Source organism: Eubacterium sp. An3 (genome assembly GCF_002159465.1).
GTDB classification, from domain to species: Bacteria; Bacillota; Clostridia; order Lachnospirales; family Lachnospiraceae; genus Anaerobutyricum; species Anaerobutyricum stercoris.
This window is the reverse complement of record NZ_NFIR01000005.1, coordinates 115344-173014: the sequence shown is the minus strand read 5'-3', so window position 1 is coordinate 173014 and position 57671 is coordinate 115344. Positions and strand designations below refer to the sequence as shown.

The window sequence follows — 57671 nt, the reverse complement described above, 5'->3', positions numbered from 1 at the left end:
AGAGCACCAACGTGGAGCGGGAAGGATATACGCCGTCAGAGAGGACGGTGGGAAGAACCCTCAACCACCTTTTTGATGAGAACAGCGGCCACAGAATTATTGTCGCGACTTTTGCGTCTAATGTGGACCGGGTACAGCAGATTATCAACTGTGCCTGTAAATACGGCAAAAAAGTAGTGGTGGAAGGAAGGAGTATGGTCAACACCATCTCCACCGCCGCAGAACTTGGATATATAAAGATTCCGGAAAACACCCTCATAGGCATTGAGGAGATGCGGAATTATGTAGACGAACAGATTGTACTCATCACAACAGGAAGTCAGGGAGAGACCATGGCGGCACTGAGCCGGATGGCAGCCTCTACCCACAGAAAGGTGTCGATCAAACCGGGAGACGTGATCATTTTCAGCTCCCATCCGATACCGGGCAATGAGAAGGCCGTATCCAAGGTAATGAATGAACTGGCCAAAAAGGGCGCCAGCGTCATTTTCCAGGATACTCACGTATCAGGACACGCCTGCCAGGAAGAGATCAAGCTTCTTTATACCCTGACAAAGCCAAAGTATTCCATTCCGATCCATGGGGAGTACCGTCATTTAAAAAGACATAAAGATCTGGCTGTGGAGATGGGTATTCCAAAAGAAAATGTCATCATTCTTCAGTCGGGAGATGTACTTTCCATTTCAGAAGAAAAGGCAGCTGTAGTCGGCAGAGTGCCTGCGCAGGGCATTCTGGTGGATGGACTGGGTGTTGGAGATGTCGGCAACATTGTGCTGCGTGACAGACAGCATTTGTCGCAGAATGGTCTGTTTATCGTGGTAGTGACACTGGATCGTTACAACAATATGCTGCTGGCCGGCCCGGATATTGTATCCAGAGGCTTTGTCTATGTGAGAGAGAATGAGCAGCTCATGGAGGCGGCAAGGAATGTCGTGAGAGATACGCTTGATCATTGCAGCAAGAAAAATATAACGGACTGGTCTCGGATAAAGACAGCTATCCGGGATGATCTCGGAGATTTCATCTGGAAGAAGATGAAGAGAAGTCCGATGATTCTTCCGATTATCATGGAGGTGTAAAGGCACAGACCCATGGGAACAGAAGAAAAAGACAAGGGAACATTTTCGGAATTGACAGAAATTCTGGATAAGACCAAAGATTTGACAGTCCTTTTGAAAGAGACAGAGAGCTATCGGAATTACTGTCAGAGCCTTGAGAAGCTGAAAGCACGGCCGGAGCTCTATAAAGAGCTGAACGGATTCAGAAGAAAGAATCTTGAGCTGCAGGTACAGGATGATGCCGCAGATTACGATGATAAGACAGAAGAGCTGCAGAAGCAGTATAAGAATATCCTCATGGAGTCCGTGGTCATGGATTTTCTGAGTTCGGAACAGGCAGTGTGCAGGATGCTTCGGGAGGTTTATGATGTGCTGTACGGTGCGATAGACCTTGATATATCTTATATGGAAGAAGAATAGAGAAACCATGCAGAAGGAATCCGGTCGATGTACCGGAAGCATGGCGGCCGGCTGACTGCCGGCGATGCAAAGGACAAAAAGGAAAAGATACGGGAAGGAGCTGATATTATGGCGAACAAAGTCATTCGGATTATAGTGAAGACCTTATTCTACATTTTTATTGGGCTCCTTCTTGTCTATTTGTTTGTGCAGATGCGGCAGATCGGGTATCAGATTTTTTCTGACAGGGCGAAGGACAGCCCGGAGGTGGCAAAGGAGATGGTTCTTACGGTAACGGAAGATGAATCTCTGATGGAGATTGGACGTGATCTGGCCGGCAAGGATATCATTGAGAATGCCTATATTTTTGCGGCAGCCCTCAGGTGTTCTGAAGGGTATCAAAATATCCAGCCGGGTGAATATGTGATAAACTCTGCCCAGAGGCCGTCAGAGATACTTGCCACGCTGACGCATATAGGAGAGCAGGAGGAAGAGTGATGGACAGAGAACGTGTCCTGGATTTTATCCGTTCTTTCAGTGTGGACAGAGGTTCAGACAGCTTAAAGGCCATTGAGGCAGAGGCTGTCAGGGATCGAGTTCCTGTAATTCGGAGAGAGACCCGGGAGTTACTGAAAATATTATTGCAGATGAAAAAACCGGAGAAGATTCTAGAAGTTGGCGCAGCCATAGGATTTTCTTCGGTTTTTATGGGTGAAAATACTTCTCCCGCCACAAAAATTACCACCATAGAGAATTATCCGCCGCGCATAGAGCGGGCGAAGGCCAATATTGCCATGGCGGGAATGGAGGAACGGATCACGCTCCTGGAAGGAGATGCTGCCCGGTGGCTCAAAGAGCTTGACGGCAGCTATGATTTTATTTTTATGGATGCCGCAAAAGGGCAATATATCCATTTCCTTCCGGATGTGCTGCGGCTGCTGCCGCAGGGCGGCGTTCTCGTCTCGGATAATGTGCTCCAGGACGGGGATATTTTTGAATCCAGATATGGAATCCGCAGAAGGAACCATACTATCCACAGCCGGATGCGGGAATATTTGTTTGCTCTGACGCATAATGATACATTGGACACCGTCATACTGGAGACAGGAGACGGTATGACCATCAGTGTGAAGAAGTGATCTGCCATAGTTTGGCAGTAAGAAAAAGTTACACAGTGATACAGCGGACTGCCTTTGCGGCAGTGGACTGAAAACGGAGGATAACATGAGAGATACAGAATTACTGATACCTGCAAGCAGCCTGGAAGTGTTAAAGGCCGCCGTCCTGTACGGGGCAGACGCGGTATACATCGGAGGAGAAATGTACGGGCTGCGGGCAAAGGCTAAGAATTTTCCAAAAGAGGATATGGCCGAGGGGATTCGATTTGCCCATAGCCGGGGGGTAAAAGTATATATCACCGCAAATATTGTGGCACATAACGAGGATCTGGAAGGAATCCGGGAGTATTTCACGGAATTAAGAGAGATGGAGCCAGACGCCCTTATTATCTCTGATCCGGGTGTGTTTACTATCGCCAGAGAGGTTTGTCCGGAGATCGAGGTGCATATCAGCACCCAGGCCAACAGCACCAACTACGCCACGTATAATTTCTGGTATGCGCAGGGTGCCAGCCGCGTGGTGGCGGCGAGAGAGCTGTCCCTCAGGGAGCTCGGAGAGATCCGGGCTCACATTCCGGAAGATATGGAGATCGAGGCATTTGTTCACGGTGCCATGTGTATTTCACATTCCGGAAGATGCCTGCTCAGTAATTATTTTACGGGGCGTAACGCCAACATGGGCGCCTGTACTCATCCATGCCGCTGGAAATATTACGTCATGGAGGAGAGTCGTCCGGGAGAGTTTCTGCCGGTAGAAGAAAATGAAAGAGGAACTTATATTTTTAATTCCAAGGACTTGTGCATGATCGAACACGTGCCGAATCTCATTGAGGCGGGTGTGGACAGTTTTAAGATTGAAGGGAGAATGAAGACGGCCCTTTATGTGGCGGCGGTGACAAGAACTTACCGGAGAGCCATCGACGATTACCGTAAGTCGCCGGAGCTCTACCGTCAGAATCTTGATTACTACCGAGAAGAGATTGCCAAATGCACCTACCGGCAGTTTACTACAGGATTCTATTACGGAAAGACCGACGAGAACGCCCAGATATACGACGCCAACACCTACATCAAGGAATATACCTACATCGGTATCGTTCAGGAGACAGATGAGAGAGGTTTTGTAAAAATATATCAGAGAAATAAATTTTCTGTCGGGGAAGAGATTGAGATCATGCTTCCGGATGGGACAAACCTGCAGCGGAGGGTTCTGGCTCTGGAGGATGAGAACCGACAGCCGGTGGAATCCGCTCCGCATCCAAAGCAGGAGATATGGATTGATTTCGGCGAACCGCTGGCAGAAGGCTGGCTGCTGCGGCGGAAAGAGTAACTGCCGGAGTGCGGACTGCCGGCAGAAAATGAACAGAAAATGTGGAACAGTGTCCATCCTGTGCGGCATATACTGATAAGGAACACGGGTTTCGGAGCTTTACATGCGGTCATTCAAAAAGCCTTTGAAGGCAGAAGAAGAGAGAAAGTATCTGAAAATGTACCGTGATGGAGATGAGACAGCGAAAGAAAAGCTGATTGAACATAATCTGAGACTGGTAGCGCATATCGTGAAGAAATATAACTCTCAGGACCGGGACCTGGATGATTTGATTTCAATCGGAACGATCGGCCTCATAAAGGCTGTCAATACCTTTGATGAAAAGAAAGGCGGCCGGCTGGTAACCTACGCCGCAAGATGCATAGAAAATGAATTGCTGATGATGCTCCGGCAGGAAAAGAAACTGCTGCGGGAAGTATCCCTTTACGAACCCATAGGCACCGATCAGGAAGGTAACCACATCAGCTTCATGGATATTATATGCACCGATGAAGAGACGTTGATTGAACAGTTCATTCATCGGCATTATCTTTGTCATCTGAGTGAGATGGTGGAGCAGCTCTCTGATGACAGGGAAAAAGAGATCATCATAAAACGCTACGGACTGCAGGGGGGCGAGCCACTTACTCAGAAAGAGGTGGCAGCGGAGCTGGGAATTTCCCGCTCTTATGTGAGCCGCATTGAAAAACGAGCATTGGAAAAGCTGAAAGTTTGTTACGAGGAACGAATGTGAGAGGAGAAAACCATGTTTGAATCACTATATCCTGACAAATACCTAAAATCTACCTATGCAATTGATTTTGAGCAGTTATACGACCAGGGATTTCGGGGAATCCTTTTTGATATTGATAATACTCTCGTTCCGCACGGAGCGCCGGCAGATGAACGGGCCAAAGAATTGTTCCGAAAGCTTCATGCTATGGGATTTAACACCTGTCTCATATCCAATAATAAGGAGCCGCGGGTAAAAAGTTTTTGTGAGAAGGTAAACTCTCCGTATATTTACAAAGCTGGAAAACCGCTGCCGAAAGGGTATCTGGGAGGTATCCGTAAAATGGGGACGACGAAGGAAACAACTCTTTTTGTGGGAGACCAGATATTTACTGATATTCTTGGTGCAAAGCGCGCCGGATTGTACACTATACTGGTGAGTCCGATTCACCCGAAAGAGGAGATTCAGATTGTTCTCAAACGATATCTGGAAAAAATCGTTCTTCATTTCTATTTTAGAACTGTTAAGAAAAAAAGAGTTGAAAAATAGGGTCTTTTATTATAAAATGAGGTGTAAGAATGATTTAGTACAGTTGTAAGGAGGATTTCAGATATGATTTCTGCAGGCGATTTTAAGAACGGCTTGACCATTGAAGTAGAAGGAAATGTATATCAGATTGTTGAATTTCAGCATGTAAAACCTGGCAAGGGAGCTGCTTTCGTAAGAACCAAGATGAAAAATATTAAGAACGGCGGTGTTGTTGAGAAGACTTTCCGTCCGACAGAGAAGTTTCCACAGGCGCATATCGAGAGAAAAGAGATGCAGTATTTATATACAGATGGCGACTTATATTATTTCATGGATGGAGAGACATTCGATCAGATTGGCCTCAATCAGGATGCCATCGGAGATGCTCTGAAGTTTGTCCGTGAGAACGACAATGTAACAATGGTTTCCCATAACGGTGAGATTTTTGCAGTGGAACCGCCGATGTTCGTGGAGCTGGAAGTTACAGAGTGCGAGCCTGGAGAGAAGGGCAATACGGCAACCGGAGCAACCAAACCATGTACCGTAGAGACTGGCGCAGTCGTATACGTACCGCTCTTTGTTAACCTTGGTGACAAGTTAAAGATTGATACAAGAACCGGAGAATACTTATCAAGAGTATAATTTTTTACATGTAAAGAGAAAAACATACAGGCGAAAATCAATCCTTGATTTTCGCTTTTTCATTTCACGGGAAACCATGTTCCTGTGAAATAGAAATGGGAAATATGAGGGAAATTATACAGAAGAAACAGAAGGAACAGTGATATGTTCAGGAGGTTAATATGAAAAAAGGAATAACAAGATATTTACAGTATGCTGTGGTACTGGCAGTCGTTGTGATTCTGCTGTGCGGGATTTTTGCCATTGTAAAAAGGCTGACAGGTACTTCTTCCACAGATAATTTAAGCGCAGGCGGTTCCGACAAGAAGACGGAACAAAACATAAACGAGGAAGCGGACAACAGCGTGCCTATCACAGATCTGTCCGTAGGCGCGCCAGCTGCCACTATTCGTGTGGGTGAGACTATGCAGCTGGATATATCTTTTGCACCAAAGAACGCCACGAATACAAAACTGAAATGGAGCTGCAGTGAAGAGGGACTGGTCTCCGTATCGGATGACGGCGTCCTGACGCCGGCAGAGGACAGTGCGAACCACACGGTTGAGGTGACGGCGGAGACCACAGATGGCTCTGGGCTTTCCACAACTTTTGAGCTGCGGATTTATCCGGCCATCGACCCGTCCAAGCCTATGGTGGCCATCACCATGGACGACGGCCCGAATCCGGATACAACTAATAAGATTCTGGATGTTTTTGAGAAGAATTATGCAAAGGCAACTTTCTTCTGTCTGGGACAGAATGCGGAATATTATCCGGAAACAGTACAGAGAGAATATCAGCTGGGTATGGAAGTGGGAACCCACACTCAGAGTCATAAACAGCTTACAAAGCTGTCTGCGTCCGAATTGACCACGGAGATCCAGGAATCTGTGGACGCTATCAAAAATGCTACCGGCGTGGCGCCGACACTGATGCGGCCTCCGTATGGAGCTATTGACAGCACGGTTCTTGCTGAGGCAAAGAAGCAGGGGCTCTGCGCAGTGAACTGGTCGCTGGATACAGAAGACTGGAAGACCAAAAATGCGGACGATACTTATAAGATGGTGATGAAAGCTGTGGATGGCGATGTGGTTCTTTTACACGATATCCATGAGTATAACATCAATGCTGTGGAGCGTTTTGTACCTGATCTGATTGCAGAGGGGTATCAGCTGGTTACGGTTTCTGAGATGTATGAGGCCAGAGGCGAGACACTGGATCCGGGAACTATCCACTATCGCACAGACCCGACCACAGAAGTCTCCGCAGAGACCACTGCGGCCGGAGATGAAGACGGTGCAGCGTCCGGCACAACAGCCGCGGGTACCTCAGCGAGCACAACAGCTGCAACAGAATAATAAAGTTCAGAGACCTTCGGAAACAGACTTTTCCGGAGGTCTTGTTGTATTTATTATAGCTACTATCACGGAGGACGCGCACGGAAGTGGAGGGAAATATATATGAAAGAAAAGAAACTGTCGGCAGAAAAAAATGAAGCCGGGCGAAGCAATGTAGAAAAGAGCAATACAGAAAAAAAGCGGGGACGTTATCACAATGATTACAGTCCCCGCTATCAGGCGCCCTATGACATTTATGAAAAGGCGAAGCTTCATATGAAGAAACGCAGAAAAGAAGAGAAGATCAATCCTTCTGTTTCTGCTGAAACAAAAACATGGACAGAGACGACAGAATGATTATTCCATATCCGATGAAACTCAGATAGTCCGGAATCTGTCCCAGGAAAACAAAGCCCAGCATTGTGGAAAAAATAATCTGTGAGTAATCGTAGATGGAAATGTCCCTCGCCGGTGCGTAAGTATACGCCGCTGTGATGGTGAATTGTCCGCCGCTGGCAAACAAGCCTGCAAGGAGCAGGCATCCAAACTGAGCAAAGCTCATTGGATGAAAATCAAAAATCAGATAAGGCAGTGTTACCAGGCAGGAAAAGGCTGAAAAAAAGAGGACGATAAACGGCCCCTTTACACCGTGAGTTCCTAGAATCCGCACATAAGTGTAGGCGATACCGGCGCCCAGCCCGCCCAAAAGTCCGATGAAAGCCGGCAGCGATGTGGTAAACATCCCCATACCCGGTTTGATTATAAACAAACTGCCGATGAAGGCCGTTATGACGCAGCCCGCCGCGAATGGGTGTACCTTTTCCTTCAATAAAATAAAAGAAAACAGAATGGCAAAAAACGGCGACAGTTTATTTAGAATCGAGGCGTCTGCCAGCATCAGATGGTCGATGGCGTAGTAATTACACAGGATACCCATGGTTCCAAAAATCGAGCGCAGCAAAAGCGGCTTCAGCGCACCCTTCGGAACTCTGATGGGCGTATGACTTCTCTTAAGCGCAATAAATGCAAAAAACACCGCTACAAAATTCCGGAAAAAACTCTTCTCAATGGACGGCAGATCTCCTGCAAACCGCACCATCATATTCATCAGTGCGAAGCAGAAAGCCGAACAGATGATCAACAAAATCCCTTTATTCTTCTGACTCATAAAATCTCTTCCTTTTTGTAAAATAATTTTTGTCTTCCTGTATTATATGCATTTCTCTGAAGCGTTGCAAGGGGAAGGAGTCTGTCTTTGCTGCGCAAAACTTGTTTTTTTGCGATATAATTTATCATTATTTTAAGCGGGAATACGTCATTTTGTTTTCTTACATGCAAGTATCATAAAAAGCTTGTTATTATGGTTAATGTTTGTTAATATGTACTACATAGAAAAAGTACGAAATGCGTTGCGATGAATATGGAAAGGAGGATTATAAATATGAAAAAAGCGGTAAACTATATTGTTTTGGTAAATCTGTTATTTATCGTATTGAATGTGGCAGAGCTCATTTATGCTGGATATTTTCGTGATGAATATAATGTAACGGGAGAATATACGGTTTTAAATTCTGTCTTGTGGATTTTGTTGGCCCTGGCTCTGATATCTTTTACGGAATCATGTATCTGCATTCTTAAAAGAAGAGGAGAAGAAAAGAAGATTTTCTTTACTGTTGTGGGTGTAGGACTAACGACAGTACTTCTTTTTGTGAATATTTTTTATGTGAATTACGCATATGGACAGATAAGGAGGTATAGGCCGGAAACTGTGGTTTCTGATGACTCGGCAGGTAATTCTGCTGATTCTGGTTCTGCAAAAGCAGATGGAGAGAAGAAAAATGTTATCCTTGATATATCATCTTATTTTGAATTTGCCTACAGGTGCAGGACGGTAGAAGAATTGAAAGAACATGCCAGTGCGGTTTTAATGGGAACGGTTATGGAGGAACAGCCATGGGTAGATAATGATGCCACCATCGGTACTGATTATACAGTCCAGGTTGATAAATGTTATCTGGGCGGACTGGATGCAGATAGTACGATTACTATCAGTACCCTTGGCGGATATGTTCCGGCAAAAGAATATTTTGACAAACAAGATGATCCAAAAGCAGAGCCGTATAGAAAGGAAATGGAAGAAAATCCTGATAATGCTTATGTTCGTTTTCTGTGTGATGGAGCTTGGCTGCCGGAAGTGGGAAAAAAATACATCTGGTTTGTGGAAGTTTTGCAGGAACAGGGAAAAACGATTTATACTCCGGTCAATGTATATGAAGGGATTTATGAAATAAAAAATAATTCAGTTGAGCGTTTTGCTCCTGCGTCTATGGAAATAATGCCTGATGGAACGGCGGGCATTCCTGAGAATATAATGACATTTTCGCGAATGGAACAAGAAATAGATAAATAAGCAAAGAAAGCGCCCTTGGTTTTTGAAAATACTTTAGTAAAATAAAAAATGTTGCTCGAATTATAATAAAAAAACACAAAAAACTTAAAAAAATTCTGTTGAAATTAAAAGTGAGACATGATAATATAATAATACTAATATACCGTAATACGAAGAGAGGGAACATATTTGAGAACAAGATTAAGTCAGACAGAGCATGAGATTATGGAATTTTTCTGGGACGCACAGAAAGAATACGATTTTAAAGAATTAATGCAGCATTTTAATGAAGAAGGCGGTAAAGAGTGGAAAAAGCAGACTCTCAATACATTTTTAAGCCGCCTTTTGGATAAGGGACTGCTGGAACGGCGGATGGAAGGAAGAAAAGCCTATTACCGTTACCGGCTGGACCAGAAGCAGTACGAGCAGGAGAAGGCGAAAGAAGTGCTGGAGAACGGATACGACGGTAAAATCTCCCACTTTATCGCGGCGTTGACCGGAAACGACAGCATCTCAGACGCTGACGAGCAGGAACTGATGGAATATATTCAGAAAATGTGACAAGGCATGAAAAATCTCTTATGATTCTGTGGGATTGGCAGAATTATAGGAGATTTTTTTGAAGAAGGAAGAAGAAATGAAATTAAAAAAGGTGTTTTCTTTAAAACGGATTTTGTTATTTAGCATATTTCTCATCCTGGGTAGTTTTATACAAAAATCTTCACCGGTTATACATCCTGCTATGTGCTGTGGTTGTCAATCTCCTGCTTTCTTTTAGAAATTGGAAACAATTAATAAAATCGTAAGAGATTGTTTTCGTTTTTGTGATAAAGCTCCTACTGATTAATGCTATACTTTCAGTATTAGCACACTGTCGTATCTGTATTGTTTTGTAAAAGAAGGCAGTACGCTGAAATTATTTTGTACGAAAGAGAGAAAAAGTATGGCGTTGCAGATGGCAATGACCCTGGCCGGTACCTTTCCGGTGCTAGGTTATCTGTTTTTAAAGAAAATGTACGGGGAGAAAATCAGGGCGCAGTATTACATGTATATGCTTCGGCTGGGCGTCCTGTTTTTTCTATGTCCGTTTCAGTATTTTAAGTTTCAGTTTCTCCCGATTGCATGGACAGAGATTTTTGATATCCAGCTCTACTGGGATGTGCTGATGAAGAAGCTGTTTGGGTACTCTTTTGTGAGTATTCCCTCCGGGGATGGATATTATTACATCATCTCGGAGAAGTATTTCTATCTGTGGATTCTCTGGTTTGTGATTGTGGCGGTGGCTTTGCTGATTTATTTGTTCTGGTATCTGTATATGAAGTGGAAGATTATGCGACACAGCGTAGAGATAGAAGTCAGTGCACAGGAAGTCGGGGGACAGGCAGACGCGGAACGGGAAGTTTCAGCAAATGGCGCGCCTGTGCAAGGCAGGAAGAATCGACATTGGCAGCGGAGACGGACAGTCAAAATATATGAAAATGACAAGGTGAGCGGCCCCTGTACCATCGGTTGGCTGTGTCCCGGCATCCTGCTTCCTGACCGCGAATATGAGGAATCGGAGATGGAATGGATCCGTCTTCACGAGATGACGCACATTCGGCACAGAGACATTTTCTGGAAGCTGCTGTGCATCCTTGTCTGTATTCTTCACTGGTATAATCCGTTTGCCTGGATATTGCTTTTTCAATACGGAAAAATGAGTGAATATTACTGTGATGAGTGGTGCGCAGAAGGCAGGAGCATGGAGGAGAAAAAGGATTACGCCATGTTCCTCGTGCGGGAAGCGGTGGATAAAAAAGCCGGCGCGCCTGTCAATTATCTGTCAGAGAAAGGAAAGAAAATGAAGGAAAGAATCCGTTTTATATTATCCGGAGGAAAAAAGAAAGGGACGGCGGTCCTGGCCGTCGGTGTTCTGTCCTTCTGTCTGAGCGGTCTGTCGGTGTTTGCCTATATGCCGCCATACGGCGATCTGGATCCAATGGAAAAAAATGGATATTACCTCAATGAATTTGAGATGGAAGAAATGGAGTTGGATACCGATCTTAATTACGATTTCAGTCAGAGCGACGTGCTGTATTTTGATGAAGATGGAAATCCGGTTTCAGACGTGGAAGAAGGAAATGTGCAGCCATACGCAGATTGCAGACACAGCAGAACAGAAAAATACAAGAAGGTGAAACATATCCGACTGGATAACGGAGGCTGTAAGGTGAAAGAGATGGAACTTACAAAATGTAAAAACTGCGGCGCAATCGTGAAAAAAGAAGTCCTGTCCGTGACGAAGCGGAAGAAATGTCTGCATTAAATTTTCTTTTTGATATGAAAAAACAGTCGGCCTGGTATTGTCCGGCCTGTGATGTGATTACGATTGGCTGTAAATATACAGAATAAAGAGAAGGAAGGATTGCCTGGTCCTTCCTTTTTCTTTTGCGCGGAAGTCTCACAAAATGGAAAAATAAAGATATAATGAGAAAATAAGAGAAAAATAGAGTAAATTTAATATATTTTAAATTATACGGAAAAATAGAGATATTCAAAGTTTGCAATTATAAACAAAAGAAACTATTATAAGTATCAGTAATTAGCACTCGTTGAAATTGAGTGCTAACAATCAAAAAGATAACAATATAGGATTTTTTATAGGAGGCATTATTATGAAGTTAGTACCATTAGCGGACAGAGTAGTATTAAAACAGCTTGAAGCTGAGACAAAGACAAAAACTGGTATTATTCTTACCAGCTCTGCGCAGGAGAAGCCGCAGGAAGCAGAAGTTGTCGCTGTTGGCCCTGGAACAGATGATGTGAAGATGGAAGTATCCGTTGGACAGAAAGTTATCTATTCTAAATATGCTGGAACTAACGTAAAGATGGGTGAAGAAGAATATATCATCGTGAAACAGAGTGATATTCTGGCAGTGGTGGAATATTAATTTGATGGAATGAGATGTAAAGTGTAAGACTAGGAGGAATGATTACTATGGCAAAAGAGATTAAATATGGCGTTGATGCCAGAAAAGCTTTAGAAGCAGGTGTAAATCAGTTAGCAGATACCGTAAGAGTTACATTAGGACCAAAAGGACGTAATGTTGTATTGGATAAAAGCTTCGGCGCTCCGTTGATCACCAACGACGGTGTGACCATCGCAAAAGACATTGAGCTGGAAGATGCGTTCGAGAACATGGGCGCACAGATTGTAAAAGAAGTTGCCACAAAGACAAACGACGTGGCCGGTGACGGTACAACAACCGCTACTGTTCTTGCACAGGCTATGATCAATGCCGGTATGAAGAACCTGGCAGCAGGCGCTAACCCGATCATCTTAAGAAAAGGTATGAAGAAAGCGACAGACGCAGCTGTGGAAGCTATCAGCAAAATGAGCCAGCAGGTTGGCGGAAAAGAGCAGATCGCAAAAGTTGCTGCAATCTCCGCAGGAGATGAGGAAGTAGGACAGTTAGTAGCTGACGCTATGGATAAAGTTTCCAAAGACGGCGTTATCACCATCGAGGAATCCAAGACTATGCTCACAGAGCTTGACCTGGTAGAAGGTATGCAGTTCGACCGTGGATACATTTCCGCATACATGGCAACTGATATGGAGAAAATGGTTGCTGAACTGGAAGATCCATATATCCTGATCACAGACAAGAAGATCAGCAACATCCAGGAAATCCTTCCATTATTAGAGCAGATCGTACAGAGCGGCGCAAAACTCCTGATCATCGCTGAAGATATCGAGGGCGAGGCTCTGACAACATTAATTGTAAATAAATTAAGAGGAACCTTCTCCGTTGTCGGCGTAAAGGCTCCTGGTTACGGCGACAGAAGAAAAGCAATGCTTGAGGATATCGCTATCCTGACAGGCGGTACCGTGATTTCCGAGGAAGTTGGTCTGGAACTGAAAGACGCAACAATGGATATGCTCGGACGTGCAAAATCCGTTAAAGTTGAAAAAGAAAACACAGTGATCGTTGACGGTATGGGCGACAAAGATGCTATCCAGGCAAGAATCGGCCAGATCAAGAGTCAGATCGAAACTACAACTTCTGACTTCGATAAAGAAAAATTACAGGAAAGACTGGCTAAATTATCCGGCGGCGTAGCTGTTATCCGTGTAGGTGCTGCTACAGAGACAGAGATGAAAGAAGCAAAACTTCGTCTGGAAGATGCTCTTGCAGCCACAAAAGCTGCCGTTGAGGAAGGTATCATCGCAGGTGGCGGATCTGCTTACATCCACGCAGCCAAATCCGTAAAGGAGATGACAAAAGACTTATCCGGTGATGAGAAGACAGGCGCTGAAATTGTTCTCAAAGCGCTGGAAGCTCCTCTGTATCACATCGCAGCCAATGCAGGCCTGGAAGGCTCCGTGATCATTAATAAAGTTTATGAGAGCGAAGTAGGCACAGGCTTCGACGCTCTGACAGAAAGCTATGTTGATATGATCCAGTCCGGTATCATCGACCCGGCTAAGGTTACAAGAAGTGCTCTGCAGAACGCAACAAGCGTTGCTTCTACCTTATTGACTACCGAGTCTGTTGTAGCAGATATCAAAGAAGAAAATCCGGCAGCAGGAATGCCTGCAGGCGGCGGAATGGGTATGATGTAATAAGAAAGCCCCGGACAGCGGCTGGGATAACACCACATACGAATAGAAATATACAGATGACAGGAGATGCGCGGCCACGCCACGTGTCCCCTGTCATTTTTTGTTACGCAAATGTTCCTCCTCCACAGGTGGTTGCGTTTGTATGGGAAAATTGGTAAAATGAGAACAGGACGGCAGAGATGCTGCCGGCGTATCTGAATGAATGAAATAAGACAGGGAGGGAAGAAAATGATTGTAAAGCAGGTTACAGTTCGTGTGGAAAATAGAGAGGGCAAATTAAAAGAAGTGATGGATATTCTGGGAAAGGAAAATATCAACGTGGAAGCTTTAAGTATGGCGGACACTGTGACCCGGCTGATTCTTCCGGATCCGGAGCGTGTGGCGGAGATTCTGAGAAGGCACAAATATCAGGTGGAGCTTACAGACGTGCTGCGGATAAGGATTCCTTCCCGGGCGGGAGCGCTCTCCAACATGTTGGTGGCATTTGCCGGAGAGGGAATTAATCTGGAGTATATGTATGCTTTCGCTACAGGAAAAGGAGATGAGATGATTCTTCGTCCATCAGATGTGGAGAAGGCAGACAGACTTCTGAAAGAATATGTGGAGGATTAGGAAAAGGATGGATATGAAAAAAAGTCTGGTGATACTATGTCTGGCAGCGCTGCTGCCTTTATCCGGCTGTGGTACGGTTCAGGAGATTATGGCTTCGGAAGAAATGACCATTAATACCACAGAGGAACTGTACCAACAGGTGGGTAAGGCCTTGAAAGAGGGAAAAAAAGAGGTTGCATTTGTGACAGAAGATTTGTCACAGGAAGATTTGAATCTGCTTAATCAGGAACACGATGGTTTTTACGGCAGTGTGACTCAATATGAGATTAAAACGGTGAAAATGCTCGACCGCTCTTATGTGACATTGTCCTGTGACATCAGTGATAATTACTATGTGAAAGAGGCGCTTCTCAATGGCAGTGAAATTCCGCAGGAGCGCCGGGAAGCGGCAGAGCTCAGGGAGGTTTGTGAAGAGATACTGGCGGTTATTTCTGAGGAAAAATCTGCCTATAAAAAAGAAAAGAAGATTCATGATTATCTGGTGGAAAATGTGGCTTACGGATATCCGGAAGGAGTAGAATCAGAAGACAGCAACGCTTATAATGCCTATGGCGCCCTCGTACAGGGAAAGGCTGTTTGTAATGGTTATGCCCAGGCTATGAAGCTGCTCTGCGATCTGGGCGGCGTAGAATGTGAACTGATTACCGGTACGGCAGACGGGGAGAATCATGCCTGGAATCTGATTCGTCTGGATGATGATGCCTGGTATCATGTGGATGTGACCTGGGATGATCCGGAGCCGGACGATCCGGAGCGGCTGCTGTATTCTTATTTTAATCTCAATGACACGCAGATGGCCCAGAGCCATGTGTGGGAGGCGGCAGATTTTGTGCCGGCAGAGGGAACAAAGTATCAATATTACAGGAAGAATGATCTGTACTGCGAGGATATGGACGCTTTTAAAGAGAAATGCGCTGAAATATTTGACGAAGATGCTCCGGATCATTTTCAGGTTTTGGTTGGCGATTATGAAGAAAATCGTTACTCGGAGCAGAATCTGCAGTTTATTTTTGAATACAGCGGTGCAAGATATATTCATCTGCAGACTATAGGAGAAAAGCCATACACTACATTATATTTTACACTGGAGTATTGATATATCGCTGAAAAATAAACGATACAGTACATTGCTGAAAGATAAATCGGAAAGGATTATGTAATATATGGAAGATTTTTTTAGAGAACTGGAGGAAAGCCTGCGGGGAGAAGTGCCTGAGAGTGAGATCAGAGATTCTCTCAACTATTATCGCCAGTATTTTGCAGAGCAGAAAGCTATGGGGTACAGCGAAAATGAGATTATAGAATCGCTGGGAAGTCCGAGACTTATCGCCAGATCTATCATTGATGCCCGGGAGGCCGTCAGCGGCCAGGATGCTTATGGCGGCGGTCAGGCAGATTACTACGACGGTGGAGCGGCGGGCAGCTATAACAGTGGCCAGGGTGGATATTATGGCAGCGGACAGGACGGCGGAACAGATCCGGATGGATACTATGATGCCCGAGAAGGAAGATACCGCAGTTATGAGGACGACCGGACAAACATACAGATAAAGAAGATCGGCGGCCTGAAGCTGGTGTTCGGAATAATTCTTGTGTTGATTGTTCTTGCGCTGCTGATTCGGGTGTTGCTGCCGGTGGTAGTCGTGCTCATTCCGGTGCTTTTGATCCTGCGGCTGATCCGGGGCAGCCGATGACGAATCTGCGGGGAAGCTGTAACAGAGATTGTTGGCGGCGGTCGGTGAAATATAACAGAGAGATTGACACATAAAGAAGGGATTTTGTATGCTGGATATAAAACGAGCAGAAAAAGAGACGGAAGAAAGACAGGAAGAATACAGCCGGCTCCGGCAGGAGTTTCACCGGATTCCGGAGCTGGGATTTGAAGAGGTGGAAACCACGGAACGAATCTGCCGGTATCTTTGCAAATTGGGACTTGTTCCGCATCGTTTGCATCCAACAGGAGTTTTTGCTTATATCGGACCGGAAAAAGCATTTACCATCGCTCTCCGCGCAGATATCGACGGACTTCCAGTGGAGGAAGAGACAGGAGTCGATTTTTCATCTGTTTATCCTGGCAGAATGCATGCCTGTGGTCACGACGGGCATATAGCCGGGCTTCTCGGCGCGGCGGCCTTGCTGAAAGAGCAGGAGGATACTCTCTCCGTCCGGGTAAAGCTGATCTTTCAGCCGTCAGAAGAAAATACGCAGGGCGCAGCGCATATTATTGCGCAAGGCGTTTTAAATGATGTGAATATTATTTTTGGTCTGCACCTCTTTTCGGACAGAAAGACAGGAGAGATTTCTGTTGAAGAAGGGCCGCGGATGGCGCAGACCGACCGGTTTTCTATTGTCTTTGAAGGGAGAGGCGGCCATGCGGGCAAACCTCATCAGTGCGTGGATGCCACGGTGATGGCGGCGGAATTCGTGGTCAGTGTCCAGAGTATTGTATCCAGAGAAATAGATCCGGCGGAGGGCGCGGTGGTGACCATTGGCTCGTTCCATTCCGGCAGTCAGTATAATGTCATCTCCGGACGGGCAGAGATTGAAGGGACATGCCGAAGCTTCCGGGAGGAAACGGCGCTTCATCTGAAACAGGCGGTGGAAGCGAGGGCGGAGCATATCGCCGCCTGCTATGGCGGGAAGGCGAGTGTTGACTATCATTATGGAGCGCATCCGCCTCTTTGCAACGATGCCCGTCTTACAGAATGCATTGCCGCCGAGGCAGAACAACTTCTCGGCAGGGAACTGTGTCACATGCCGCCGCTGATGCTGGGAGAAGACTTTTCCTGGTATCAGACAAAGGTGCCGGGAGTCTTTGCATTTGTGGGCTGCGGAGATCCGGCGGCAAAGGAATATTTTCCAAATCACCATCCCTGCTTTGATATTGACGAGAGAGCGCTGCGAGACGCCGTGCTTTTACATCTGGCGGCTGTGCGGGCAGCGGAGAAATATACAGATGCATAAAATGTAACGATAGTTGCAAAAATAGAATTAATTATATTTTTTGAAAAAAACAGAAAAAAGAATCATTTTCTTGTTGACAGCAGAAAGTTTTTGTAATATAATAAGTTTCGTTGAGTGATGTGGGATCTTAGCTCAGCTGGGAGAGCATCTGCCTTACAAGCAGAGGGTCATAGGTTCGAGCCCTATAGGTCCCACTTTTACATCACATGGCGGGATAGCTCAGTTGGCTAGAGCACACGGTTCATACCCGTGGTGTCGCTGGTTCAAATCCAGTTCCCGCTATTTTTTATTATTACGGAGAGCATATCTGCATGGCGGGTATGCTTTTTTTTCATAGAAATTCCGTTGGGATTCCTTCGAGGCAAAAACTCTGTATATGAAAGATATATTTATGAAAAATATGTTTATGAATGTTATGATTACGGGAAAGGACAGGAGACAGTATGAGAATCGGAAGTGGATATGACGTTCATCGTCTCACAGAAGGACGTAAATTAATTCTTGGCGGCGTGGAGATTCCTTTTGAGAAAGGGCTTCTGGGTCACTCGGATGCGGATGTGCTGGTACATGCCGTCATGGATGCGCTGCTGGGAGCGGCCGCGCTGGGAGATATCGGCAAACATTTCCCGGATACCGATCCGGCATACAAAGGGGCGGACAGCATGCAGCTTCTGAAAGAGGTGCGCCGTCTCATTGAGGAGAAGGCATATTTTATCGAGAATATTGACGCCACAGTGATCGCACAGCGGCCAAAGCTTGCGGGCTATATCCCGCAGATGAAGAAAAATATTGCGGATGTGCTGGGGTTAAGCGAAGAGCAGGTCAATGTGAAGGCGACCACGGAGGAAGGTCTGGGATTTACCGGAGAGGGTCTTGGCATCGCCGCCAGCGCAGTCTGCCTGCTCTCAGAGATTCAGAACTATGTGGGCGCTGATGTGATGTTTGAAGAAAGAAACTGCGCGGGCTGTCAGGGCTGCTGCCAGCTGGGAGGACAGGAAGAATGATTATCAGGGAAAATGGCCGGCACAGGGAGGAAGTCTACGCCATGTGGCAGAGAAACTTCCACGATCCGGTGCCGTACGCAGATTTTTATTTTACGGAAGTTTACGGAAAAAACGAGGTGCTGCTGAATGTGACTGACACAGCGGGAATAAAGGGTTCAGCTGCATCAGAAATGCCGGCGCTTCATGCGGCAGCCATGGGAGAGGAGCTTCCGAATGAGGTTTCCGGCGACATCCGGGGGATGCTTCACCTGAATCCCTATGAGCTTCTGGTGCGGGGTAAATGTGTGGACGCCAACTATATCGTTGGTGTTGCCACCGATGAGGAGTTCCGTCGCCAGGGCGTGATGCGGGAGCTTCTCACAGATACCTTTGCCCGTCTGAGAAATCGGGGAGAGATGCTCACTTATCTGATGCCTGCCGACGAGAACTATTATCTGCCGTTTGACTTCCGGTTCGGCCTCAGCCAGCTGGAACAGGAGATTGAGTGCTTTGGACAGGCTCCTGCGCCGGAGAAGGAAGTCTTCCGTTTTGCCGCCGGTCTTCCGGAGAATCTGGAGGCTGCCTGTCAGGCAGAAAATGCAGCGAAAACCAGACGATTTGCCGTCACCACAAAGATCACGCCGGACTACCTGCGCCGGATGGAAAAAGAAGTAAAGAGCGATTTCGGCCGGCTGGTGATCGTGTACCGGGACGGCGTTTATGCGGGACGGTTTGTTATGGGAGCGGAAAATGACTGCATGGTGATTTCGCAGATTGTATTCGTGGAGAATGCAGACGGGACCGCAGACAGAAGAGCCTTCCTCCATGAAGCGCTGCAATACTGCGAGCGGGAGTATCATTATGGAAGATACCAGATTGTCCTGGACGAGACCTGGCAGGACGAGCTTCTGGCGCCGGGCAATTATCACGGCGTCCGGGTGCTTCCGGTGCGCCGGAAAAAGATCATCATGTTCCGGATTCTGAATCTGGAGACCCTTGGAGCCGTTCTCTGCGGCGATAAAGAGGCGGTCTGCCGGATTCATGTGAAGGACGCATATCTGCCGGAACAGGAAGGAAGCTATCTCTGGAACATCGGGAAAGAAGGAAGCGTCATTCGTAAGATCACCGATGATGCGCAGCAGCAAAGAGAAGCATCGGAGAAGAGCGGAGAGGCGGACACAGCGGGAGAAAGCCAGCAGGCTCCGGACGGAGGAAGTATCTCCATCGCCGCGCTCACATCTTTCATCTTCGGAAAAAGGGAAGACCGGACAGAGGAAATGTACGAAGGACTGACAGACGCCGGCCGGGTGCTTTTAGATGCGCTGCAGCCGCTGTCTCCAGGTTGTATTCAGGAGATCGTCTGAACAGAAAACATTTTTTGCGGAAAACAATTGACAAATTTGCGGAAATTGCATAGACTTAGGTGTATATGAAAAAGGCAGAGAACGAAAAGAGTACCGTTTTGCAGGGATACAGAGAGGGGATGCCGGAGGCTGAAAGCATCCTTATTCCATCGGAAGCGGGAAAGTGCATTCGGGAGCTGGCAGTGCGAAGGTCCGGCGGGCATGGACAGTGAGCGCTGCACGTACCAGGCGTTAACGGCAGTAAGGGGATGCCCTGTTTTGGGCGTCAATAAGAGTGGAACCGCGGATTACTTCGTCTCTTTTGCAGGGACGAAGTTTTTTTATATTATAGGAAATTCCGCTGGAATTCCTATAATATAAAAGCTCTCCGGGCGGGATGCGCACTCGCGCGCAAACGAACTTTGTCGCTAAAGCGACCGCGCTCGGCGCGAGAGTTCTGCCGAGCAGAACTCTTTGTTTTTTCATACGAATTTCCGTATCATAACAGACAGGAGGATATCATGAAAATATATAACACACTTACAAACAAAAAAGAAGAATTCGTGCCGGTGCACGAGGGGAAGGTCGGCATCTATGTCTGCGGACCGACTGTATATAACTATATTCATATCGGAAATGCCCGTCCGATGGTTGTTTTTGACACTGTGAGAAGATATTTTGAATATAAGGGTTATGACGTGAACTATGTGTCTAACTTTACCGACGTGGACGACAAGATTATCAAGAAGGCCATGGAGGAAGGCGTGGATGCGTCTGAAGTATCAGAAAAGTTCATCAGAGAATGTGAAAAGGATATGCAGGCATTGAATGTCAAAGAGGCAACTCATCATCCGAAAGCTACCGAGGAGATCAGCGGCATGATCGAGATGATCCAGGAGCTCATTGACAAAGGCTTTGCCTATGAGAAAAACGGCACGGTATATTTCCGGACAAGAAAGTTTGACCATTACGGACAGCTTTCCAACAAGAATCTTGACGATATGATGGCGGGTATCCGTATCGCTGTCAGCGATGAGAAAGACGATGCCATGGATTTTGTGCTCTGGAAGCCGAAAAAAGAGGGTGAGCCGTCCTGGCCGTCCCCGTGGGGCGAGGGCCGTCCTGGCTGGCATATCGAGTGTTCTGTGATGTCCAGAAAATATATCGGAGATACCATTGATATTCACGCCGGCGGAGAGGATCTGATCTTCCCGCATCATGAGAATGAGATCGCCCAGAGCGAGGCATGCAACGGCGAGAAGTTTGCCAACTACTGGATGCACAACGGATTTTTAAATATCGATAATAAGAAAATGTCCAAATCTGCCGGTAATTTCTTCACAGTCCGGGAGATTGGCGAGAAATATCCGCTGCAGGTGATCCGTTTCTTCATGCTGAGCGCTCACTACAGAAGTCCGCTGAACTTCAGCGATACTCTGGTAGAAGCGGCAAAACACGGACTGGAGCGTATTCTCACCGCTGTGGATAACCTGAGAGATGTGCTGGCTGCCAAACAGTCTGGCGGAGCAAATGGAGTTCTCACAGAGGCAGATCAGAAGAATATGGAAGAGGCAAAGGCTTTGGTAGCTAAGTTTGAGGCGTCCATGGAAGATGACTTTAACACGGCGGACGCCATTGCGGCGATCTTTGAACTGGTGAAGCTGGCAAATGTGACTGCGGCCGACGGTTCTGCGGAGTACGTGCAGTATCTTCTTGACACCATCGTAAAACTCTGCGATATCCTCGGAATCATCACAGATAAGAAAGAAGAAATGCTCGATGCGGATATTGAAGCGCTCATTGAAGAACGGCAGGCGGCCAGAAAGGCGAAGAACTTTGCAAGAGCTGATGAAATCCGTGATATGCTGGCGGACAAAGGCATTATCCTGGAAGATACAAGAGCTGGTGTGAAATGGAAGAGAGCCTGAGAATGGAAGAAAACTTTGAAAAAGAAAAAAGTCTGAAAAAGGAAACTACGGCGGGGATGGAAGACAGCCTGCGGATGATTGCAGATTCCTTTCCGCTGGATGCGCAGAAGGTGCGGACCTATTCTGCGCTTTCCTTTGCGTATATCGGGGATTCGGTCTATGACCTGATTATCCGTACGATGATTACCACAAGGGGCAATACAAAACCCAACAAATATCACAGACAGGTTATTGAATATGTCAACGCAGGGGCGCAGACGCAGATGATGGAGCGCATCAAACCGTATTTGAATGATGAGGAAAAGGTGATGTTCCGGCGCGGCAAAAATGCCAAGCCGGCCAGCTGCGCCAAGAATCAGAGTCTTCACGATTACAGAATTGCCACGGGATTTGAGACTCTCATTGGTTATCTGTATCTGACGGGACAGATGGAGAGAATCATGGAACTTGTGGCCATCGGGCTTTCCGAAGAGCCGGCGGCGCATATAGAGGAGGAAACATGTCTTACGAAGAGAACACTATAATAGGAAGAAATGCGGTGCTGGAGGCGTTTCGCGCCGGAAAGACCGTGGATAAATTGTTTGTCCTGGACGGCTGTCAGGACGGCCCGGTGAAGTCCATACTCAGGGAGAGCAGAAAGCAGTCCACTCTGGTGAAATACGTTTCCAAGGAGAAGCTGGATTCCCTTTCCGAGCATGGAAAGCATCAGGGTGTGGTTGCCATTACGGCGGCCTGCGATTACGCAGAAATGGAAGATTTGTTTGCGGCGGCGCAGGCGAAGGACGAGGATCCGTTTTTTATCCTCTGTGACGAGATTGAGGATCCCCACAACCTGGGAGCCATTATCCGGACGGCAAATCTTGCGGGAGCTCACGGTGTGATCATCCCGAAAAGACGGGCTGTGGGATTGACCGGAACAGTAGCGAAAGTTTCTGCCGGAGCGGTCAATTATACGCCGGTGGTCCGGGTGACTAATATGGCGCGGACCATCGATGAGCTGAAGGAACGGGGTATGTGGTTTGTCTGTGGCGATATGGACGGCGAACTGATGTATCGCCAGAATCTGACTGGTCCTATAGGACTTGTTATTGGCAACGAGGGAAATGGCGTGAGCCGCCTCGTCCGGGAAAAATGTGACTATATTGCGTCAATTCCTATGAAAGGGGATATTGATTCTCTCAATGCCTCCGTAGCTGCAGGGGTGCTGGCATTTGAGATTGTAAGGCAGCGGCTGGAAGCGTCTAAGTGATAAGGCGGCGGTACTTGCAAATTTTAGGTAAAAAATACGGGGCGGCATGTTCATCCTTCTTTAAATGAACATGCCGCCCCTGTTAAATCATCTCATTAAAATTCCTTTTTGCGAAATTCATTGATATCTTTCTGGGACCATGCATCTTTTTGTCTTACCATTTCCATAATCATCGGCTGATACTTTCTGACACAGATGATGGCTTTATAGTTTCTCAGTATATTCTTCCGGTAATACCAGTCGATGCTGTTGTACGATGGAAAGCTCTTGAGCACTTTTTTGTTCAAAGTATGGTGTTCATCGAAATATTTTTTGGCTGCCTCGGAAAAAGCCTGGTACATTTCTTTTTCTTCCTCAGTAGGCAGCGCCTCTTCGATCATGCGGTTCTTTACATCGGCGGCATAACCCTGCAGTTTCTTCAGGGAGACCTTGTGACGGTATCTTGTCAGCTTAAGATAACGATACCAGGTGTGACGGAACTTGATATAATAATCGCCGACTCCTCCGTCATATACGTCCAGACCTTTGCAGAAATTAAAATTACGCCACATATATATGTAATCAAAAAGTATGTTCTGGATGAAATAACTGATCAGGTAACCGGCGCGGTAGAGCAGAGAAGTATATTTTTCATAATATACATACCCTTCCGGCTCCACATGCAGACGTTCCAGATGCCGGCGTCTGGCCGTATGATGAATCTTATAAAGAACATAGATGATTATGATGACGGCAAGCAGACCAAGACGATAATAATTTCTGTGCGGGCCGTTCATAAAAACAGATTGAGATATCCCATAAATGGCGGCAATAAGCGCAGCCATTATTGTTAAAAACATTTCAAACATAGTACTTTTTCCTTTCTCACTATTTTATATCATATCCTATTTTCTGATTGAAAACAACCACTTTATATGGTCTTTTAGGGGAAAAAATATGCATTTACAGGCACTGCTTTTCTTGTTCTTGATGAAATGTCATGATATAATAATTGCGTTTGCGCACAATCAGAGACGGTTGTTTGGTTTTGATGCGCTGCGCGGAATAATTATTGAAGAAGGAGCAGATATGAGAAATATTATATTAACAGGAATGCCGGGAGTGGGAAAGAGTACGATCGGCGTTATTCTTGCCAAGGAACTGGGATATCAGTTTGTGGATTCGGATTTGCTGATTCAGCAGCAGGAACAGAAGCTGCTCAAAGATATCATTGCTGAAAAAGGCGTGGAAGGATTCCTTGCTGTAGAGAATCGGGTGAATGCATCTATTCGGGCAGAACGTTCCGTCATTGCCACCGGAGGAAGCGCGGTGTATGGAAGAGAAGCCATGGATAATTTCAAAAATACGGGAATCGTTGTATATTTAAAATGTTCTTATGACGCTCTTGCCAAACGTCTGGGAGATCTGAAGGGCCGCGGCGTTGTACTGAAAGATGGACAAACCCTCAGGGATATTTACGAAGAGAGAAGCGTCCTCTATGAAAAATATGCGGATATTGTCGTTGTAGAGGATGGAAGAGATATTGAGGGAACTCTGGCTCTGGTACTGGAAGCGCTGAAAGAGAAGCGGTGAGAAAGTATCCGAAAAATAAATTGTATTAATTTTTTGAATTTTTGAATTTTTTAAAAAAATGTTGTTGACAAGAATGTCAAGTCATGGTAGAATCCTTTTTGTTGAGATGATTCTCAGTGCTGCCTTGGCTCAGTTGGTAGAGCGTCGCCTTGGTAAGGCGGAGGTCGGCGGTTCAAATCCGCTAGGCAGCTCTTCTAAGAACCGGAATACTTTTCAGTATTCCGGTTTTTTCTTTTTTCAGTCTGGTCTTATCAGTACATTTATTTGTACGAATCTTTTTTTATCAGTTTATATGTTCTCACGAATCTATTTTTCGGAAACCATTTCTGCTTTGAAAATAATAAAAATTTGAATCTGTGTATAAATCTGGATGGATGGGAAATACTTTTGAATATCCGCCAGTAAATTTTTTTGTGAACCTTTTTTACAAAAAAATGCAAATAGTTATTAATAAACTATTACAAAAATGCATATACTTTATTAACCCCAAACCAGTTTTATTAATCAGTTATAAAATAAAAGGGAGAGGTGCATGAATTTGAAGAAGAAACACAGATATCAAATGAGAACATATGCGATCATTGCTGCCATCGGCTGTCTGGTATGTTTCCAGTCATTGAACGCGCAGACGTTATTCCCGTTTTCTATGGAGGAAGGAACGAAAAAAAATATCGCGTTTTCCCTGATGGGAACGGAGACGGTAAAAGGGGTTGTGAAGAAGGATACGGAAAACAAAGGAAGCGCGGGAAGGACCAGCGGCAGCGAGACCATGGAGAATCTTAAAATGTATACAAAGACACTGACGGAAGAAGAGAAAAATATACTTTATAAAGTGGTTTCTATGGAGTGTGACACCGGTTATGAAGGTTCCCTGGCAGTGATAAGTTGTATGATGAACAGAACCCGTTCTGATAAATATTCTGATGATCTGATGGATGTGGTGACAGAAGATTCTCAGTTTACTGCTTATTATGATAAGGAAACGGGAACTTATCCTTATCTGGACCGGGAGCCGTCCGAGGAGTGTATTGCTGCTGTGGATGATGCTTTATATAAAGGAAAGAGAAATATTCCTTCTTATATCTTGTATTTTCGATCTTCTGATTATGATAGTCTGAGTGGTTACGAGACATACGGGCAGATTGGCGACAACACTTATTTTTATCTGACAGAAGACAGATATGAGATGCAGTAGGATGAATAAAAATAGAAAAATGACATGAAAAAAATGACGGCGAGCGTATGAGTATGCCGTCATTTTTTTACTTTATATAGATGCGGCTGATTTTTTCTTGTGCCGATTTTGTAATTATGATATGATAGAACGCAGTTAGCAGGCCGGGAGCCTGCACATTCGTTTACCAGGAGGATGACAATGGAAGGAAATGTATCGAAAAATTTTATTGAACTGGCAATTGATAAGGATTTGGAAGAGGGCATATACGATCATGTGATGACTCGTTTCCCTCCGGAGCCTAACGGATATCTTCATATCGGCCATGCAAAGGCGATTCTGTTAAATTACGGGCTGGCGCAGGAATATCACGGAAAGTTTAATTTAAGATTTGATGATACGAATCCAACGAAAGAAAAAGTGGAATTTGTGGAATCAATCAAGGAGGACGTGCAGTGGCTTGGCGCGGATTTTGAGGATCGCCTGTATTTTGCTTCGGATTATTTTGATCAGATGTACGATGCGGCGGTAACCCTTATCAAAAAAGGAAAAGCCTATGTGTGTGATTTGTCGGCGGAGGAGATCCGTGAATATAGAGGAACATTAAAAGAGCCTGGCAAGGAGAGTCCGTACCGGAACCGTTCCGTGGAAGAGAATCTTGATCTGTTTGAGAGGATGAAAAACGGAGAGTTCAAGGATGGCGAGAAAGTGCTCCGCGCCAAGATCGACATGGCCAGCGGCAACATGAACATGCGCGACCCTGTCATTTACCGCGTTGCCCACATGCACCATCACAACACCGGAGATAAGTGGTGCATTTATCCGATGTACGATTTTGCCCATCCGATCGAGGACGCCATCGAGGGTGTGACCCACTCCATCTGTACCCTGGAGTTCGAGGATCATCGTCCGCTTTACGACTGGGTCGTACAGGAGGTGGGATTTGAGCAGCCGCCGAGACAGATTGAGTTTGCGAAAATGTATCTGACCAACGTGATCACCGGAAAGCGTTATATCAAGAAGCTGGTGGAGGACGGCATTGTGGACGGCTGGGATGATCCGCGGCTTGTATCTATCGCGGCGCTCCGGAGAAGGGGATTCACGCCGGAATCCATCCGGAACTTCATCGAGCTGGCCGGCATTTCCAAAGCGCAGAGTTCTGTGGATTACGCCATGCTGGAGTTCTGTATCCGTGACGACTTAAAGCTTAAGAAGTCCCGTATGATGGCTGTGCTCGATCCGGTGAAGGTGATCATTACTAATTATCCGGAAGACCAGATTGAGTATCTGGATGTGGAGAATAATAAAGAAAATGAGGAACTGGGCATCCGGAAGGTAGCTTTCGGCAGAGAACTGTATATAGAGAGAGAGGATTTCATGATTGATCCTCCGAAGAAATATTTCCGTCTCTATCCGGGCAATGAGGTACGTCTCATGAATGCATATTTTGTCACCTGTACCGATTACAAGACCGATGCGGAAGGAAAGGTAACGGAAGTTTACTGTACCTATGATCCGGAGACAAAGAGCGGCAGCGGATTTACAGGCCGCAAGGTAAAAGGAACCATTCACTGGGTATGCGCATCCGAGTGTGTGGACGCGGAAGTTCGTCTCTACGAGAACATCGTTGATGAGGAGAAGGGTGTCTATAATGAGGACGGAAGTCTGAATCTCAATCCGAATTCTCTGACGGTACTGCCTCACTGTAAGCTGGAGGCAGCGCTGAAAGACAGCAAGGCCTACGACAGCTATCAGTTTGTGCGTAACGGCTATTTCTGCTGTGATTCCAGGGACAGCAGTGAGGATCATCTGGTATTTAACCGGATTGTATCACTGAAGAGCTCCTACAAACCAAAGAAATAAGTATGCCGTTTCTATCGATTTAGTAAAAAATAATAGAGAATATCTCATGTTTTTTGGTGATTTTCTCAGCTTTTTTGTTGAATATACTTGTTTTTTTTGCTTATTCATGGGATAATATTGACAGCGCACACAATGATGATTTTTCTCATCATTGTGTGTGATATTTTAAGTGAGGTGGAAAGACGCATGTACAAAATTGTAAAAAAACAGACATTGAATAATGCGGTGGAACTGATGGAGATTCATGCTCCTTTCGTCGCAAGAAAATGCGAACCGGGACAGTTCATCATTATTCGTGTGGATGAGGATGGAGAGAGGGTGCCTCTCACCATTGCCGACTATGACCGTGAAAAAGAGACGGTTACGATTATTTATCAGGTAGTCGGCTACAGCACAGAGCTTTTGAGCAAGAAGCAGGAAGGCGATTACGTGCAGGATTTCGTGGGACCGCTTGGGGTTCCTGCTGTTCTCGAAAAGAAGGAGAACAAGGTGATCGGCGTGGCCGGCGGTGTCGGTGCAGCGCCGCTTTATCCGCAGCTTCGCAAGCTGGCGGCTATGGGTACAAAGGTTGACGTGATCATCGGCGGAAAGAGCGCCGAGTACGTTCTGCTTGCCGACCAGTTCAGAGAGTTCTGCGAGAATGTATACATTGCCACAGACGATGGAAGTCTTGGCACCAAAGGATTTGTTACGACGGTTCTTCAGGACCTTCTCGACAAAGGAGAGGTATATGATGAGTGTATCGCCATCGGTCCGCTGATCATGATGAAGAATGTTGTAAATGTAACCCGTCCATTGAATCTTCATACCATGGTTTCCCTGAACCCGATCATGATCGACGGTACAGGAATGTGCGGCGGATGCCGTGTTACGGTTGGCGGAGAGACGAAGTTTGCCTGTGTGGATGGTCCTGACTTTGACGGATTCAAGGTTGACTTTGATGAGTGCATGAAGAGACAGGGCATCTTCAAAGAGGAAGAACATCAGTGCAAAATTGGAAGGGGAGCAAAATAAAATGGCAAAAAAGAATATGAGTCTGACTAAGGTTCCGATGCCGGAACAGGACCCGAATGTAAGAAATAAAAACTTCAGCGAGGTGGCTCTTGGCTATACGGCAGAGATGGCCATGGAAGAGGCGACCCGCTGCTTAAACTGTAAGAATAAACCGTGCGTGGGCGGATGCCCGGTCAACGTGCCGATTCCGGAATTCATTGAGAAGGTGGCAGCCGGCGATTTCGAGGGCGCTTATGAGGTCATTACCAGTGAGAATGCTCTGCCGGCTATCTGCGGACGAGTATGTCCACAGGAGAACCAGTGTGAAGGAAAGTGTGTCCGCGGTATCAAAGGCGAGCCGGTGGGTATCGGACGTATGGAACGTTTTGTAGCTGACTATCATATGGCTCACGCAAAACCGGTGGAAGCGGACATTGAGAAAAACGGTCATAAAGTAGCTGTCGTAGGTTCCGGCCCTGCCGGTCTCACTTGTGCGGGCGAGCTGATCAAGAAAGGCTACGACGTAACTATTTTTGAAGCTTTACATAAGGCCGGCGGCGTGTTGAGCTACGGCATTCCTGAGTTCCGTCTGCCAAAGGATCTGGTAGCTAAAGAGATCAAGAGTGTGGAAGATCTGGGTGTTAAGATCGACACCAACGTGATCGTTGGCCGTTCCATCACCATCGACGAGCTGATGGAAGACGGTTATGAGGCAGTGTTCGTCGGAAGCGGCGCGGGACTTCCTCGTTTCCTGAATATTCCGGGTGAGAACCTTCTTGGCGTATACTCCGCCAACGAGTTCCTGACCCGTGTCAATCTGATGAAAGGATACAAGTTCCCTGAAGCTCCGACTCCTGTGAAGGTTGGCAGAAGAGTAGCAGTTGTGGGCGCCGGCAATGTTGCCATGGACGCTGCCAGAACAGCCAAACGTCTTGGAGCAGAAGAAGTATATATTGTATACAGAAGAAGCGAAGAGGAGGCGCCTGCCCGTCTCGAAGAGCTTCATCACGCCAAAGAAGAGGGAATCATCTTCCGTTTCCTGAATAATCCGGCAGCTATTCTCGGCGATGAAAACGGCTGGGTAAAAGGCATGGAAGTAGTAAAACAGCAGCTGGGCGAGCCGGACGCATCCGGAAGAAGACGTCCGGAACCGATCGAAGGCTCCAACTACGTCATGGACGTGGAGACCGTCATCATCGCCATCGGCCAGAGTCCGAACCCTCTGATCCGTCAGACAACACCAGGTCTTGACTGCCAGAAATGGGGCGGCATCATCGTCAACGAGGAGACCATGGAATCCTCCAAAGAGAATGTCTATGCCGGCGGAGACACTGTGACAGGAGCAGCCACCGTTATCCTTGCCATGGGTGCGGGCAAACGCGCGGCAGCAGCTATTGATGAGAAGCTGTCCGCCAAATAAATAGAGACCGGCAGGAAGCTGTCTCTGAAATATAATCGAATTATGAAAGGATGTTTTCCGTATCTGCGGTGCGGACGACATCCTTTTTTATTCCCGCAGGAAATTCCTTTGGAATTTCTAATATACTGTGAATTTCACTAATAATTTCTGAGATTTCAGATAAAAAAACGTACGATTGACTTGTTGACAAAATCTGAATTTCTGTGATAACATAACTTACTAATATCACAAGGCAGTCATGCTTTTTCTGATAGAGAAAGAAGGGCGGCCTGAGAGAAACTAATGAATCAACATTGACAGGAAGGAAGTTAGATATGGGAAAAATTATCGGAGAGGGAATCACATTTGATGACGTATTATTAGTGCCGGGATACTCTGAGGTCATTCCGAATGAGGTAGAGCTTCATACCAAGCTTACCAACAAGATCCAGCTGAATGTTCCGTTAATGAGTGCCAGCATGGATACGGTAACCGAGCACCGGATGGCGATTGCCATGGCCCGTCAGGGAGGCATCGGCATCATCCATAAGAACATGAGTATTGAGCAGCAGACCGATGAAGTGGATAAAGTAAAGCGTTCCGAGTACGGTGTTATCACTGATCCGTTTTATCTTTCTCCGGACCATACTCTCCGCCAGGCGGAAGAGCTGATGTCCAAGTTCCACATTTCCGGCGTTCCTATCACAGAGAACGGCAGACTGGTGGGAATCATCACAAACCGTGATCTGAAGTTTGAGACGAACTTTGACAAAAAGATTAAAGAGTCCATGACATCAGAGGCAGACGGGCTTGTCACTGCCAGAGAGGGTATCACCCTGGAAGAGGCAAAACAGATCCTCGGCAAGGCAAGAAAAGAAAAACTTCCTATCGTTGATGAGAATTTTAATTTAAAGGGCCTGATCACTATTAAGGATATCGAGAAACAGATTCGTTATCCTCTTTCCGCAAAAGATGAGAACGGACGTCTTCTCTGCGGTGCTGCTGTAGGATGCACACCGGATATCCTGGATCGTGTGGATGAGCTGGTGAACGCACAGGTGGACGTGATCGTCATTGATACCGCTCATGGACATTCTGCAAATGTGCTGAAGACATTTGCCCTTGTCAAAGAGAAATATCCGGACCTTCAGGTCATCGCCGGTAACGTTGCCACAGGCGAGGCTACAAAGGCGCTGATCGACTGTGGTGTGGATGCGGTGAAGGTTGGTATCGGACCTGGATCTATCTGTACGACCCGTGTGGTTGCGGGTATCGGTGTACCGCAGATCACAGCGATTATGGATTGTTATGACGTGGCAAAACAGTACAATATCCCGATCATTGCCGATGGAGGCATTAAGTTCTCCGGTGACATCACAAAAGCTATCGCGGCAGGAGCCAACGTAGTAATGCTCGGCGGACTTCTGGCTGGCTGTGATGAGAGCCCGGGAAGCTTTGAGTTATATCAGGGAAGAAAGTACAAAGTATACCGCGGTATGGGTTCACTGGCAGCTATGGAGAACGGAAGCAAAGACCGTTATTTCCAGGAGAATGCGAAGAAACTGGTTCCGGAAGGCGTGGAAGGCCGTGTGGCTTACAAAGGTTCAGTGGAAGATACACTTTTCCAGCTGATCGGCGGCCTGCGTTCCGGTATGGGCTACTGTGGAGCAAAAACTATTGAGGAATTGAAAGAAAAAGGAAGATTCGTAAAGATGTCCGCCGCTGCCCTTAGAGAGAGCCATCCGCATGACATTCATATCACAAAAGAAGCGCCGAACTACAGTGTGGAATAATCGGTGAAAAACCGTCGTGAAATGACTGACGGCAACATATATGGAATACAGAGCCGCTTGGCAGGGTATTCCGGATAGAGGGGAACAGGCTGCTGCAGATGGAAGAAGACGACAGGAACCAATCTGCACAGCCTGTTTTCTTTTTATTATGCAGGATAATAATGAATAATAAACAATATGCTGCGCATAAAGAGGAGATAGTCCCAGGGAGAGGAAATTTGCAGGAAAGGACCGTTTGTTTTGTCTCAGATTAAATTTCCAAAAAGGAAGAGTGGCAGAAAGAGAAAAATTCAGGCATATCAGAAGCTTCTATATAAGAAGGTTTTGTTTTATAAGAAGAAGAGAAAAAAGAGAACGTTTTATAAAAAAGGTTCAAATAGAAAAATGGGGAGAGGTATTTTTTCCCGGAAAAATTTTGAGATTTTTGGAACAATATGTTTGTTGTCACTGGCAGTGGTGGTTTTTGGACATGTCGTTCGATGGAATCCCACTGCCCGGAAAGAACCCAATGTGGTACAGCAAAAGCTTTCCACCAGCGAGGACTATCAGATTCTGCCGGCGGAAAGCGGGCCGTGCGGGAGACCGGAGATCATTCAGGATTTTATTGTGGAGAACCCTTACAGCCGCAGCGGTACTCCACTCGACGCGGTAAACGGAATTGTAGTACATTATGTGGCTAATGCCGGTTCTACTGCAGAGGAAAACAGGAATTATTTTGAGAATCTGAAGGATACGCATCTGACAAAAGCAAGCAGTCATTTTATCATTGGGCTGGACGGAGAGATCATACAGTGTATCCCTCTGGATGAGATTTCTTATGCATCCAATGAACGTAATTCGAATACGATTTCTATTGAATGCTGTCACAGAAAAGAAAATGGAAAGTTTACAAAAAAAACTTATAAGTCGCTGGTGAAACTCACTGCCTGGCTGTGTGCTTCTTACGGAATTCCGTCATCGGATGTAATCCGGCATTATGATGTGACCGGTAAGCTCTGTCCATTGTATTTTGTCCGTCACGAGGATGCCTGGACGGAATTTCTTTCAGATATTCAGAAAAAATTAGAAAAAAACGGGTAAAATCCGCATAAAATGAATGAAGTGACATGAAAAACCTGCAAAAATGATTGATTATGGCGGGAAAATGAGATATGATTAATAATTGTGAGTATCTGTGTATCGGCACTTTTACATAAATATGAACGCAGCGCATCAGCCGGGATATTTTTCATAGCGGATGTGAGAGAAAAAGATAACAAAAGCTGCCGGCAGAAAAACGTAAAAAGGGAAAGGGATGAAGCAGATGAGCTATAAGATTGGTGTCATTCGGGGCGACGGCATTGGCCCGGAGATTGTTGCCGAGGCACTCAAGGTAATGAATAAGGTTGCAGATAAATATGCAAAAGAATTGGAATATACGGAGATTCTCCTGGGGGGAGCATCCATTGATGTACATGGAAAGCCCCTGACGGATGAGGCCCTTGAGACAGCAAAAAATTGTGACGCAGTGCTGATGGGTTCCATTGGAGGAGATACCAACACTTCGCCATGGTACAAGCTCCCGGCAGAGTTGAGACCGGAAGCAGGTTTACTTGCCATCCGGAAAGGGCTTGGGTTATTTGCCAATATGCGTCCGGCATATTTGTATGAGGAACTGAAGGATGCCTGCCCTCTGCGGGAGGATATCATCGGAGACGGGTTTGATCTGGTGGTGATGCGTGAACTGACCGGAGGACTTTATTTCGGGGACAGAGAGACTGTGGAAGAGAACGGAGTATTAAAAGCGACGGATACCCTCTGCTATAATGAAAACGAGATACGCCGCATTGCTGTCCGTGCCTTTGAGATTGCCATGAAGAGACAGAAGAAGGTTACCAGCGTTGATAAAGCAAATGTTTTGGACAGCTCCAGATTGTGGAGAAAGGTGGTCAATGAAGTGGCGGCCGATTATCCGGAAGTCACCCTGGAACACATGCTGGTTGATAACTGTGCCATGCAGCTGGTGAGAGATCCGAAACAGTTTGATGTGATCCTGACGGAAAATATGTTTGGCGATATTTTGTCTGACGAAGCAAGTATGGTAACCGGATCTATCGGCATGTTATCGTCAGCGAGTCTTAAAGAAGGTTCTTTCGGATTATATGAGCCAAGCCACGGTTCTGCGCCGGATATTGCGGGAAAGAACCTGGCAAACCCTATCGCTACGATCTTGTCGGCAGCTATGCTCCTTCGTTATTCCCTGAATATGGACGAGGCGGCTGATGATGTGGAACGGGCAGTAAAACAGGTGTTGAAAGATGGTTACCGTACTGTAGATATCATGTCAGAGGGCATGAAAGAGGTGGGAACCAAAGAGATGGGAGACCTGATCGCTGAGAGAATATAAAATATGGCATATGCAATATATATTGGAAACTGGAGGTAATAGACAATGAAAAGTGATAATGTAAAAAAGGGGATGCAGCAGGCGCCGCATCGTTCTTTATTCAATGCGCTGGGTTTTACGAAGGAAGAACTGGATCGCCCGCTGGTTGGCGTTGTAAGCTCTTACAGTGAGATTGTACCGGGTCATATGAATCTGGATAAGATCACAGAAGCTGTGAAAATGGGCGTCGCCATGGCGGGAGGAACGCCGATCGTGGTTCCGGCTATCGCAGTCTGTGACGGTATCGCCATGGGACATGTGGGTATGAAATACTCTCTGGTCACAAGAGAGCTCATTGCTGATTCCACAGAATGTCTGGCAAAGGCGCACCAGTTTGATGCTCTGGTCATGATTCCGAACTGTGATAAAAATGTACCGGGCCTTTTGATGGCAGCGGCAAGAATCAATGTGCCGACTATTTTTGTGAGCGGCGGCCCGATGCTCGCCGGACGGGTGGACGGCTGCAAGAGAAGTCTGTCCTCCATGTTTGAGGCGGTGGGTGCTTACGAGGCAGGAAAGATGACGGAAGAAAAAGTAGAGGAATACGTCAGCAACGTCTGCCCGACCTGCGGTTCCTGCTCCGGTATGTATACAGCCAATTCCATGAACTGTATGACAGAAGTCATCGGTCTGGGATTACAGGGAAATGGAACAATCCCTGCTGTTTATTCCGAGAGAATCCGTCTGGCAAAGCATGCCGGTATGAGAGTTATGGATCTGTACCGAAATAATATCCGTCCAAGCGACATCATGACAAAGGAAGCCTTCCTGAACTGCCTGACAGTGGATATGGCTTTGGGCTGTTCTACGAACACTATGCTGCATCTTCCGGCTATCGCCCATGAGGCGGGTATCGAACTGAATATGGATATTGCCAACGAGATCAGCGAGAAGACGCCTAATCTTTGTCATCTGGCGCCTGCAGGCCCGACGTATATGGAAGACTTAAATGCAGCGGGCGGTGTGTATGCAGTCATGAATGAGCTGAGTAAGAAAGGGCTTCTCTATGAAGATGCCATCACAGTGACCGGAAAGACTGTCGGTGAGAATATCGCTCATGTCTATAACAAGAATCCGGAAGTGATCCGCCCGATCGACAATCCATATATGGAACATGGCGGAATTGCGGTTCTCCGGGGTAATCTTGCTCCGGATACGGGCATTGTCAAACAGTCCGCTGTGGTTCCTGAGATGATGGTTCATGAAGGACCGGCTCGTGTCTTTGACTGTGAGGAAGACGCCATCGCAGCTATCAAGGGCGGCAAGATCGTGCCAGGCGACGTGGTTGTCATCCGCTACGAGGGACCAAAAGGCGGCCCGGGAATGAGAGAGATGCTTAATCCGACTTCCGCCATTGCGGGTATGGGACTTGGAGATTCTGTGGCACTTATCACAGACGGACGGTTCTCCGGGGCATCCAGAGGCGCTTCCATCGGACATGTATCTCCGGAAGCAGCCGTGGGCGGACCGATCGCTCTTGTGGAAGAGGGAGATATCATCAAGATTGATATTCCGAACAATAGTCTGAACGTGGATATCTCTGATGAGGAGATGGCGGCAAGAAAGGCAAAATGGCAGCCGAGAGAGCCGAAGATAAAAGACGGTTACCTGCTTCGCTATGCAGCGCTTGTGACTTCCGGAAACAGAGGCGCGGTGCTGGATGTGAATCAGTTAAAATAATAGAAAGGGTTGAAACCAGATGAGACAGATTCTGAACGGCTCAGAAATCGTAATCGAATGTTTGAAGGAGCAGGGAGTAGATACGGTCTTCGGTTATCCGGGCGGTGCGATTTTGAACATTTATGATGAATTATATAAACACAGTGGTGAGATTCGCCATATTCTGACTTCCCACGAGCAGGGCGCTTCCCATGCGGCGGATGGTTATGCCCGGGCAACGGGAAAGGTCGGTGTGTGTATGGCGACATCCGGTCCGGGCGCAACCAATCTTGTGACCGGGCTTGCCACCGCGTACATGGATTCGATTCCGGTGGTGGCTATTACAGCGAATGTGGGCGTCAGTCTTCTTGGAAAGGATTCTTTCCAGGAAATAGATATCAAGGGCGTCACCATGCCGATTACAAAACATAATTATATTGTAAAGGACATAGAAAAACTGGCAGATACGATCCGGGATGCTTTCCGTATCGCACAATCAGGAAGGAAAGGCCCGGTCCTCATTGATGTGACCAAGGACGTGACGGCTGCAAAAACCTATTTTGAATCTGTGAAACCGGTAAAGATCCACCCTGTCTGCGATACCATACGGGAAAGAAGTATGAAGGAGGCCTCGGAGATTATCTGTAGCGCAAAGCGTCCGTACATTTTGCTGGGCGGCGGATGTGTGCTCTCCGATGCCAGCGAACAGGTGAGAGAATTTGTGAGAAAGGTGGATGCGCCGGTTTGTGATACTCTGATGGGAAAAGGTGTTTTCCCGGGAGATGATCCGCGGTATACGGGAATGCTTGGAATGCATGGAACAAAAGCATCCAATATCGGCGTATCGGAGGCTGATGTTCTGATCGCAGTCGGCTGCCGTTTCAGCGACCGGGTATATGGCAATGCCAAAACCTTTGCGAAGAATGCCAGGATTATCCAGATAGATATCGATCCGGCCGAGATCAATAAAAATATCATGGTGGATATTTCCATTGTGGGAGATATCAAGGCGGTGCTGACAATCTTCAATAAGAGAATTAAAGAGCAGAAACATGAGGAATGGATCTGCCATGTACAGGAATTGAAGGAAAAATATCCGCTGACTTACCATCAGGAAAAGCTTTCGGGACCAGGTGTCATAGAGAAAATCTATGAGATGACAGGAGGAGAAGCTGTTATCACTACAGAAGTGGGACAGCATCAGATGTGGGCGGCGCAGTTCTATAAATACTCGAAGCCGAGACAGTTCCTGACTTCGGGAGGACTGGGAACCATGGGATATGGCCTGGGAGCGGCCATCGGAGCAAAGGTCGGCTGTCCTGATAAAGTGGTTGTCAACATTGCGGGAGACGGATGTTTCCGTATGAATATGAATGAGATTGCAACAGCCACCCGTTCCGATATTCCGGTTATTCAGGTTGTCATCAATAACCATGTGCTGGGAATGGTGCGCCAGTGGCAGAATCTTTTCTATGGAGAGCGCTATTCTGCGACAACATTAAATGACAAAGTGGATTTCGTAAAACTGGCAGAGGCTATGGGAGCAAAGGCGTCCCGCGCCACAAATATAGAAGAATTTGAGAAAGCTTTTGCAGAGGCTTTATCCTGTGGCGAGCCGTACCTGATTGACTGTATTATTGACAGCGATGATAAAGTATGGCCAATGGTAGCCCCGGGCGCTTCCATCGACGAGGCGTTTACCGATGAGGACCTGGCAGCGAAGGAATAGCAGATAGTATCTGCCTTACCTATATATTTATTAAAAAAGGAGACTCAATTATGTTTCAGTACAAATGCTTAAATCCGATTTCAGAGGTTGGATTATCAATTTTTGATGAGAATTATAAAGAGGTAGACGAACTGAATGACGCAGATGCCGTGCTGGTAAGAAGCGCGGCTATGCACGATATGCAGGATGTGCCGAATCTTCTGGCTGTTGCCCGCGCCGGCGCCGGCGTGAATAATATTCCGGTCAATGATTACGCGGAAAAAGGCATTGTTGTCTTTAATACGCCGGGAGCCAACGCCAACGGCGTAAAGGAAATGGTTATAGCCGGAATGCTGTTGTCTTCCAGGGATCTGATCGGAGGCAATCGCTGGGTAGAGGAAAATAAAAATAATCCGGATATCACAAAAGCGATGGAAAAGGCAAAGAAAGCTTTTGCCGGCACAGAGATCCAGAAAAAGAAAATCGGCGTTATCGGTCTCGGAGCCATCGGGGTGCTTGTAGCCAATGTGGCAAGAAATCTGGGCATGGACGTCTATGGTTACGACCCGTATCTGTCATTAAAGAGCGCATGGAATCTGTCCCGCTCAGTGCATCATGTAAATTCTGTAGATGAAATCTTTGAGCATTGTGATTTTATCTCTGTACATGTACCTCTGATGGATACCACAAGGAACATGGTGGGAAGAGAAGGTATTGCAAAGATGAAACCAACGGCAACAATCCTGAACTTTGCCAGAAATGGTCTTGTAGATGAAGATGCTGTGGCAGAAGCGCTGCAGGAAGGAAGACTTCGCCATTATGTAACAGACTTCCCGACACCGAAAGTTGCTGCTGTTGACGGTGTGATCGCGTTCCCTCACCTGGGTGCGTCCACGGAGGAATCAGAGGAAAACTGTGCAGTAATGGCTGTGGAACAGGTGATGGATTATCTGGAAAATGGCAATATCCGCAATTCTGTGAATTTCCCGAACATTGACATGGGAGTATGTCAGACACAGGGACGTATTGCTATTTTGCACAGAAATATCCCGAATATGCTGACACGTTTTACCGGAATGTTCTCTAAAGACGGCATTAACATTACAGAGATGAGTAATAAGACAAAGGACAATTATTCTTATGCAATTTTTGACCTGGATTCTCCGATAGAGGAAGAAGCAGTCAATGAGCTGAAAGCTATTGACGGTGTACTGAAGGTAAGAGTGATTAAATAAAAATCAGAAACAGATGATTATAATAAATACAACAGGGAGATAATAAAAAATGGATCAGAAGTTAAAAGTCGGTATTCTTGGTGGAACAGGTATGGTGGGACAGAGATTTATTTCTCTGCTGGAAAACCATCCATGGTATGAGGTAACAACAATCGCTGCGAGTCCGCGTTCCGCAGGCAAGACCTATGAGGAAGCTGTGGGCGGACGCTGGAAAATGCAGACGCCAATGCCGGAAGCCGTAAAAAATATCGTCGTGATGAACGTCAATGAAGTGGAGAAAGTGGCGTCCCAGGTGGACTTTGTATTTAGTGCAGTGGACATGTCCAAAGAAGAAATCCGTGCCATAGAGGATGAATATGCCAAAACAGAGACGCCGGTTGTTTCCAATAACAGCGCGCACAGATGGACGCCGGATGTGCCGATGGTCGTGCCGGAGATCAATCCGGAGCATTTCGAAGTCATCGAGGCGCAGAAGAAACGTCTCGGTACAAAAAAAGGTTTTGTGGCCGTAAAGCCTAACTGCTCTATCCAAAGCTATGCGCCGGCGCTCTTCGCCTTAAAAGAGTTTGGTCCGAAAGAGGTAGTGGCTACAACATACCAGGCAATTTCCGGAGCGGGAAAAACATTTAAAGACTGGCCGGAAATGGTAGAAAATGTAATTCCTTATATCGGCGGAGAGGAAGAAAAATCCGAGCAGGAGCCTCTGAAGCTTTTTGGAAAAGTAGTGGGCGATCATATTGAGAAGGCTGAACTGCCGGTTATCACAACTCAATGTGTCCGCGTACCGGTCCTTGACGGTCATACAGCCGCTGTTTTCGTAAACTTCGAGAAAAAACCGACCAAAGAACAGATTATCGAGTGCTGGAGAAACTATAAAGGATTGCCGCAGGAACTGAATCTGCCGAGCGCGCCGAAACAGTTTATCCAGTATATGGAGGAAGATAATCGTCCGCAGGTAAAAGAAGATGTGAATTTTGAAAACGGAATGGGAATCTCCATGGGCCGTTTAAGAGAAGACAAAATTTACGATTACAAATTTATCGGTTTATCTCACAATACCGTCCGTGGCGCGGCCGGCGGTGCAATTCTTTGTGCTGAACTTCTGACAGCGCAGGGATATATCAGCGCAAAATAATAAAGGGGAAAAAGAATGGCATTAGACCTGGACTCTGTAAGAAAATCGATATTGTCAGTGGTTTATGAATATCTTGGACGGACGGGCGTCCTGTTCATGGAATTTTTGGGAAACTGCGTCATAGCTTTGCTGATTCTCATTATTGGCCTGAAACTATCCAACTACGTGGTGAAACTTTGTAAACGTGTCTTTGAACGCTCAAAAATGGATCTGATGATTCAGACTTTTCTGCTTTCCTGCATGAGAATCGGACTGAAAATCCTTGTCGTTTTTATCGCAGTCCAACAGGTGGGAGTGCAGGCGTCTTCCATAATCGCGGTGATTGGTTCGGCCGGTCTGGCTGTAGGTCTTTCTCTGCAGGGTTCCCTGTCCAATATTGCCGGGGGAGTGATTCTCCTGGTAGTAAAACCATTTCAAGTGGGAGATTACATTTTAGAGGAGAGCTCCGGAAAAGAAGGGACCGTACAGTCCATCGGTATTATGTATACCAAACTCAGCAGCATGGATAATAAAGCCATCCTTATTCCAAACGGCAATTTGTCCAACGCCAGCATCACAAATGTGACCAATCAGGACAAGAGACGGGTGGATTTGCTGGTTGGCATTGAGTACAGCGAAGATATAAAAAAAGTAAAAGAGATTTTGTCGGAAGTCATTGAGAGCGAGCCGGTTCTATTGAAAGAGGATCCGGTAAAAGTATATGTCAGCGACTTCCGTGAGAGCTGCATCGATATTGGCATCCGTTATTGGGTGCGGACAGAAGACTACTGGGAATCCCGCTGGCGGGTATTAGAAAAAATTAAATATGCCTTTGATGAGGCAGGTGTGACCATACCGTTTAACCAGATTGATGTGAATGTGATCTCACATCAGTGACGGAAAATATAAACCCTCTGCAATCCGGAAAATATCGGATAGCAGAGGGTTTTACTGTGTATAGACGCAAAATATAACCGGCGGTTAAAACCATATCTTTATCGAAATGGCAAAGTGATAAGAGTGCTTATTTCGCTTTATCAGCGATCCACTGATCGTTGATGGCGATGACTTTCTCCATGGCTTCCGGTCCCGGCGCGCCGATGGTGTTGCGCTTCTCAATACAGGTTTTTAAGGAGATGGCGTCGTAGATGTCCTCCTCAAAGACAGGGCTGATGGCCTTGTATTCTTCCAGGCTCATGTCGTCTAAGGAGATGCCCTTGTCGATGCAGTAAAGCACCAGTCTGCCGACGATGCCGTGAGCGTCACGGAAAGGTACGCCGTGGTTTACCAGATAATCAGCGGCGTCGGTGGCGTTTGTAAAGCCGTTTTTAGCGCTTTTTTCCATTACTTCCGGGTGGAATGTGATGGTCTTTAACATGCCGTTGAACAGAGCAAGACAGCCTTTTACGGTGTCGTAGGCGTCAAAGGTCAGCTCCTTGTCCTCCTGCATATCTTTGTTGTAGGCAAGCGGCAGTCCCTTCATGGTAGTGAGCATGGACATCAATGCGCCGTACACCCGACCGGTCTTGCCGCGCACCAGTTCGGCGATGTCCGGGTTTTTCTTCTGCGGCATGATGCTGCTGCCGGTGCTGTAGGCGTCGTCAATCTCAATGAACTGATATTCGTTGGAGTTCCACACGATGATCTCCTCACAGAAACGGCTCAGATGCATCATGATGATGGACAGTGCATTTAAAAGTTCGATGACATAATCCCGGTCGGAGACGGAATCCATGCTGTTCAGGGTCGGCCCGTAGAATCCCAGCAGCTCTGCGGTCATCTCCCGGTCCAGAGGGTAGGTTGTGCCTGCCAGAGCCCCCGCGCCCAGCGGACAGTAATTCATCCGTTCATAAATATCGCAGAGACGGTCATAGTCACGTTTGAACATTTCCATGTAAGCGCCGATGTGATGAGCGAGAGTCAGAGGCTGCGCTTTCTGCAGATGAGTGAAGCCTGGCATGGCGGTGTGGATGTGTTCTTTCATGAGAGAGTGACATGTCTTTGTCAGAGCAAACACTTCGTCCCGGATGGCAAGAAGCTCGTCTCTCGTGTAGAGCTTCATGTCGAGAGCCACCTGGTCGTTGCGGCTTCTGCCGGTATGCAGCTTCTTGCCGGTGTCTCCGATTCGGTCGATGAGGGTGGCTTCCACGAAACTGTGGATGTCTTCATATTCGTCGGAAATATCGAGCGCACCGCTCTCCACGTCGGACAGAATTCCTTCAATACCGCGGAGAATGTCGTCTCTCTCTTCCTCGGTGAGAATACCGGCTGCGGCCAGCATCTTCACATGGGCCATACTGCCCTCCATATCCTGTCTGTAAAACTTTTTATCAAAACTGATGGACGCATTGAAATTATAGACCAGCTTGTCAGTCTCTTTTGTAAAGCGTCCGCCCCATAATTGAGCCATAATGCTCCTCCTTTGCATAATGAATATAAGATAACTGTCCGGCGGCCGTGAGAAGGCACGGCATATCGCCAGATTGTAAACGGGCCGGCGTCCGGAAATATCCGGAGACGCCCGCCAAATGGCTGTCATTTATTTTACATGAAAATTAATGGTCTGACAAGGTTCACATGGAAAAAACATTTCTTGTGTTCTGAGAAGAAAAAGAGTATAATCAATCTGTTTGTTTACCGCATAAAAAGACTTTGAGAGAGGACATAAGTATGGAAACACAAATAAGAACACATAAGGTCAGGAATACCTTTTTCCTGCTTCTGACATCCCTCATATGGGGAGCGGCTTTTGTAGCGCAGAGCGTAAGTATGGATTACATAGAACCGCTCACTTTTATTTGTCTGCGTTCATTGATCGGAGGATTATTTCTTCTTCCCTGCATCTGGATCATGGACAGACTGGGAGAAAAACACAAACCGATGCGTGCAGAAGGGACAGCGAAAGAAGACGGAAAAGATAATCCGGTTAATATGGCAGCCGGAATAACAGGGAAAGAACGTCCGTACCGCTGGTGGACGGACCGGAAGCTTCTGTTTGGAGGCATGGTCTGCGGCCTTTTTCTGTTTGCCGCCAACTGTTTTCAGCAGACGGGAATCCAGTACACGACGGTGGGAAAGGCAGGATTTATTACTTCTTTCTATATTATAATTGTGCCGCTGCTGGGGATATTTTTCAAACGCTTCTGCGGGGTGCTCACATGGATTTCTGTGGTCATCGCGCTGGTGGGGCTGTATTTTTTATGTATGAATGAGGCGTTTCAGATTCAGCCGGGAGACTTCCTCATTCTGATTTCCGCTTTTTTGTTTGCAGGTCAGATCATGGCCATTGATTATTTCAATACATTTCTTGACGGTGTGAAAATGTCCTGCATCCAGTTTTTCACCGGAGCGGTGTGTGCATGCGCAGGTATGCTGCTTTTCGAAAATCCACAGATATCGCTGATCATTCAGGCGGCGGGCCCGGTTTTATATACCGGAATCATGTCCACCGGGGTGGCCTACACTTTGCAGATCATAGGACAAAAAGGAATGAATCCGACCATGGCAGCGTTGATATTAAGCCTTGAATCTGTATTTTCGGCGCTGAGCGGATTTGTGATTCTTGGGCAGATTATGAGTGGAAGAGAACTTTTGGGCTGTATTTTAATGTTTGTGGCAATTATTCTTGCGCAATTACCGGATTTTCGTCGAATCAGCCATTGATTTTATGCATGAATATGTGTATAATGTTAAATATTATTCAATAAAGGAGAGATTATAATGAAGTTTAGAAAAGTAGTGACATTAGCTATGGCGGCTGTTCTGGGTGCAGCACTTTTAACAGGCTGCGGCAGCAGCACACAGGATACACAGGATAACGCGGCGGAAGGAAATACTACTGCGTCCGCAGAGTCCACAGTTCCTACTGTAACAGAGGGTAAATTAATCATGGCGACCAACGCTTACTTCCCTCCATATGAATATTATGAAGGAAGCCAGATTGTGGGTATCGACGTTGAGATCGCAGAAGCCATTGGCGAGAAGCTGGGACTTGAAGTAGAAGTACAGGATATGGAATTTGATTCCATTATCACTGCTGTTGCCACAGGTAAGGCGGATTTAGGGCTTGCCGGTATGACTGTCACACCGGAGCGTCGGCAGAATGTTAACTTCAGCGATACTTACGCCACAGGTATCCAGTCCGTTATAGTAAAAGAGGATTCCGATATCCAGACCATTGATGATCTGCAGGGTAAGAAGATCGGCGTGCAGTTATCCACCACCGGCGATATTAAAGCCAGTGAAGATTTTGGTGAGGAGAACGTTGAGAAGTTCAACAAAGGTAACGACGCAGTTCTGGCTCTGACCCAGGACAGAGTGGACGCGGTTATCATCGACAACCAGCCGGCTCTTTCTTTTGTGGCAAGCAATGACGGTCTGAAGATTCTTGACACCCAGTATGTGGAAGAAGAGTACGCTGCTTGTATCGCAAAAGATAACGAAGAGCTTCTCGACGCTGTCAACGGCGCTCTGGCTGAGTTAAAAGAGGATGGAACCATCCAGTCTATCCTTGATAAATATCTTGTAGCAGAATAATTCATAAGGCGGTACAGCCGGCAGCATGTGAAGCCGATGTTTCATGGAAGAACCGATGAAACAGAAAGCGATGCAGACTGACAGCCTGTGATGCAGGGAATTGGATGCGCGGACAGCGTCCATCCCCTGCATTTTGTTTGTCACCTTTGTGAACACACATTGAAAGAAAGTGAAGGATGAGATTTTGAGCGAATGGTTTGCCGAATTGCAGAGTAAGTTTGTTTTGGACTTTATTGAAGACCAGAGATATATGTATATTATAGACGGTCTGAAAACAACATTGATTGTTACATTTTTGGCGCTGATTCTCGGTCTGATCATCGGCGCTCTGGTGGCCGTGGTCCGTACCAGTTACAGCTCCATGCGGGAAGAGAACAAAAGAGGTCTGGGTGGTCTGTTGTTAAAGATTGCGGATATCATCTGCCGGGTGTATCTGACGATCATACGTGGAACTCCGGCCCTGGTACAGCTTTTGATCATGTACTTTATTATCCTGAATTCCCCGGAATTCACAAAGACGGTGGTTGCCGTTGTGACCTTTGGTATCAACTCCGGCGCCTATGTGGCGGAGATATTCCGTTCCGGTATTCTGTCTGTTGATGTCGGTCAGATGGAGGCGGGACGCTCTCTGGGGCTTGGCTATGTGGATACCATGACGCAGATTGTCATGCCGCAGGCCATGAAAAACTGTCTGCCGGCCTTGGTCAATGAGATGATCGCTCTTCTGAAAGAGACGTCCATCTGTGGTTATATCGGATTAAACGAGCTGACAAGAGGCGGCGATATTATCCGGGGCGTTACCTTTGACGCGCTGCTTCCGCTTTTTGTGGTAGCTCTTATTTACCTGGTTATCGTCATGTTCTTTACATGGATCATGGGTCTGCTGGAAAGGAGGCTGAGAGAAAGTGATATACGTTAAGAATTTGTGTAAATCTTTTGGCGGCCATCAGGTGCTGAAAAATATCAACGAACATATTGCTCCGGGCGAAAAGGTCGTGATCATCGGGCCTTCCGGTTCCGGTAAGTCTACCTTTCTGCGCTGTATGAATCTGCTTGAGCGTCCGACTTCCGGACAGGTGATCTTTGACGGCGTTGATATCACGGACCCGAAGACCGATATCAATAAGATTCGTCAGCATATGGGAATGGTATTCCAGCACTTTAATCTGTTCCCGCACAAGACTATCATGGAAAATATTACGCTGGCGCCGACCAGACTGAAATTAATGAAGCCGGACGAGGCCAAAGAGGAGGCGCTCCGCCTGCTCCGCCTGGTCAATCTGGAAGAGAAGGCAGACGCTTATCCGGGACAGCTCTCCGGCGGACAGAAGCAGAGAATCGCCATTGTTCGTTCTCTGGCGTTAAAGCCTAAAATGATGCTCTTTGACGAGCCGACCAGCGCCCTTGACCCTGAGATGGTCGGAGAGGTTCTGGAGGTTATGAAGAACCTGGCCGATGAAGGTATGACCATGGCCGTTGTTACCCACGAGATGGGCTTTGCCAGAGAGGTGGGAACCCGTGTCATGTTCATGGATGACGGTATTATTCTGGAGCAGGGTACGCCGGAAGAGATCTTCGGTAATCCGAAGGAAGCCAGAACACAGGAATTTTTATCAAAGGTTCTGTAATCAATATTATCTGGCAGAACGTTTTGTTCCCGGTTCGCTTTGTTTAAAAAGAGAATAGGAAGGTTTTTCTCCCTGAAACAGTGCATAGCGGATGACGTCATCTGCTACGATACACACAGGCGTGAAAAAGAACCATACAAACATAAAGGGCAGGCACACCTGCCCTTTTAGATTAAACGGCATGTTGGAATAATCCCATACGTGGAGATGAAGAATCAGATTGACAACCATGCCGGTCAGAAACTCATAAGCCGTGATGATAAAAGTTCCGAGAATCATTTGGGTGAGAAAGGATGGCTGGATCTTCGGATTCTCATTGAGAATGCCGATAGTATAAAAGCTCAGTCCTCCGCAGAAAAACATGGAGATATGAGAATATCCCCGAAAAAGAATTTCAATATTGTAATAGACCATTCCTCCGGTGCAGATGATAAACGCTGCCCGGAGGATTTTTATTATGAAACGGTTGGTATCCATCTTGGTTTGTCTCCTGTGCATCATACAGGATGGTCAGTCATCCTGTGTATTCAATCCTATTATGAATCGCCAGGGAAAAGATTATGCGAGACGGATGCAAAAAACGCCGGCCCAAATATACTGCGCCGACGTTTGTGTAATTATTACATGAAATTGTATTTACTGCTTCAGAAACATTTATTTATTATTTTTTTCCACTTCCTGCATTTTCATAGCGCGAACCTTGCTTGGCAGACCGAATAAAGTGATGAAACCTTCCGCATCATGGTGGTCATACAGATCGCCGGTGGTGAAGGATGCGAGAGATTCACTGTACAGGCTGTATGGGGATGTTGTTCCCGCCTTGATGATGTTTCCTTTGTAAAGTTTGAACTTCACTTCTCCGGTCACATATTTCTGAGTGGATTCAACAAATGCCTGCACAGCCTCGCGAAGAGGAGTAAACCATTTACCTTCATAGACAATCTGTGCCATACGGTTGCCCATGTCTTTTTTTACATCCATTGTGTCACGGTCAAGAACCAGCTCTTCTAACTGTTTCTGTGCTTCCATGAGGATAGTTCCGCCAGGAGTCTCGTAGATTCCTCTGGATTTCATGCCCACAACACGGTTCTCTACGATGTCCACGATACCGATACCGTGTTTGCCGCCCAACTCGTTTAATTTACGGATAATATCGGAAACCTTCATCTCCACACCGTTTACGGACTTCGGAACGCCGGCCTCAAAGGTCATGGATACATATTCCGGTTCGTCCGGTGCTTTTTCAGGAGTAACGCTGAGCATGAGAAGATGATCATAATTTGGCTCTACTGCCGGATCTTCCAGTTCCAGTCCTTCGTGGCTGATGTGCCATAAATTCCGGTCACGGCTGTAACTGCTGTCCGCAGAGAACGGAAGGTCAATGCCGTGCGCTTTACAGTAGGCGATCTCCTCTTCACGGGAATTCAGTGTCCATTTGTCATCTCTCCATGCGGCGATGATCTTTAAGTCCGGAGCCAGTGCCTTGATGCCCAGTTCAAAACGAATCTGGTCGTTTCCTTTGCCGGTCGCACCGTGACAGATGGCGGTAGCGCCTTCTTTTCTGGCAATCTCCACCAGTTTGGCTGCAATGCCCGGACGTGCCATGGAAGTGCCGAGAAGATATTTATTCTCATAAACGGCGCCTGCCTGTACACATGGAATGATGTAATTATCACAGAAATCATCAGTAATATCTTCAATATATAATTTGGATGCGCCGGAATAAAGGGCTCTTTCCTCGAGACCGTCCAGCTCTTCTCCCTGTCCGCAGTCTACGCAGCAGCAGATAACTTCATAATCATAATTTTCTTTTAACCATGGGATGATTGCAGTGGTATCAAGACCACCGGAATACGCTAATACAACTTTTTCTTTGCTCATTCTATGTATCCTCCTTCAAGTACTTTCTAAAAATCGCGTAGCTATACTATACGGCATTGCGTGAAAATTTGCAAGTGTTTTTTAAAAAAAGATGAATAATTATTAATTTGTACTTGCATAAAAATGGGAATTATCGTATAATTATGGTCGTTTGGTAAATAAATATGCATAAAAAATTAACAGACAGGGAAGATTCTCCTTGTCACGGCAGAAAAAATGTGGGATAATACACAATTGCATATGATAAAAGAAAGGAAGAGATAGATGATAAAAGTGGGAATCATCGGTTCCACCGGTTATGCCGGACAGGAGCTGGTGCGTATTTTACTTGGACATAAGGAAGCGGAGATAAAATGGTATGGTTCAAGAACCTACGCCGGAAAGGCTTATGCCGATGTGTTCCAGAACATGTTTACACTGGTTCCGGACATCTGCAAAGGAGAGGATCTGGAGAAGCTCTGCGAGGAAGTGGATGTTATTTTTACCGCGACACCGCAGGGGCTGTGCAGTACTCTTGTAAATGAAGAAATTTTGTCTAAAGTTAAGATCATTGATCTGAGTGCGGATTTCCGTATTAAGGATGTGGAAACTTACGAAAAATGGTACGGTATCAAACATGGAAGTCCGGAATTCATAAAGGAAGCAGTGTATGGGCTCTGCGAAGTGAACAGGGAGAAAATAAAGAAGGCAAGGCTTGTGGCTAACCCGGGCTGTTATCCGACATGTTCGTTTTTGTCGATTTATCCGCTGGCGAAGGCAGGCTGGATCGATATGAAGTCTGTTATCATCGACGCTAAATCAGGAACTTCAGGCGCGGGACGCGGCGCTAAAGTGGCAAACCTTTACTGTGAAGTCAATGAGAGCATCAAGGCATATGGTGTGACGAACCACAGGCATACGCCGGAGATAGAAGAACAGCTCTCCTATGCATCGGGACAGGAGGCGCTCATCAACTTTACACCGCATCTGGTGCCAATGAACCGGGGAATCCTGGTGACTGCCTATGCCAATCTGGTAAAGGACGTCACGGAAGAAGAGATTCGCGCGCTTTATGAGGAGACCTACAAAGAGGAGTCGTTCGTCCGTGTACTCCCGGCTGGCGTCTGTCCGGAGACGCGCTGGGTGGAAGGCAGCAATTATACCGATGTAAATGTAAAGAAAGACGAGCGTACGGGACGGATCCTCATGCTGGGAGCCATGGATAATCTGGTAAAGGGAGCGGCCGGCCAGGCAGTGCAGAATATGAACCTGATGTTTGGCCTCCCGGAAAATACCGGACTTTTGATGCCGCCGGTGTTCCCGTAATATAATAATATAGATAAAAAGGAAATGGATGTGAAAAAGTAATGAAAGAAATATCATCAGGCGTGACGGCTGCAAAAGGATTTCGCTCAGCAGGACTGCGGGCGGGAATCAAGGCCGGAAAGACTAATAAAGATATGGCGATGATTTATTCAGAAGCTCCTGCGGTCTGCGCCGGTACATTTACAAAAAATATTGTAAAAGCGGCTCCGGTGTTGTGGGATCAGAAGGTGGTCAGCGAGGAAGGCCATGCTCAGGCAGTTGTGATCAACAGCGGCATTGCCAACGCATGTACGGGCGAAGAAGGATATGCTAATTGTGAGAAGGAAGCGGAGAAGGCGGCAGAACTTCTTGGCATCGGCAAAAAAGACGTGCTCATCTGTTCCACCGGAGTTATCGGCGTACAGCTTGACATGGATGTGGTGGAGAAAGGAATCGGGATGCTGGCGCCGGCCATGAAGGCAGATGAGGAGTCAGCGTCTGACGCGGCAGAAGCGATCCTGACCACGGATACTCACAAAAAGGAGATTGCCGTTCAGTGTGAGATCGACGGGCAGACGGTGGTTGTGGGAGGCATGAGCAAAGGTTCCGGAATGATTCACCCGAACATGGGAACGATGCTTGCGTTTATCACCAGCGATGCGGCCATTGAACAGCCGCTTCTGCAGGAGATTCTCCGGGAGGAAGTGGAGGATACCTTCAATATGATCTCCGTGGACGGAGACACCTCCACCAACGATACCTGCCTGGTGCTGTGCAACGGTATGGCGGGCAACGATATCCTGACAAAAGAAAGTGAAGAACTTGCCGTGTTCCGGGAAGCGCTTCACACTGTGCTTGAGTATCTGGCGAAACAGATTGCCGGGGACGGAGAGGGGTGCACCCGTTTGTTTGAGGTGGTCTGCCGGGGTGCGGCCACAAAAGAAGAGGCAAAGAAGATCAGCAAGGCGGTGGTCTGCTCAAGCCTGACCAAGGCGGCGGTATTTGGAAAAGACGCCAACTGGGGAAGAATTTTATGTGCCATGGGATACAGCGGCGCATCTTTTGACCCGGAAACAGTGGATATTGTGCTGGAAAGTGATAAGGGAAGCCTCGTCATTGTTAAGGATGGCATTGCTGCCGATTACAGTGAAGAAACAGCCACAGAGATTTTGTCAGGTAATCCGGTCCGTGCGCTTCTCGACGTGCATGCGGGAGAAGCGGAAGCGACAGCCTGGGGCTGTGATCTGACCTATGAATATGTAAAAATAAACGCGGATTATCGTTCCTGAAAAGGAAGTTTTCCAAGAAGACTGTCAGTACAATGCTGCCCGGAATGATTGCCGGGAACGGAAGGAGTAATCATGTTGGAGACAAATGAGATGAACAGCGAGATGATGAAAGCCAGCGTCCTCATTGAAGCGCTGCCGTACATCCGCCGCTTTTATGGAAAGATTGTTGTGGTAAAGTATGGCGGAAGCGCCATGCTGGACGAAGATTTAAAATATAACGTCATCAAAGACGTAGCACTTTTGAAACTCATTGGTATGAAACCGATCATTGTCCATGGAGGCGGGAAAGAGATCAGCAAATGGGTGAAACTGTCAGGCAAGGAGGCGGAGTTTTATAACGGCCTCCGCGTCACCGACAAGGAGACCATGGAGATTGCTGAGATGGTGTTAAATAAAGTCAACAAGGAACTGGTTGGCCTTATGCAGAAGATGGGTCTCAACGCCGTAGGTATCTGCGGAAAGGACGCTAATCTTATCCAGGTGGAAAAGAAGATGCCGGACGGCAAAGATATCGGTTATGTGGGAAATGTAAAGTCCGTCAATACGGAGCTGCTCACAACCCTCATGGATGCGGAGTTCATTCCTGTTGTGGCGCCGATCGGCATGGATGAGAATTTCGATTCTTATAATATCAATGCCGATGACGCCGCCTGCGGCGTGGCAAAGGCAATGGAAGCGGAAAAACTGGTATTTCTGACAGATATCGAAGGCGTTTTTGTGGATCCGTCCAACAAAAAGACACTGATATCCGAGATGGATGTCAATACAGCGAAAGAATTTATCGCCAACGGCGTGGTGGGCGGAGGTATGCTTCCGAAGCTTAATAACTGTATTGAAGCCATTGAGCAGGGGGTTTCCCGGGTGCATATCCTGGACGGACGGGTAGCGCATTGTCTGTTGCTTGAGTTCTTTACAGAAAAGGGTATCGGAACGGCTATTTTAAAAGAACCGTTATTCTGATGAAAAGTTTTTTTAGCGGGAGGAAGAGCCGATGAGCAAAACACAAGAATATATCAATAAAGGTGAACAATATCTCTTAAAAACCTACAACCGTTATCCGGTGGTGCTGGACAGAGGCGAGGGCGTATATCTCTATGATGTGGACGGCAGAAAATATCTGGATTTCGGAGCAGGGATCGCAGTTTTTGCCCTGGGATACGGTAATCAGAAATATAACGATGCGCTGAAGGGGCAGATTGACAAAATTCTTCATACCTCCAATCTGTTTTATAATGTGCCGGCGGTGGACGCGGCGGAGAAGATCGTGAAGACTTCCGGTATGGATAAGGTGTTTTTTACCAACAGCGGCGCGGAGGCTATTGAGGGCGCGCTGAAGGTTGCCAGAAAATACGCCTATCTGAAAGATCCATCCAAAGAATATGAATTCATCGCCATGCACCATTCTTTCCATGGACGAAGTCAGGGAGCGCTCTCCGTTACGGGAAACACTCATTATCAGGAGGGTTTTGTGCCGGAGAAACTGCGGGCTGTATTTGCCGAGTTCAATGATCTGGAGGATGTGAAGTCGAAGGTCACAGATAAAACCTGCGGCATCATCTGTGAGGTGGTGCAGGGTGAAGGCGGCGTCTATCCGGCGGACAAAGAGTTTCTTGCCGGGCTGCGCGCTCTCTGTGACGAGAAAGATATTCTGCTTATTTTTGACGAAGTGCAGTGCGGCATGGGAAGATGCGGTTCGCTCTACGCCCATGATCTGTACGGGGTGAAACCGGACGTGATGACTCTGGCGAAAGCCCTTGGATGCGGCGTCCCGGTGGGAGCCTTTGTGACGGCTGAGAAAGCTTCCCATGCGCTGGTTCCGGGAGACCACGGCACCACCTACGGCGGCAATCCGTTTGCCACGGCGGCTGTCAGCGCGGTTTATGATATTTTCGAGGAAGAACATATCACAGACCACGTAAAAGAAGTGGGCGCTTATCTTTATGAGAAGCTGGAGGAGCTGAAAGCAGAGTACAGTCAGATCACCGATCACCGGGGGCTGGGTCTCATGCAGGGACTGGAATTCTCCGGCCCGGTTGGAGATATCATCGTGCGGGCCATGGACAAGGGGCTTATCCTTATGTCTGCCGGCGCCAATGTACTGCGTTTTGTGCCTCCGCTGGTCATCACAAAGGAACATGTTGATGAAATGTGCGGCATTCTCCGGAGTGTGCTGACAGCGTAAAATACCATGGTATAAAATAGAAAAAGTCCTCCATACTAGGAATAAAATATAGTATGGAGGTTTTCTTATGTTTGGATGGATTGCCGCGCTCCTGTCAGGAGCGCTCATGAGTATTCAGGGAGTATTTAATACGGAAGTCACCGATAAGACCGGACCGTGGATCACCAATGGATTTGTGCAGCTGACAGGATTTTTTGTCTGTCTGATTCTGTGGTTTATCAGGGAAAGAAAAACTACATCGGTGTCGCAGATTCTGGCTGTGGAGCCAAAATATCTGCTTCTTGGCGGCGTCATCGGGGCGTTCATTACATTTACTGTGATTGCGGGTATGTCTGCTCTGGGGCCGGCGCGGGCGGTGATGCTCATCGTTTCTTCTCAGGTGATCGTCGCCTATATCATAGAAGTGTTTGGTATTTTTGGTGTGGAGAAAGCGGGATTTGACTGGACAAAGCTTCTGGGTACCGCATTATTTGTGGCAGGAATTGTAATCTTTAAGATGAAAGGTTGACTTTTTTAGGTACAGTTAAAGTAAAATAAATCTTCCCCTCTTGTATTTGAAACAAAATTTAGGTATTATATACTAGATTACGGATTTTTACGTCTGCTTCAGGTTGGGAAGGAGTGTTCTTGATTTGAGGTATGGTGTACGATGGAAGCAGCGGAGTGCTTTGGCAGCTCTCTTCTTTCTGATGTTTCTTAGCGGCGGCTGCGGCGGATTTTCCGGTTTTGCGGATCACGGACAGCTGATGATGACAGAGGAAGCGGCGCCGGAGACTTCTGCTTCTGTGGAAGATGCAGCGGACCAGAGGGATGCGGCATCAGGAACTGGTACAAATGACGGCGAATCTTATGATACAAATGAGGAAAGAATATATGTGCATATCTGCGGCTGTGTGAGGAATCCGGGACTTTATGTGTTTGCGGCAGGAACCCGGGCGGGAGACGCCCTGGAGAGTGCCGGGGGATTTACCAAAAAGGCGGATGAGTCGGCGGTGAATCTTGCCGCTGTGCTCCAGGATGGCATGCAGCTTTATGTGCCGTCTGTGGAAGATACAGTCCAAAACGGCGCAGGAAGCGCGTCTTCCGGGGCTGTGGGCAATGCAGCTTCTGCCGGTGCGGGAAATGTAACATCCGGCAGCGGAAAGGAAAGCGCACCTGTCAATATCAATACGGCGGGAGCGCAGGAACTGATGACTTTGTCCGGGATTGGGGAGTCCAGGGCGGAAGCAATTCTTTCTTACCGGGAAGAGAACGGAATGTTTTCTTCTATAGAGGACATCAAAAATGTCTCCGGTATCGGCGAGGGCATTTTTGAGAGGATTAAAAATATGATTACAGTATAACTTGAGGTGTATTATGGGAAAAAAAGTGCTGGTTGTCGATGATGAACGTTTGATAGTAAAGGGAATTAAATTTTCCCTTGTACAGGATGATATGGAGGTGGACTGCGCCTATGACGGCGAGGAAGCTCTGGAGATGGCAAAAAAGACAGAGTATGATATCGTTCTTCTGGATGTGATGCTTCCGAAGCTTAATGGATTTGAGGTGTGCCAGATGATCCGGGAGTTTTCCAACATGCCTATTATCATGCTGACTGCCAAAGGAGAGGACATGGATAAGATCCTGGGACTTGAGTACGGCGCGGATGATTATATTACCAAACCGTTTAATATTCTGGAGGTGAAGGCGAGAATCAAGGCAATTATGCGCAGAAGCACCAGAAAGACAACTGAGGATGACAAGAAAAAGATTCTTGAGAAAAACGGTCTTAAGATTGACTGTGACAGCAGACGTGTTTTTACCGATGGAAAGGAAGTACGGCTGACGGCCAAGGAGTATGACCTGCTGGAGCTTCTGGCCTTTCATCCGAATAAGGTATACAGCAGAGAAAATCTTCTGAACATCGTCTGGGGCTATGATTACCCGGGGGATGTACGGACTGTGGATGTACATATCAGGCGACTGAGGGAAAAGATTGAAAAGAACCCCGGAGAGCCGGTTTATATCCATACAAAGTGGGGTGTAGGATATTATTTCCAGGATTAGTCAAAGAAAAATCTTCCGATATATTCCCATGACCTATGTGGTAGGCCTTATCTGCATGATCGTGTTCAACTGTTTTTTAGCCATCGCCACAGATCATATGGTCCGCTCCTACCAGAAGAAGGCGGAAGAGCAAAAGGCGTCTTATGTGGAAAAACAGTGCGGTATTTTGGCCAATCAGCTTGTGCTGAACGGAATAAGCGCCTACGATATGACGAAGACATCGGATGACAGAGGATCAAATTTTTTTGAGATGGAGCAGCTCGCCAATGATATTGACGGCCGCATCCTGATCATTGATAACCATTTTGAAATACTTGCCGATACGTACAATAAGAATAACGGACAGTATTATGTGACGGACGATCTGATTCGCGCTTTTGAAGGGGAAGATGTGAGCTATACTTTCGCCGGCACATATATTCAGGTGATTTCCGGTGTCTATAATCAGGACACCGGAGAGATTGAAGCGGTGGTCATGGCGCTTTCTTCAATGGATAGTATCGAGGAAATGATCGGTTATCTTTATGAACAGCGGGCTACCCTGACGGGGCTGTTTTTCCTGATCACGCTGATCGTTATGGTGCTTCTTGTGATATTCATGAGAAAGTCCTTCAGGAATATGCAGAATGAGCTCGACATTATTGCAGAGGGACATCAGGAAGAGAGCATGTCAGAATCCGGGTTTAAGGAATTTAACCGGATGGCGGTGTCCTTTAACAAGATTGTAAACAGGTATAAAGAATTGGAGAATACACGGCAGGAATTTGTGTCCAACGTGTCTCATGAACTGAAGACGCCGATCACATCCATGAAGATTCTGGCAGACTCGCTGCTCATGCAGGAAAATGTGCCGGTGGAGATTTATGAGGATTTCATGAATGACATTGTCCATGAGATCGACAGGGAGAATCAGATCATCAATGATCTACTGACCCTGGTAAAAATGGACAAGACCCAGGCGGATCTGAACATTTCACCAACCAACATCAACGAGCTTCTGGAAGTTCTCCTCAAGAGGATTTCCCCGATCGCAGAGCAGCGCAACATCACCATCCGTCTGGAGACCATGCGGCAGGTGGTGGCCGAGGTGGACGAGGTGAAGCTTTCTCTGGCCTGCAACAACATCATAGAAAATGCTGTGAAATACAATCATGATGGCGGGAAAGTAGACGTTTCCCTCAATGGAGACCATAAGTTCTTCTATATTCGTGTAAAAGATACTGGAGTGGGGATTCCGGAAGATTGTCAGGAGCAGATTTTTGAGAGATTTTACCGGGTGGATAAAGCCCGCTCCAGAGAGACGGGAGGCACCGGTCTTGGACTGGCCATTTCCAGAAATGTAATTCTTCTTCACAAGGGATCCATCCGCGTACACAGCAAGGAAGGCGAAGGGACAACCTTTATCATTCGTATTCCTCTGAATTATCTGGGGTAGACAGGAGGAGATGATATTATAATGAAAATATACAAAACCGCATATCTTTTTCTTCTGACTCTTCTTCTGGCTGCTTTCTGCGGCGGGTGCGCACCGTCGGCAGAGGAGAGTACCAGTGCGGAGGAGATGAATTCCGCCGATGATAATACCATTCAGCTTTATTATCTGAACGCTGACGGCGATGGTTTTTATACGGTGGATTATACCCTGGAGAATACAGAAGACGTTCTTCTTGCGTCTTATGAGGTGATGTCCCGTCTGTCCGATACAGAAAACAGCAGGACAGACAGCTATAAGCCGGCCATTCCTACCGGTGTGACAGTGAATTCCATCACTCTTGACGGAGTGGAGGAGACGGTGGACATGGGAATCGGATACCGGCAGCTTGATGATTCTGATGAGATTCTCCTCCGGGCGGCAGTGGTAAAGACCCTTGTTCAGATCAAGGGGGTGGATTCCGTACGTTTTACCATCAATGGAGACAGTCTTCTGGGCAGCGATGATAATCCCATCGGAGCCATGACGAAAGATACTTTTATTTTGGAAGAAGATGCGGAAGCGCTCTATAATGATGAAGAGATGGTGACGCTCTATTATGCAGACATGGATGGGGACAGCCTGGTGGAGTATAAAACCAGACTGGAAACGTATGACAATATGCCGATGGAAACCAGAGTCCTGCTGGAGTTGATGGATGTTCCGGACAAACTGGATGTCCAGAGTCCGCTGCCATCAGATCTGATTATCAATCAGACGCAGATTCATAACAGTGTCTGTTATGTTGATTTGAGTAAGGAGATAGAAAATGTACTTCCTGGAGTTGAGGAAAAGGTGATGGTCTATGCCATGGTAAATACCATCACTGCTCTGGGAAACGCAACCTCCGTTCAGTTTACCGTGGATGGTGAGAAAATGGAATCCCTTCGCGATTTCGATTCCTTCCACCTTATGATGACCAACGATTATTCGCTGGTTGACAGTGCCATTAAAGGCAGTGAAAATCTGGAGAAATAAATGAAAAGACCTTTATTACCGTGTGTGACAGGGCTTGTGCTTGGAGAGGCCGCCGCCATATCATCCGGTTTTAAGGGAGCAGTGACTGCGGCTCTGCTTTTTTTGCTGACAGGATTGTGTGTTCTGATATGGCAGAAAAGGCCGGGCTGCTTTTTTGTGTCCGGCAGGAGAATCATGGTCCGCTGTTTTATGTTTGCCATATTTTTTATGGCGGGAATCTTTTTATATGCTGATGCCTGGGCAGACAGGGAGCCGATCCCCGGCGTT

General features: G+C 46.8%; 56 protein-coding genes, 3 tRNA genes and 1 other annotated feature (2 of these 60 cut by a window edge). Of the genes, 54 read left to right on the top strand and 5 right to left on the bottom strand.

Going from position 1 to position 57671, the window contains the following annotated elements; all coding sequences use genetic code 11:
• The 10 genes from B5F87_RS07465 to B5F87_RS07420 form a co-directional block, all read left to right on the top strand.
• Positions 1-1079, top strand: the 3' portion of a protein-coding gene (locus tag B5F87_RS07465; RefSeq protein WP_087279092.1) for a ribonuclease J. The gene continues 586 nt to the left of window position 1, outside the view; the window shows 1079 of its 1665 coding nt (coding positions 587-1665); its start codon lies beyond the left edge, outside the window; its stop codon occupies positions 1077-1079.
• Positions 1080-1091: 12 nt separating this feature from the next.
• The gene (locus B5F87_RS07460; RefSeq protein WP_087279089.1) at positions 1092-1478 is read left to right on the top strand and encodes a YlbF family regulator; all 387 of its coding nucleotides are present in this window, start codon (positions 1092-1094) and stop codon (positions 1476-1478) included.
• 27 nt (positions 1479-1505) lie between these two features.
• Positions 1506-1955, top strand: a complete 450-nt coding sequence (locus tag B5F87_RS07455) for an endolytic transglycosylase MltG (protein ID WP_087279086.1) — start codon at positions 1506-1508, stop codon at positions 1953-1955.
• Positions 1955-2596 (top strand): O-methyltransferase, encoded by a 642-nt coding sequence (locus B5F87_RS07450; RefSeq protein ID WP_087279084.1) that lies wholly within the window; start codon positions 1955-1957, stop codon positions 2594-2596. The genes B5F87_RS07455 and B5F87_RS07450 overlap by 1 nt, the downstream gene beginning before the upstream one ends.
• Before the next feature lie 85 nt (positions 2597-2681).
• Positions 2682-3905 carry a U32 family peptidase gene (locus B5F87_RS07445; protein WP_087279081.1) on the top strand — a complete coding sequence of 408 codons (1224 nt, stop codon included), beginning with the start codon at positions 2682-2684 and terminating at the stop codon, positions 3903-3905.
• A 103-nt stretch (positions 3906-4008) separates the two neighbouring features.
• A complete protein-coding gene (gene sigK, locus B5F87_RS07440) occupies positions 4009-4638 on the top strand; it encodes an RNA polymerase sporulation sigma factor SigK (RefSeq protein ID WP_087279078.1) in 630 nt (209 codons plus the stop codon).
• A gap of 12 nt (positions 4639-4650) precedes the next feature.
• On the top strand, positions 4651-5166 hold the full coding sequence (locus tag B5F87_RS07435; protein ID WP_087279076.1) for a YqeG family HAD IIIA-type phosphatase: 516 nt from the start codon (positions 4651-4653) through the stop codon (positions 5164-5166).
• 63 nt (positions 5167-5229) lie between these two features.
• Positions 5230-5787, top strand: coding sequence for an elongation factor P (gene efp / locus B5F87_RS07430; protein ID WP_087279073.1), 558 nt, complete (start codon positions 5230-5232; stop codon positions 5785-5787).
• Between the two features lie 161 nt (positions 5788-5948).
• Positions 5949-7124 (top strand): polysaccharide deacetylase family protein, encoded by a 1176-nt coding sequence (locus tag B5F87_RS07425; RefSeq protein ID WP_087279070.1) that lies wholly within the window; start codon positions 5949-5951, stop codon positions 7122-7124.
• A 102-nt stretch (positions 7125-7226) separates the two neighbouring features.
• Positions 7227-7460: a hypothetical protein gene (locus B5F87_RS07420; RefSeq protein WP_087279067.1), complete on the top strand. Its 234-nt coding sequence runs from the start codon at positions 7227-7229 to the stop codon at positions 7458-7460.
• Here the strand turns inward: B5F87_RS07420 and B5F87_RS07415 are convergent.
• Positions 7408-8271 carry a DMT family transporter gene (locus B5F87_RS07415; protein ID WP_087279064.1) on the bottom strand — a complete coding sequence of 288 codons (864 nt, stop codon included), beginning with the start codon at positions 8269-8271 and terminating at the stop codon, positions 7408-7410. The two genes, B5F87_RS07420 and B5F87_RS07415, sit on opposite strands and share 53 nt — an antisense overlap.
• A gap of 273 nt (positions 8272-8544) precedes the next feature.
• Here B5F87_RS07415 and B5F87_RS07410 point away from each other — a divergent pair, with 273 nt between their 5' ends.
• The 16 genes from B5F87_RS07410 (at position 8545) to rlmB (ending at position 23174) form a co-directional block, all read left to right on the top strand.
• Positions 8545-9513: a hypothetical protein gene (locus B5F87_RS07410; RefSeq protein WP_087279061.1), complete on the top strand. Its 969-nt coding sequence runs from the start codon at positions 8545-8547 to the stop codon at positions 9511-9513.
• Between the two features lie 168 nt (positions 9514-9681).
• Positions 9682-10053, top strand: coding sequence for a BlaI/MecI/CopY family transcriptional regulator (locus B5F87_RS07405; RefSeq protein ID WP_087279058.1), 372 nt, complete (start codon positions 9682-9684; stop codon positions 10051-10053).
• Positions 10054-10435: 382 nt separating this feature from the next.
• Positions 10436-11797 carry a M56 family metallopeptidase gene (locus tag B5F87_RS07400; RefSeq protein WP_087279055.1) on the top strand — a complete coding sequence of 454 codons (1362 nt, stop codon included), beginning with the start codon at positions 10436-10438 and terminating at the stop codon, positions 11795-11797.
• 349 nt (positions 11798-12146) lie between these two features.
• The gene (locus tag B5F87_RS07395; RefSeq protein WP_087279052.1) at positions 12147-12422 is read left to right on the top strand and encodes a co-chaperone GroES; all 276 of its coding nucleotides are present in this window, start codon (positions 12147-12149) and stop codon (positions 12420-12422) included.
• Positions 12423-12469: 47 nt separating this feature from the next.
• Positions 12470-14095, top strand: coding sequence for a chaperonin GroEL (groL, locus tag B5F87_RS07390; protein ID WP_087279049.1), 1626 nt, complete (start codon positions 12470-12472; stop codon positions 14093-14095).
• Between the two features lie 228 nt (positions 14096-14323).
• Positions 14324-14707 (top strand): hypothetical protein, encoded by a 384-nt coding sequence (locus tag B5F87_RS07385; protein ID WP_087279046.1) that lies wholly within the window; start codon positions 14324-14326, stop codon positions 14705-14707.
• A gap of 7 nt (positions 14708-14714) precedes the next feature.
• Positions 14715-15803, top strand: coding sequence for a transglutaminase domain-containing protein (locus tag B5F87_RS07380; protein WP_158096989.1), 1089 nt, complete (start codon positions 14715-14717; stop codon positions 15801-15803).
• 67 nt (positions 15804-15870) lie between these two features.
• Complete coding sequence (locus B5F87_RS07375; RefSeq protein ID WP_087279040.1) at positions 15871-16401, top strand: DUF1700 domain-containing protein; 531 nt, start codon at positions 15871-15873, stop codon at positions 16399-16401.
• Positions 16402-16489: 88 nt separating this feature from the next.
• On the top strand, positions 16490-17671 hold the full coding sequence (locus B5F87_RS07370) for an amidohydrolase (protein WP_087279038.1): 1182 nt from the start codon (positions 16490-16492) through the stop codon (positions 17669-17671).
• A gap of 121 nt (positions 17672-17792) precedes the next feature.
• Positions 17793-17865, top strand: a tRNA-Val gene (locus B5F87_RS07365).
• A gap of 14 nt (positions 17866-17879) precedes the next feature.
• Positions 17880-17953: transfer RNA gene (locus tag B5F87_RS07360), tRNA-Met, on the top strand.
• Positions 17954-18114: 161 nt separating this feature from the next.
• Positions 18115-18675, top strand: coding sequence for a 2-C-methyl-D-erythritol 2,4-cyclodiphosphate synthase (gene ispF, locus B5F87_RS07350; RefSeq protein ID WP_087279031.1), 561 nt, complete (start codon positions 18115-18117; stop codon positions 18673-18675).
• Positions 18672-20018 carry a GNAT family N-acetyltransferase gene (locus B5F87_RS07345; protein ID WP_087279028.1) on the top strand — a complete coding sequence of 449 codons (1347 nt, stop codon included), beginning with the start codon at positions 18672-18674 and terminating at the stop codon, positions 20016-20018. The genes ispF and B5F87_RS07345 overlap by 4 nt, the downstream gene beginning before the upstream one ends.
• 68 nt (positions 20019-20086) lie before the next feature.
• Positions 20087-20321 (top strand) — a binding site (T-box leader).
• A gap of 197 nt (positions 20322-20518) precedes the next feature.
• A complete protein-coding gene (gene cysS / locus B5F87_RS07340) occupies positions 20519-21925 on the top strand; it encodes a cysteine--tRNA ligase (RefSeq protein ID WP_087279025.1) in 1407 nt (468 codons plus the stop codon).
• Complete coding sequence (locus B5F87_RS07335; protein WP_343215734.1) at positions 21910-22449, top strand: ribonuclease III domain-containing protein; 540 nt, start codon at positions 21910-21912, stop codon at positions 22447-22449. Before cysS ends, B5F87_RS07335 begins: the two co-directional genes overlap by 16 nt.
• On the top strand, positions 22425-23174 hold the full coding sequence (gene rlmB, locus B5F87_RS07330) for a 23S rRNA (guanosine(2251)-2'-O)-methyltransferase RlmB (protein WP_087279022.1): 750 nt from the start codon (positions 22425-22427) through the stop codon (positions 23172-23174). Before B5F87_RS07335 ends, rlmB begins: the two co-directional genes overlap by 25 nt.
• A gap of 95 nt (positions 23175-23269) precedes the next feature.
• On the opposite strand, the gene B5F87_RS07325 is transcribed toward rlmB, so the two are convergent.
• On the bottom strand, positions 23270-24022 hold the full coding sequence (locus B5F87_RS07325; RefSeq protein WP_087279019.1) for a hypothetical protein: 753 nt from the start codon (positions 24020-24022) through the stop codon (positions 23270-23272).
• A 220-nt stretch (positions 24023-24242) separates the two neighbouring features.
• On the opposite strand from B5F87_RS07325, the gene B5F87_RS07320 reads away from it, so the two are divergent.
• The 14 genes from B5F87_RS07320 (at position 24243) to B5F87_RS07255 (ending at position 41006) form a co-directional block, all read left to right on the top strand.
• Positions 24243-24746 carry a shikimate kinase gene (locus tag B5F87_RS07320; protein ID WP_087279153.1) on the top strand — a complete coding sequence of 168 codons (504 nt, stop codon included), beginning with the start codon at positions 24243-24245 and terminating at the stop codon, positions 24744-24746.
• Between the two features lie 118 nt (positions 24747-24864).
• Positions 24865-24937: transfer RNA gene (locus B5F87_RS07315), tRNA-Thr, on the top strand.
• A 341-nt stretch (positions 24938-25278) separates the two neighbouring features.
• Entirely contained in the window at positions 25279-25941 is a 663-nt protein-coding gene (locus B5F87_RS07310) for a cell wall hydrolase (RefSeq protein WP_087279015.1), read from the top strand.
• 180 nt (positions 25942-26121) lie between these two features.
• Positions 26122-27783 (top strand): glutamine--tRNA ligase/YqeY domain fusion protein, encoded by a 1662-nt coding sequence (locus B5F87_RS07305; protein ID WP_087279012.1) that lies wholly within the window; start codon positions 26122-26124, stop codon positions 27781-27783.
• A 186-nt stretch (positions 27784-27969) separates the two neighbouring features.
• Positions 27970-28797, top strand: coding sequence for a sulfide/dihydroorotate dehydrogenase-like FAD/NAD-binding protein (locus B5F87_RS07300; RefSeq protein WP_087279009.1), 828 nt, complete (start codon positions 27970-27972; stop codon positions 28795-28797).
• Between the two features lies 1 nt (position 28798).
• Positions 28799-30196: an NADPH-dependent glutamate synthase gene (gene gltA, locus B5F87_RS07295; protein ID WP_087279006.1), complete on the top strand. Its 1398-nt coding sequence runs from the start codon at positions 28799-28801 to the stop codon at positions 30194-30196.
• A 314-nt stretch (positions 30197-30510) separates the two neighbouring features.
• Positions 30511-31968, top strand: a complete 1458-nt coding sequence (gene guaB, locus B5F87_RS07290; protein WP_087279003.1) for an IMP dehydrogenase — start codon at positions 30511-30513, stop codon at positions 31966-31968.
• Between the two features lie 438 nt (positions 31969-32406).
• The gene (locus B5F87_RS07285) at positions 32407-33048 is read left to right on the top strand and encodes a peptidoglycan recognition family protein (protein ID WP_242964309.1); all 642 of its coding nucleotides are present in this window, start codon (positions 32407-32409) and stop codon (positions 33046-33048) included.
• 223 nt (positions 33049-33271) lie between these two features.
• Complete coding sequence (leuB, locus tag B5F87_RS07280; protein ID WP_087279147.1) at positions 33272-34354, top strand: 3-isopropylmalate dehydrogenase; 1083 nt, start codon at positions 33272-33274, stop codon at positions 34352-34354.
• A 45-nt stretch (positions 34355-34399) separates the two neighbouring features.
• Complete coding sequence (gene ilvD, locus B5F87_RS07275; RefSeq protein ID WP_087279000.1) at positions 34400-36073, top strand: dihydroxy-acid dehydratase; 1674 nt, start codon at positions 34400-34402, stop codon at positions 36071-36073.
• Between the two features lie 19 nt (positions 36074-36092).
• Positions 36093-37781, top strand: a complete 1689-nt coding sequence (gene ilvB / locus B5F87_RS07270) for a biosynthetic-type acetolactate synthase large subunit (protein WP_087278997.1) — start codon at positions 36093-36095, stop codon at positions 37779-37781.
• 50 nt (positions 37782-37831) lie between these two features.
• Positions 37832-38995: a phosphoglycerate dehydrogenase gene (locus B5F87_RS07265; RefSeq protein WP_087278993.1), complete on the top strand. Its 1164-nt coding sequence runs from the start codon at positions 37832-37834 to the stop codon at positions 38993-38995.
• A 49-nt stretch (positions 38996-39044) separates the two neighbouring features.
• Positions 39045-40130 carry an aspartate-semialdehyde dehydrogenase gene (asd, locus tag B5F87_RS07260; RefSeq protein ID WP_087278990.1) on the top strand — a complete coding sequence of 362 codons (1086 nt, stop codon included), beginning with the start codon at positions 39045-39047 and terminating at the stop codon, positions 40128-40130.
• 15 nt (positions 40131-40145) lie between these two features.
• Positions 40146-41006 (top strand): mechanosensitive ion channel domain-containing protein, encoded by an 861-nt coding sequence (locus B5F87_RS07255; protein WP_087278987.1) that lies wholly within the window; start codon positions 40146-40148, stop codon positions 41004-41006.
• Positions 41007-41133: 127 nt separating this feature from the next.
• On the opposite strand, the gene argH is transcribed toward B5F87_RS07255, so the two are convergent.
• A complete protein-coding gene (argH, locus tag B5F87_RS07250; protein WP_087278984.1) occupies positions 41134-42519 on the bottom strand; it encodes an argininosuccinate lyase in 1386 nt (461 codons plus the stop codon).
• Between the two features lie 260 nt (positions 42520-42779).
• Here argH and B5F87_RS07245 point away from each other — a divergent pair, with 260 nt between their 5' ends.
• The 4 genes from B5F87_RS07245 to B5F87_RS07230 all read left to right on the top strand — a co-directional run bounded on the left by B5F87_RS07245 (position 42780) and on the right by B5F87_RS07230 (position 46273).
• A complete protein-coding gene (locus B5F87_RS07245; RefSeq protein ID WP_087278981.1) occupies positions 42780-43772 on the top strand; it encodes a DMT family transporter in 993 nt (330 codons plus the stop codon).
• A gap of 57 nt (positions 43773-43829) precedes the next feature.
• On the top strand, positions 43830-44645 hold the full coding sequence (locus B5F87_RS07240) for a basic amino acid ABC transporter substrate-binding protein (protein WP_087278978.1): 816 nt from the start codon (positions 43830-43832) through the stop codon (positions 44643-44645).
• A gap of 250 nt (positions 44646-44895) precedes the next feature.
• Entirely contained in the window at positions 44896-45564 is a 669-nt protein-coding gene (locus B5F87_RS07235) for an amino acid ABC transporter permease (protein WP_087279144.1), read from the top strand.
• A complete protein-coding gene (locus B5F87_RS07230) occupies positions 45551-46273 on the top strand; it encodes an amino acid ABC transporter ATP-binding protein (protein ID WP_087278975.1) in 723 nt (240 codons plus the stop codon). The genes B5F87_RS07235 and B5F87_RS07230 overlap by 14 nt, the downstream gene beginning before the upstream one ends.
• A 6-nt stretch (positions 46274-46279) precedes the next feature.
• Here B5F87_RS07230 and B5F87_RS07225 read toward each other — a convergent pair whose 3' ends face one another.
• The gene (locus B5F87_RS07225) at positions 46280-46750 is read right to left on the bottom strand and encodes a hypothetical protein (RefSeq protein WP_087278972.1); all 471 of its coding nucleotides are present in this window, start codon (positions 46748-46750) and stop codon (positions 46280-46282) included.
• 177 nt (positions 46751-46927) lie between these two features.
• Positions 46928-48154 carry an argininosuccinate synthase gene (locus B5F87_RS07220; RefSeq protein WP_087278969.1) on the bottom strand — a complete coding sequence of 409 codons (1227 nt, stop codon included), beginning with the start codon at positions 48152-48154 and terminating at the stop codon, positions 46928-46930.
• Between the two features lie 264 nt (positions 48155-48418).
• Between B5F87_RS07220 and argC the strand changes: the two genes are divergently transcribed.
• The 10 genes from argC to B5F87_RS07170 form a co-directional block, all read left to right on the top strand.
• Positions 48419-49459 carry an N-acetyl-gamma-glutamyl-phosphate reductase gene (argC, locus tag B5F87_RS07215; RefSeq protein WP_087278966.1) on the top strand — a complete coding sequence of 347 codons (1041 nt, stop codon included), beginning with the start codon at positions 48419-48421 and terminating at the stop codon, positions 49457-49459.
• A 41-nt stretch (positions 49460-49500) separates the two neighbouring features.
• A complete protein-coding gene (argJ, locus tag B5F87_RS07210) occupies positions 49501-50727 on the top strand; it encodes a bifunctional glutamate N-acetyltransferase/amino-acid acetyltransferase ArgJ (protein ID WP_087278963.1) in 1227 nt (408 codons plus the stop codon).
• 90 nt (positions 50728-50817) lie between these two features.
• Entirely contained in the window at positions 50818-51687 is an 870-nt protein-coding gene (gene argB, locus B5F87_RS07205) for an acetylglutamate kinase (RefSeq protein ID WP_343215736.1), read from the top strand.
• 31 nt (positions 51688-51718) lie between these two features.
• On the top strand, positions 51719-52909 hold the full coding sequence (locus tag B5F87_RS07200; RefSeq protein WP_087278957.1) for an aspartate aminotransferase family protein: 1191 nt from the start codon (positions 51719-51721) through the stop codon (positions 52907-52909).
• A 67-nt stretch (positions 52910-52976) separates the two neighbouring features.
• Positions 52977-53417, top strand: a complete 441-nt coding sequence (locus B5F87_RS07195; protein ID WP_087278954.1) for a DMT family transporter — start codon at positions 52977-52979, stop codon at positions 53415-53417.
• Positions 53418-53541: 124 nt separating this feature from the next.
• Positions 53542-54252, top strand: a complete 711-nt coding sequence (locus tag B5F87_RS07190; protein WP_143405229.1) for a helix-hairpin-helix domain-containing protein — start codon at positions 53542-53544, stop codon at positions 54250-54252.
• A 13-nt stretch (positions 54253-54265) separates the two neighbouring features.
• On the top strand, positions 54266-54955 hold the full coding sequence (locus B5F87_RS07185) for a response regulator transcription factor (protein ID WP_087278947.1): 690 nt from the start codon (positions 54266-54268) through the stop codon (positions 54953-54955).
• A gap of 28 nt (positions 54956-54983) precedes the next feature.
• The gene (locus B5F87_RS07180; RefSeq protein ID WP_242964304.1) at positions 54984-56390 is read left to right on the top strand and encodes a HAMP domain-containing sensor histidine kinase; all 1407 of its coding nucleotides are present in this window, start codon (positions 54984-54986) and stop codon (positions 56388-56390) included.
• A 21-nt stretch (positions 56391-56411) separates the two neighbouring features.
• Positions 56412-57404, top strand: a complete 993-nt coding sequence (locus tag B5F87_RS07175; RefSeq protein ID WP_087278942.1) for a GerMN domain-containing protein — start codon at positions 56412-56414, stop codon at positions 57402-57404.
• Positions 57405-57671, top strand: the start of a protein-coding gene (locus B5F87_RS07170; RefSeq protein ID WP_087278939.1) for a ComEC/Rec2 family competence protein. Its footprint extends 2319 nt past the window's final position; only the first 267 of its 2586 coding nucleotides appear in the window; the start codon lies at positions 57405-57407; the stop codon falls past the right edge of the window. It begins immediately after the preceding gene.

What these genes read in the sequence shown, in the direction of transcription:
- B5F87_RS07460 (WP_087279089.1), top strand. Translation starts at nt 1,092, where the DNA reads ATGGGAACAGAAGAAAAAGACAAGGGAACATTTTCGGAATTGACAGAA.
- B5F87_RS07455 (WP_087279086.1), top strand. Translation starts at nt 1,506, where the DNA reads ATGTACCGGAAGCATGGCGGCCGGCTGACTGCCGGCGATGCAAAGGAC.
- B5F87_RS07450 (WP_087279084.1), top strand. Translation starts at nt 1,955, where the DNA reads ATGGACAGAGAACGTGTCCTGGATTTTATCCGTTCTTTCAGTGTGGAC.
- B5F87_RS07445 (WP_087279081.1), top strand. Translation starts at nt 2,682, where the DNA reads ATGAGAGATACAGAATTACTGATACCTGCAAGCAGCCTGGAAGTGTTA.
- sigK (WP_087279078.1), top strand. Translation starts at nt 4,009, where the DNA reads ATGCGGTCATTCAAAAAGCCTTTGAAGGCAGAAGAAGAGAGAAAGTAT.
- B5F87_RS07435 (WP_087279076.1), top strand. Translation starts at nt 4,651, where the DNA reads ATGTTTGAATCACTATATCCTGACAAATACCTAAAATCTACCTATGCA.
- efp (WP_087279073.1), top strand. Translation starts at nt 5,230, where the DNA reads ATGATTTCTGCAGGCGATTTTAAGAACGGCTTGACCATTGAAGTAGAA.
- B5F87_RS07425 (WP_087279070.1), top strand. Translation starts at nt 5,949, where the DNA reads ATGAAAAAAGGAATAACAAGATATTTACAGTATGCTGTGGTACTGGCA.
- B5F87_RS07420 (WP_087279067.1), top strand. Translation starts at nt 7,227, where the DNA reads ATGAAAGAAAAGAAACTGTCGGCAGAAAAAAATGAAGCCGGGCGAAGC.
- B5F87_RS07415 (WP_087279064.1), bottom strand. Translation starts at nt 8,271, where the DNA reads ATGAGTCAGAAGAATAAAGGGATTTTGTTGATCATCTGTTCGGCTTTC.
- B5F87_RS07410 (WP_087279061.1), top strand. Translation starts at nt 8,545, where the DNA reads ATGAAAAAAGCGGTAAACTATATTGTTTTGGTAAATCTGTTATTTATC.
- B5F87_RS07400 (WP_087279055.1), top strand. Translation starts at nt 10,436, where the DNA reads ATGGCGTTGCAGATGGCAATGACCCTGGCCGGTACCTTTCCGGTGCTA.
- B5F87_RS07395 (WP_087279052.1), top strand. Translation starts at nt 12,147, where the DNA reads ATGAAGTTAGTACCATTAGCGGACAGAGTAGTATTAAAACAGCTTGAA.
- groL (WP_087279049.1), top strand. Translation starts at nt 12,470, where the DNA reads ATGGCAAAAGAGATTAAATATGGCGTTGATGCCAGAAAAGCTTTAGAA.
- B5F87_RS07385 (WP_087279046.1), top strand. Translation starts at nt 14,324, where the DNA reads ATGATTGTAAAGCAGGTTACAGTTCGTGTGGAAAATAGAGAGGGCAAA.
- B5F87_RS07380 (WP_158096989.1), top strand. Translation starts at nt 14,715, where the DNA reads ATGGATATGAAAAAAAGTCTGGTGATACTATGTCTGGCAGCGCTGCTG.
- B5F87_RS07375 (WP_087279040.1), top strand. Translation starts at nt 15,871, where the DNA reads ATGGAAGATTTTTTTAGAGAACTGGAGGAAAGCCTGCGGGGAGAAGTG.
- B5F87_RS07370 (WP_087279038.1), top strand. Translation starts at nt 16,490, where the DNA reads ATGCTGGATATAAAACGAGCAGAAAAAGAGACGGAAGAAAGACAGGAA.
- ispF (WP_087279031.1), top strand. Translation starts at nt 18,115, where the DNA reads ATGAGAATCGGAAGTGGATATGACGTTCATCGTCTCACAGAAGGACGT.
- B5F87_RS07345 (WP_087279028.1), top strand. Translation starts at nt 18,672, where the DNA reads ATGATTATCAGGGAAAATGGCCGGCACAGGGAGGAAGTCTACGCCATG.
- cysS (WP_087279025.1), top strand. Translation starts at nt 20,519, where the DNA reads ATGAAAATATATAACACACTTACAAACAAAAAAGAAGAATTCGTGCCG.
- B5F87_RS07335 (WP_343215734.1), top strand. Translation starts at nt 21,910, where the DNA reads ATGGAAGAGAGCCTGAGAATGGAAGAAAACTTTGAAAAAGAAAAAAGT.
- rlmB (WP_087279022.1), top strand. Translation starts at nt 22,425, where the DNA reads ATGTCTTACGAAGAGAACACTATAATAGGAAGAAATGCGGTGCTGGAG.
- B5F87_RS07325 (WP_087279019.1), bottom strand. Translation starts at nt 24,022, where the DNA reads ATGTTTGAAATGTTTTTAACAATAATGGCTGCGCTTATTGCCGCCATT.
- B5F87_RS07320 (WP_087279153.1), top strand. Translation starts at nt 24,243, where the DNA reads ATGAGAAATATTATATTAACAGGAATGCCGGGAGTGGGAAAGAGTACG.
- B5F87_RS07310 (WP_087279015.1), top strand. Translation starts at nt 25,279, where the DNA reads ATGAATTTGAAGAAGAAACACAGATATCAAATGAGAACATATGCGATC.
- B5F87_RS07305 (WP_087279012.1), top strand. Translation starts at nt 26,122, where the DNA reads ATGGAAGGAAATGTATCGAAAAATTTTATTGAACTGGCAATTGATAAG.
- B5F87_RS07300 (WP_087279009.1), top strand. Translation starts at nt 27,970, where the DNA reads ATGTACAAAATTGTAAAAAAACAGACATTGAATAATGCGGTGGAACTG.
- gltA (WP_087279006.1), top strand. Translation starts at nt 28,799, where the DNA reads ATGGCAAAAAAGAATATGAGTCTGACTAAGGTTCCGATGCCGGAACAG.
- guaB (WP_087279003.1), top strand. Translation starts at nt 30,511, where the DNA reads ATGGGAAAAATTATCGGAGAGGGAATCACATTTGATGACGTATTATTA.
- leuB (WP_087279147.1), top strand. Translation starts at nt 33,272, where the DNA reads ATGAGCTATAAGATTGGTGTCATTCGGGGCGACGGCATTGGCCCGGAG.
- ilvD (WP_087279000.1), top strand. Translation starts at nt 34,400, where the DNA reads ATGAAAAGTGATAATGTAAAAAAGGGGATGCAGCAGGCGCCGCATCGT.
- ilvB (WP_087278997.1), top strand. Translation starts at nt 36,093, where the DNA reads ATGAGACAGATTCTGAACGGCTCAGAAATCGTAATCGAATGTTTGAAG.
- B5F87_RS07265 (WP_087278993.1), top strand. Translation starts at nt 37,832, where the DNA reads ATGTTTCAGTACAAATGCTTAAATCCGATTTCAGAGGTTGGATTATCA.
- asd (WP_087278990.1), top strand. Translation starts at nt 39,045, where the DNA reads ATGGATCAGAAGTTAAAAGTCGGTATTCTTGGTGGAACAGGTATGGTG.
- B5F87_RS07255 (WP_087278987.1), top strand. Translation starts at nt 40,146, where the DNA reads ATGGCATTAGACCTGGACTCTGTAAGAAAATCGATATTGTCAGTGGTT.
- argH (WP_087278984.1), bottom strand. Translation starts at nt 42,519, where the DNA reads ATGGCTCAATTATGGGGCGGACGCTTTACAAAAGAGACTGACAAGCTG.
- B5F87_RS07245 (WP_087278981.1), top strand. Translation starts at nt 42,780, where the DNA reads ATGGAAACACAAATAAGAACACATAAGGTCAGGAATACCTTTTTCCTG.
- B5F87_RS07240 (WP_087278978.1), top strand. Translation starts at nt 43,830, where the DNA reads ATGAAGTTTAGAAAAGTAGTGACATTAGCTATGGCGGCTGTTCTGGGT.
- B5F87_RS07235 (WP_087279144.1), top strand. Translation starts at nt 44,896, where the DNA reads ATGTATATTATAGACGGTCTGAAAACAACATTGATTGTTACATTTTTG.
- B5F87_RS07225 (WP_087278972.1), bottom strand. Translation starts at nt 46,750, where the DNA reads ATGGATACCAACCGTTTCATAATAAAAATCCTCCGGGCAGCGTTTATC.
- B5F87_RS07220 (WP_087278969.1), bottom strand. Translation starts at nt 48,154, where the DNA reads ATGAGCAAAGAAAAAGTTGTATTAGCGTATTCCGGTGGTCTTGATACC.
- argC (WP_087278966.1), top strand. Translation starts at nt 48,419, where the DNA reads ATGATAAAAGTGGGAATCATCGGTTCCACCGGTTATGCCGGACAGGAG.
- argJ (WP_087278963.1), top strand. Translation starts at nt 49,501, where the DNA reads ATGAAAGAAATATCATCAGGCGTGACGGCTGCAAAAGGATTTCGCTCA.
- argB (WP_343215736.1), top strand. Translation starts at nt 50,818, where the DNA reads ATGAACAGCGAGATGATGAAAGCCAGCGTCCTCATTGAAGCGCTGCCG.
- B5F87_RS07200 (WP_087278957.1), top strand. Translation starts at nt 51,719, where the DNA reads ATGAGCAAAACACAAGAATATATCAATAAAGGTGAACAATATCTCTTA.
- B5F87_RS07195 (WP_087278954.1), top strand. Translation starts at nt 52,977, where the DNA reads ATGTTTGGATGGATTGCCGCGCTCCTGTCAGGAGCGCTCATGAGTATT.
- B5F87_RS07185 (WP_087278947.1), top strand. Translation starts at nt 54,266, where the DNA reads ATGGGAAAAAAAGTGCTGGTTGTCGATGATGAACGTTTGATAGTAAAG.
- B5F87_RS07180 (WP_242964304.1), top strand. Translation starts at nt 54,984, where the DNA reads ATGACCTATGTGGTAGGCCTTATCTGCATGATCGTGTTCAACTGTTTT.
- B5F87_RS07175 (WP_087278942.1), top strand. Translation starts at nt 56,412, where the DNA reads ATGAAAATATACAAAACCGCATATCTTTTTCTTCTGACTCTTCTTCTG.